Annotated in this window: 44 protein-coding genes (2 of these 44 cut by a window edge); 30 read left to right on the forward strand and 14 right to left on the reverse strand. The window is 70.9% G+C overall.

The features are described 5' to 3' along the window. The 15 genes from AC1P0E_RS30865 to AC1P0E_RS30935 form a co-directional block, all read left to right on the forward strand. On the forward strand, positions 1 to 2,154 hold the 3' portion of the coding sequence (locus tag AC1P0E_RS30865) for a glycoside hydrolase family 84 protein (protein ID WP_482745966.1). It extends 498 nt beyond the left edge of the window; 2,154 of the gene's 2,652 nt are visible here — the last part of the coding sequence; the start codon falls outside the window, past its left edge; the stop codon is at positions 2,152 to 2,154. Between the two features lie 250 nt (positions 2,155 to 2,404). Continuing rightward, complete coding sequence (locus AC1P0E_RS30870; protein ID WP_482745382.1) at positions 2,405 to 3,793, forward strand: hemolysin family protein; 1,389 nt, start codon at positions 2,405 to 2,407, stop codon at positions 3,791 to 3,793. Continuing rightward, positions 3,790 to 4,824 carry a hemolysin family protein gene (locus tag AC1P0E_RS30875; RefSeq protein WP_482745383.1) on the forward strand — a complete coding sequence of 345 codons (1,035 nt, stop codon included), beginning with the start codon at positions 3,790 to 3,792 and terminating at the stop codon, positions 4,822 to 4,824. Before AC1P0E_RS30870 ends, AC1P0E_RS30875 begins: the two co-directional genes overlap by 4 nt. Before the next feature lie 48 nt (positions 4,825 to 4,872). Continuing rightward, positions 4,873 to 5,460 (forward strand): helix-turn-helix domain-containing protein, encoded by a 588-nt coding sequence (locus AC1P0E_RS30880; RefSeq protein ID WP_482745384.1) that lies wholly within the window; start codon positions 4,873 to 4,875, stop codon positions 5,458 to 5,460. Between the two features lie 97 nt (positions 5,461 to 5,557). Beyond that, complete coding sequence (locus tag AC1P0E_RS30885; protein ID WP_482745385.1) at positions 5,558 to 6,526, forward strand: NADPH:quinone oxidoreductase family protein; 969 nt, start codon at positions 5,558 to 5,560, stop codon at positions 6,524 to 6,526. After that, complete coding sequence (locus AC1P0E_RS30890; protein WP_482745386.1) at positions 6,523 to 7,704, forward strand: acyl-CoA dehydrogenase family protein; 1,182 nt, start codon at positions 6,523 to 6,525, stop codon at positions 7,702 to 7,704. Before AC1P0E_RS30885 ends, AC1P0E_RS30890 begins: the two co-directional genes overlap by 4 nt. Further along, positions 7,701 to 8,858: an acyl-CoA dehydrogenase family protein gene (locus tag AC1P0E_RS30895; RefSeq protein ID WP_482745387.1), complete on the forward strand. Its 1,158-nt coding sequence runs from the start codon at positions 7,701 to 7,703 to the stop codon at positions 8,856 to 8,858. Before AC1P0E_RS30890 ends, AC1P0E_RS30895 begins: the two co-directional genes overlap by 4 nt. A 111-nt stretch (positions 8,859 to 8,969) precedes the next feature. Continuing rightward, positions 8,970 to 10,568, forward strand: a complete 1,599-nt coding sequence (locus AC1P0E_RS30900) for an ABC transporter substrate-binding protein (protein ID WP_482745388.1) — start codon at positions 8,970 to 8,972, stop codon at positions 10,566 to 10,568. 38 nt (positions 10,569 to 10,606) lie between these two features. After that, the gene (locus AC1P0E_RS30905) at positions 10,607 to 11,572 is read left to right on the forward strand and encodes an ABC transporter permease (protein WP_482745389.1); all 966 of its coding nucleotides are present in this window, start codon (positions 10,607 to 10,609) and stop codon (positions 11,570 to 11,572) included. Then, positions 11,565 to 12,458, forward strand: a complete 894-nt coding sequence (locus AC1P0E_RS30910; RefSeq protein WP_482745390.1) for an ABC transporter permease — start codon at positions 11,565 to 11,567, stop codon at positions 12,456 to 12,458. Before AC1P0E_RS30905 ends, AC1P0E_RS30910 begins: the two co-directional genes overlap by 8 nt. 338 nt (positions 12,459 to 12,796) lie before the next feature. Then, on the forward strand, positions 12,797 to 13,702 hold the full coding sequence (locus tag AC1P0E_RS30915; protein ID WP_482745967.1) for an ABC transporter ATP-binding protein: 906 nt from the start codon (positions 12,797 to 12,799) through the stop codon (positions 13,700 to 13,702). After that, on the forward strand, positions 13,695 to 14,354 hold the full coding sequence (locus AC1P0E_RS30920; protein WP_482745391.1) for an ABC transporter ATP-binding protein: 660 nt from the start codon (positions 13,695 to 13,697) through the stop codon (positions 14,352 to 14,354). The genes AC1P0E_RS30915 and AC1P0E_RS30920 overlap by 8 nt, the downstream gene beginning before the upstream one ends. A gap of 201 nt (positions 14,355 to 14,555) precedes the next feature. Further along, positions 14,556 to 15,437: a phosphatidylinositol-specific phospholipase C/glycerophosphodiester phosphodiesterase family protein gene (locus AC1P0E_RS30925; protein WP_482745392.1), complete on the forward strand. Its 882-nt coding sequence runs from the start codon at positions 14,556 to 14,558 to the stop codon at positions 15,435 to 15,437. A 120-nt stretch (positions 15,438 to 15,557) separates the two neighbouring features. Beyond that, entirely contained in the window at positions 15,558 to 15,752 is a 195-nt protein-coding gene (locus AC1P0E_RS30930; protein ID WP_355252712.1) for a hypothetical protein, read from the forward strand. Between the two features lie 130 nt (positions 15,753 to 15,882). After that, the gene (locus AC1P0E_RS30935; RefSeq protein ID WP_482745393.1) at positions 15,883 to 17,460 is read left to right on the forward strand and encodes a hypothetical protein; all 1,578 of its coding nucleotides are present in this window, start codon (positions 15,883 to 15,885) and stop codon (positions 17,458 to 17,460) included. 43 nt (positions 17,461 to 17,503) lie between these two features. Here the strand turns inward: AC1P0E_RS30935 and AC1P0E_RS30940 are convergent, their stop codons facing one another. Beyond that, a complete protein-coding gene (locus AC1P0E_RS30940; protein ID WP_482745394.1) occupies positions 17,504 to 20,212 on the reverse strand; it encodes a SpoIIE family protein phosphatase in 2,709 nt (902 codons plus the stop codon). Between the two features lie 234 nt (positions 20,213 to 20,446). Between AC1P0E_RS30940 and AC1P0E_RS30945 the strand changes: the two genes are divergently transcribed. The 6 genes from AC1P0E_RS30945 (at position 20,447) to AC1P0E_RS30970 (ending at position 29,224) form a co-directional block, all read left to right on the forward strand. Next, on the forward strand, positions 20,447 to 21,961 hold the full coding sequence (locus AC1P0E_RS30945; RefSeq protein WP_482745395.1) for an ABC transporter substrate-binding protein: 1,515 nt from the start codon (positions 20,447 to 20,449) through the stop codon (positions 21,959 to 21,961). Then, on the forward strand, positions 21,958 to 23,907 hold the full coding sequence (locus tag AC1P0E_RS30950; RefSeq protein ID WP_482745396.1) for an ABC transporter permease subunit: 1,950 nt from the start codon (positions 21,958 to 21,960) through the stop codon (positions 23,905 to 23,907). The genes AC1P0E_RS30945 and AC1P0E_RS30950 overlap by 4 nt, the downstream gene beginning before the upstream one ends. Continuing rightward, positions 23,904 to 24,944, forward strand: a complete 1,041-nt coding sequence (locus AC1P0E_RS30955; RefSeq protein WP_482745397.1) for an ABC transporter ATP-binding protein — start codon at positions 23,904 to 23,906, stop codon at positions 24,942 to 24,944. Before AC1P0E_RS30950 ends, AC1P0E_RS30955 begins: the two co-directional genes overlap by 4 nt. Next, entirely contained in the window at positions 24,941 to 25,726 is a 786-nt protein-coding gene (locus AC1P0E_RS30960; RefSeq protein WP_482745398.1) for an ATP-binding cassette domain-containing protein, read from the forward strand. Before AC1P0E_RS30955 ends, AC1P0E_RS30960 begins: the two co-directional genes overlap by 4 nt. Beyond that, a complete protein-coding gene (locus tag AC1P0E_RS30965; protein WP_482745399.1) occupies positions 25,723 to 27,009 on the forward strand; it encodes an MDR family MFS transporter in 1,287 nt (428 codons plus the stop codon). Before AC1P0E_RS30960 ends, AC1P0E_RS30965 begins: the two co-directional genes overlap by 4 nt. Positions 27,010 to 27,244: 235 nt before the next feature. Then, on the forward strand, positions 27,245 to 29,224 hold the full coding sequence (locus AC1P0E_RS30970) for an RICIN domain-containing protein (protein ID WP_482745400.1): 1,980 nt from the start codon (positions 27,245 to 27,247) through the stop codon (positions 29,222 to 29,224). Here AC1P0E_RS30970 and AC1P0E_RS30975 read toward each other — a convergent pair. Together AC1P0E_RS30975 and AC1P0E_RS30980 are read right to left on the reverse strand one after the other, a co-directional pair. Beyond that, entirely contained in the window at positions 29,124 to 29,465 is a 342-nt protein-coding gene (locus AC1P0E_RS30975) for a response regulator transcription factor (RefSeq protein ID WP_482745401.1), read from the reverse strand. The two genes, AC1P0E_RS30970 and AC1P0E_RS30975, sit on opposite strands and share 101 nt — an antisense overlap. Continuing rightward, positions 29,447 to 29,620: a hypothetical protein gene (locus tag AC1P0E_RS30980; protein WP_482745402.1), complete on the reverse strand. Its 174-nt coding sequence runs from the start codon at positions 29,618 to 29,620 to the stop codon at positions 29,447 to 29,449. Before AC1P0E_RS30980 ends, AC1P0E_RS30975 begins: the two co-directional genes overlap by 19 nt. A gap of 249 nt (positions 29,621 to 29,869) precedes the next feature. On the opposite strand from AC1P0E_RS30980, the gene AC1P0E_RS30985 reads away from it, so the two are divergent. Further along, a complete protein-coding gene (locus tag AC1P0E_RS30985; protein WP_482745968.1) occupies positions 29,870 to 30,904 on the forward strand; it encodes a glycoside hydrolase family 43 protein in 1,035 nt (344 codons plus the stop codon). Positions 30,905 to 31,046: 142 nt separating this feature from the next. Then, on the forward strand, positions 31,047 to 33,788 hold the full coding sequence (locus AC1P0E_RS30990; protein ID WP_482745403.1) for an exo-rhamnogalacturonan lyase family protein: 2,742 nt from the start codon (positions 31,047 to 31,049) through the stop codon (positions 33,786 to 33,788). A 64-nt stretch (positions 33,789 to 33,852) separates the two neighbouring features. On the opposite strand, the gene AC1P0E_RS30995 is transcribed toward AC1P0E_RS30990, so the two are convergent. The 5 genes from AC1P0E_RS30995 to rhaI form a co-directional block, all read right to left on the reverse strand. Continuing rightward, positions 33,853 to 34,659 (reverse strand): pectate lyase, encoded by an 807-nt coding sequence (locus AC1P0E_RS30995; protein ID WP_482745404.1) that lies wholly within the window; start codon positions 34,657 to 34,659, stop codon positions 33,853 to 33,855. 39 nt (positions 34,660 to 34,698) lie between these two features. Continuing rightward, positions 34,699 to 36,585 carry a rhamnogalacturonan lyase gene (locus AC1P0E_RS31000; RefSeq protein ID WP_482745405.1) on the reverse strand — a complete coding sequence of 629 codons (1,887 nt, stop codon included), beginning with the start codon at positions 36,583 to 36,585 and terminating at the stop codon, positions 34,699 to 34,701. A gap of 110 nt (positions 36,586 to 36,695) precedes the next feature. After that, positions 36,696 to 38,312 (reverse strand): rhamnulokinase, encoded by a 1,617-nt coding sequence (locus tag AC1P0E_RS31005; RefSeq protein WP_482745406.1) that lies wholly within the window; start codon positions 38,310 to 38,312, stop codon positions 36,696 to 36,698. Further along, positions 38,269 to 40,305, reverse strand: coding sequence for a bifunctional aldolase/short-chain dehydrogenase (locus tag AC1P0E_RS31010; protein ID WP_482745407.1), 2,037 nt, complete (start codon positions 40,303 to 40,305; stop codon positions 38,269 to 38,271). The genes AC1P0E_RS31005 and AC1P0E_RS31010 overlap by 44 nt, the downstream gene beginning before the upstream one ends. Before the next feature lie 5 nt (positions 40,306 to 40,310). Then, positions 40,311 to 41,462, reverse strand: coding sequence for an L-rhamnose isomerase (gene rhaI, locus AC1P0E_RS31015; protein ID WP_482745408.1), 1,152 nt, complete (start codon positions 41,460 to 41,462; stop codon positions 40,311 to 40,313). A gap of 260 nt (positions 41,463 to 41,722) precedes the next feature. Between rhaI and AC1P0E_RS31020 the strand changes: the two genes are divergently transcribed. From AC1P0E_RS31020 to AC1P0E_RS31035, 4 genes are read left to right on the forward strand one after another with little or no spacing between them, the layout of a single operon-like run. Further along, positions 41,723 to 42,043: an L-rhamnose mutarotase gene (locus AC1P0E_RS31020; RefSeq protein WP_482745409.1), complete on the forward strand. Its 321-nt coding sequence runs from the start codon at positions 41,723 to 41,725 to the stop codon at positions 42,041 to 42,043. Between the two features lie 13 nt (positions 42,044 to 42,056). Next, the gene (locus AC1P0E_RS31025; protein WP_482745410.1) at positions 42,057 to 43,088 is read left to right on the forward strand and encodes a LacI family DNA-binding transcriptional regulator; all 1,032 of its coding nucleotides are present in this window, start codon (positions 42,057 to 42,059) and stop codon (positions 43,086 to 43,088) included. 35 nt (positions 43,089 to 43,123) lie between these two features. After that, positions 43,124 to 43,654, forward strand: a complete 531-nt coding sequence (locus AC1P0E_RS31030; protein ID WP_482745411.1) for a SigE family RNA polymerase sigma factor — start codon at positions 43,124 to 43,126, stop codon at positions 43,652 to 43,654. Further along, positions 43,654 to 44,493, forward strand: coding sequence for a hypothetical protein (locus tag AC1P0E_RS31035; protein WP_482745412.1), 840 nt, complete (start codon positions 43,654 to 43,656; stop codon positions 44,491 to 44,493). The genes AC1P0E_RS31030 and AC1P0E_RS31035 overlap by 1 nt, the downstream gene beginning before the upstream one ends. Positions 44,494 to 44,553: 60 nt before the next feature. Here AC1P0E_RS31035 and AC1P0E_RS31040 read toward each other — a convergent pair whose 3' ends face one another. The 5 genes from AC1P0E_RS31040 to AC1P0E_RS31060 all read right to left on the reverse strand — a co-directional run bounded on the left by AC1P0E_RS31040 (position 44,554) and on the right by AC1P0E_RS31060 (position 54,172). Next, positions 44,554 to 46,197 (reverse strand): GMC family oxidoreductase, encoded by a 1,644-nt coding sequence (locus tag AC1P0E_RS31040; RefSeq protein ID WP_482745413.1) that lies wholly within the window; start codon positions 46,195 to 46,197, stop codon positions 44,554 to 44,556. Between the two features lie 28 nt (positions 46,198 to 46,225). Next, complete coding sequence (locus AC1P0E_RS31045) at positions 46,226 to 47,821, reverse strand: APC family permease (protein ID WP_482745414.1); 1,596 nt, start codon at positions 47,819 to 47,821, stop codon at positions 46,226 to 46,228. Next, the gene (locus AC1P0E_RS31050; RefSeq protein WP_482745415.1) at positions 47,818 to 49,287 is read right to left on the reverse strand and encodes an aldehyde dehydrogenase family protein; all 1,470 of its coding nucleotides are present in this window, start codon (positions 49,285 to 49,287) and stop codon (positions 47,818 to 47,820) included. Before AC1P0E_RS31050 ends, AC1P0E_RS31045 begins: the two co-directional genes overlap by 4 nt. 683 nt (positions 49,288 to 49,970) lie before the next feature. Continuing rightward, positions 49,971 to 51,260: an SWIM zinc finger family protein gene (locus AC1P0E_RS31055; protein ID WP_482745416.1), complete on the reverse strand. Its 1,290-nt coding sequence runs from the start codon at positions 51,258 to 51,260 to the stop codon at positions 49,971 to 49,973. Then, positions 51,257 to 54,172, reverse strand: a complete 2,916-nt coding sequence (locus AC1P0E_RS31060; protein ID WP_482745417.1) for a DEAD/DEAH box helicase — start codon at positions 54,170 to 54,172, stop codon at positions 51,257 to 51,259. Before AC1P0E_RS31060 ends, AC1P0E_RS31055 begins: the two co-directional genes overlap by 4 nt. Before the next feature lie 203 nt (positions 54,173 to 54,375). Here AC1P0E_RS31060 and AC1P0E_RS31065 point away from each other — a divergent pair, with 203 nt between their 5' ends. The 3 genes from AC1P0E_RS31065 (at position 54,376) to AC1P0E_RS31075 (ending at position 56,345) form a co-directional block, all read left to right on the forward strand. Then, the gene (locus AC1P0E_RS31065; RefSeq protein WP_482745418.1) at positions 54,376 to 55,455 is read left to right on the forward strand and encodes a fatty acid desaturase family protein; all 1,080 of its coding nucleotides are present in this window, start codon (positions 54,376 to 54,378) and stop codon (positions 55,453 to 55,455) included. Positions 55,456 to 55,541: 86 nt separating this feature from the next. Further along, positions 55,542 to 55,724: a hypothetical protein gene (locus AC1P0E_RS31070; RefSeq protein WP_482745419.1), complete on the forward strand. Its 183-nt coding sequence runs from the start codon at positions 55,542 to 55,544 to the stop codon at positions 55,722 to 55,724. Between the two features lie 78 nt (positions 55,725 to 55,802). Next, positions 55,803 to 56,345 carry an MOSC domain-containing protein gene (locus tag AC1P0E_RS31075; protein ID WP_482745420.1) on the forward strand — a complete coding sequence of 181 codons (543 nt, stop codon included), beginning with the start codon at positions 55,803 to 55,805 and terminating at the stop codon, positions 56,343 to 56,345. 8 nt (positions 56,346 to 56,353) lie between these two features. Here AC1P0E_RS31075 and AC1P0E_RS31080 read toward each other — a convergent pair whose 3' ends face one another. Further along, positions 56,354 to 57,671 carry the 3' portion of a tannase/feruloyl esterase family alpha/beta hydrolase gene (locus AC1P0E_RS31080; protein ID WP_482745421.1) on the reverse strand. It continues 53 nt past the right edge of the window, so the window shows 1,318 of its 1,371 coding nt (coding positions 54–1,371); its start codon lies beyond the right edge, outside the window — the gene reads right to left on this strand; its stop codon occupies positions 56,354 to 56,356.

Genomic DNA, 57,671 nt, shown 5'->3' on the forward strand with positions numbered 1-57,671 from the left:
AAGGTCGAGGGAGCCGAGATCCGGGACTGGCCCACCACCACGATCCGTGGCGTCATCGAGGGCTTCTACGGCATCCCGTGGACCCATGCGGCCCGCCTCGACCAGCTGGACTTCTACGGCGAGCACAAGATGAACATCTACGTCTACTCGCCCAAGGACGATCCCTACCTGCGGGAGAGGTGGCGGGAGCCGTACCCCGCCGCCCAGCTCGCGAAGATGAAGGAGCTCGTCGACCGGGCCCGCGCCCGGCACGTGGAGTTCACGTACGCGCTGTCGCCGGGACTGAGCGTCTGCTACAGCTCCGAGGCCGACATCAAGGCACTGACCGACAAGTTCAAGACGGTCTGGGAGCTCGGCATCCGCACGTACGCCGTACCGCTCGACGACATCAGTTACACCAAGTGGAACTGCCAGGCCGACCAGGACAAGTGGGGGACGGGGGCAGCCGCCGCCGGCGCCGCCCAGGCGTACCTCCTCAACCGGGTCAACCGGGACTTCATCGCCACCCACCCGGGCGCCGCGCCGCTCCAGATGGTGCCGACGGAGTACTACAACGTCACCCCCTCCCCGTACAAGAAGGCGCTCGCCGAGCAGCTCGACGAGGACGTGGTGGTCGAGTGGACCGGTGTCGGCGTGATCGCGCCGGTGATAACGGTCGCGCAGGCGAAGGCCGCGCGTGAGGTCTTCGCGCACCCGATCCTGCTCTGGGACAACTATCCGGTGAACGACTACGTCACCAACCGGTTGCTGCTCGGTCCGTACAACGGCCGGCAGAAGGGGATGCCGGCCGAGCTCGGCTCCGGCATCACCGCCAACCCGATGAACCAGGCGTACGCCTCGAAGATCCCCCTGATGACGGTCGCCGACTACATGTGGAACGACGGGGCCTACGATCCGGTCAGGTCGTGGCGGACGGCGATCTCCGAGTACGCGGGCGGCGACGCGAAGACCGAGAAGGCGCTGCGGATCTTCTCCGACGTCAACTACAGCTCCCGCATCAACGCCCAGCAGGCACCCGCCCTCGCCGCCGACATCGCGCGGTTCTGGGACTCCGGGAACGTGACCGCGCTGGACAGCGCGCTGGGCGGCCTGCAGAAGTCACCGGACGTACTGCGCGAGCGTCTCGCCGAGCAGGAGTTCATCGAGGACAGCGAGCCGTGGCTCGACTCCGCCGAGGCGTGGGGCGTCGCGACGCGCGCGGCCCTGCGGCTGGTCGACCTGGCGCGCGACGGGGACGGCGCCGAGGCCTGGGAGCAGCGGCAGCGGCTGCCCGGGCTTGTCGCCGCGGCGAAGTCCTTCACGTACACGGACCTCGACGGGCGCAAGATCCCGGTCGTCGTGGGGGACGGTGTGCTCGACAAATTCACCGAGGACGCGGCCGCCGAGCACGACCGGCTGCTCGGTGTCTCCGGCGCCGTCAAGGGCCTCACCAATCTGCCCACGTACCAGGGCAACGCGATCGCGCGGATGCTCGACGGTGACGACAGCACGTTCTTCTGGAGCAGCCGTGCCACCGCCGCCGGAGACCATGTGACGGTCGACCTGCGCAAGGAACGCGAGATCGGCCGCATCTCGCTCGCCATGGGCAAGCCGGGCAGCGTGAACGACTACATGCGTGAGGGAGTACTGGAGTACTCGTCGGACGGCTCTTCCTGGGAACAGCTCGCGACGTTCTCCGGAAAGGCGGTTGTGACGGCGACTGCCCCGGCGGGAACGGAGGCCCGGTACGTGCGGGCCCGGGCCACCGCACGGCAGACGAACTGGCTCGTCGTGAGGGAGTTCTCTGTCGAGACCAAGGACGCGTCGGTGACCGGCGGACCGCCGGCGGCGGCGGGCAGCAGCCTGCGGGCGGCGGCCGACGGGGACGTGACGAGCGTCTACCGCGCGGCACGCGCACCCGAGCCGGGCGAGGCGCTCCAGGTCGACCTCGGCGGCGAGCGCGACGTGCCGTCCGTGACCGTTCTCCAGCCGAAGGGCAGCTCCGCACAGGCCGCCGTGCAGGTACGCACGGCGGACGGCGAGTGGAGCACGGTCGGCGGGCTCGAGGGCGGCTACGGGGAGTTCACGGTGGGTGGTGAACCGGTCTCGGCCGTACGGCTGCTCTGGAGCGAGGGCGGGAGTACGCCGCAGATCGCGGAGGTGGTCGTGCGGTAGCGGGTGCGGACACGACGCGTGCGCGGCCCCCGGGCGATCGGTCCGGGGGCCGCGCCGTGTCCTGCCCCGCCGGCTGTGACCGCCGCCACCTGACATCGCTTTTGCGCCCCCTTTACTATTGGGGGACGGGGCGTCCGCCCCGCCCGGTCCACATTGATCCAAGAAGGAGCTGCAGTCCCGCAATGGGTGAGCCTCCCAGTACGAGCCGTGCCATTCCCGTCCCGTCGAACCGTGGGGCGGAGGTGGCACGGTGACCGAAGTTCTCCTTCTGCTCCTCGCTCTCGCACTCACTCTCGCGTGCGCGTTGTTCGTCGCGGCCGAGTTCTCGCTGACCACGATCGAGCGCGGCGAGCTCGAGCGGGCCGCGCAGGCCGGTGAACGGGGCGCCGCCGGCGCCCTGAAGGCCGCCAAGCGCCTTACCTTCCAGCTCTCGGGCGCCCAGCTGGGCATCACCGTGACCTCACTGGTCATCGGCATGCTCGCCGAGCCGTCCCTGGCCGTGCTGCTGCGCGGCCCTCTGGAAGCCGCCGGGCTGCCGGCGGGGGCGGTGTCCACCGTCGCGACGTTCCTCGGAGTCGCCGTGTCGACCGTCGTGCTGATGGTGGTCGGCGAGCTCGTCCCCAAGAACTGGGCGATCTCCAGCCCGCTGGCCGTCGCCAAGGTCGTGGCCGGACCGCAGCGCGCGTTCACCGCCGCCTTCGGACCACTGATCCGCCACCTCAACAGCATGGCGAACCGCACGGTGCGCCGTTTCGGCCTGGAACCGGCCGAGGAACTGGCGTCCGCCCGTACGCCGCAGGAGCTGGTCGCGCTGGCGCAGCACTCCGCGCGCGAGGGCGCGATCGAGCAGGACTCCGCCGAACTGTTCGTCCGTACGCTGCACCTGGGCGAGCTGACCGCCGAGAACGTCATGACGCCGCGCGTGGACGTCCAGGCACTGGAGGCCCGGGCCACCGCCGCCGACGCCGCGAACCTCACGCTGGCCACGGGCCTGTCCCGGTTCCCCGTCTACCGCGACACCCTGGACGAGGTGATCGGCACCGTCCACATCCGCGACGTACTCGCGCTCGACGAGTCGAAGCGGAACCGGACGGCGATCACCGAGCTGGCCACCGAGCCTCTGCTCGTACCCACTTCCCTCCCTGTCGACCGGATGCTTCAGCAGCTGCGCCGCACCCGCACCATGGCTGTGGTGATCGACGAATACGGCGGCACGGCGGGAGTGGCCACGGTCGAGGACGTCGTGGAAGAAGTCGTCGGTGAGGTACGCGACGAGCACGATCCGCACGAGCGCCCCGGCCTCGCTGCCGGCGCCCCCTCGGCGGACGGCTCCGCGGTGTGGGAAGCGGACGGCAGCGTCCGTCTGGACCAGCTCCAGGAGATCGGTTTCAGCGCCCCCGAGGGCCCGTACGAGACACTCGCCGGGCTCATCGCGACGCGCCTGGAGCGCATCCCGGCGCCGGCCGACCGGCTCGACGTCGACGACTGGAAGATCGCTGTCCTGGATGTGGAACACCACCGGGCGGACCGGGTACTGATCACGGCACCCGCGCGGGCGTCTGTGCCTGCGTCCGGGTCCGCGTCTGAGCCTGTGTCCGCGCCCGTTTCCGCAGCGAAGATCACGGAGGAAGTCCGATGACCGCCCTCCAGCTCGCCATCGGCGCGCTCACCCTCCTCACCAACGCGTTCTTCGTCGGCGCCGAGTTCGCTCTCATCTCCGTACGGCGCAGTCAGATCGAACCGCAGGCCATCAAGGGCAGCCGCCGCGCCAAGAGCACCCTCTGGGGCCTGGAGCACCTGTCCGCGGTGATGGCGACCGCCCAGCTCGGCATCACCATCTCCTCGCTCGTCCTGGGTGCCGTCGCCGAACCGGCCATCGCCCACCTGCTGGAACCCCCGTTCCAGGCCATCGGCGTACCGGAAGGGCTGATCCACCCGATCGCGTTCGTGATCGCACTGACGCTGGCGACGTACCTGCACATGCTCATCGGCGAGATGATTCCGAAGAACGTCGCACTCGCCGCTCCCGCGCCGACCGCGCTGGCGCTGGCCCCGGCGCTGGTGGCCCTGACCCGCGCGCTGCGGCCGGTCATTTTCGGCATCAACGCGTTCGCCAACGTGCTGCTGCGGCTGCTCGGGGTCGAGCCGAAGAACGAGGTGACGTCCGTCTTCACCGACGACGAGCTCGTCCGCCTCGTCAAGGACTCCAGCGAGGCCGGCCTGCTGGCGCCGGCCGACGGCGAGCGCTTGCGTGACGCCCTGGAGCTGGGCCGCCGGCCGGTGGGTGAGGTGATGGTGCCGCTCAGCAGGATCGTCACCGTCGATCACACCACGACCCCGCAGCAGCTGGAGCGGGCGGCGGCGACGTGGGGATTCTCCCGGCTGCCGGTCACCGGTCCGGGCGACGAGGTGCTGGGCTACCTGCACATCAAGGACGCTCTCGGTGTCGTCGAGCGAACCCGTCCGTTCCCGCGTGCCGCGCTGCACCCGGTGATCCGGGTCGAGATCGACACGCCGCTCGACGACACGATGACCGCCATGCGCGCGGCGGGCACGCACCTGGCCGCTGTCACCGGCGACAAGGGCACTGTCATCGGCTTCGTCACCATGGAGGACGTACTGGAAGAGCTCGTCGGTCCGGCGGCGGCGGGCGGGTCGGTCCCGGTCTGAGTCGTCCGCAGGTTTGACAAGCGGCCTTGCTGATCCTGCAATGTCCTCATGGATGAAGAGCAGGATTTCGACGGAGTGCTGAACGGCGTGGGCCCGCGCCTGCGCAAAGTGCGCAAGGAGCGCGGAGCCACGCTCGCCGCCCTCTCGGAAGCGACCGGGATCTCGGTGAGCACCTTGTCGCGGCTGGAGTCCGGCGGCCGCAAGCCGAGCCTGGAGCTGCTGCTGCCCATCGCCCGCGCCCACCAGGTGCCGCTCGACGAACTGGTGGGCGCGCCCCCGGTCGACGACCCGCGGGTGCGGACGAAGTCGATCGAACGGGGCGGGCACACCTATCTCCCGCTGACTCGTCAGCCCGGCGGCCTCCAGGCCTTCAAAGTGATCTACCGGCGGACGGGCGAGGAACCCGAGCCACGCACGCACGAGGGCTATGAGTGGCTGTACGTCCTGTCGGGCAGGCTGCGGGTGATGCTCGGCCCGCACGATCTTGAGGTCGGGCCCGGTGAGGCGGTGGAGTTCGACACGCGCGTGCCGCACTGGTTCGGCCCGGCTGGGGACGGACCCGTGGAGATCCTCAGCCTCTTCGGGCCGCAGGGGGAGCGGATGCACGTACGGGCCAGGCCGAAGTCCGGCCGATGAGGCCGAGACTGTGAGGCCGAGACTGTTCCCATCAGGGCAAGCGACCGCTTAGTATGCGCGGGCGTGGTACTGCCTACGGTGTTGTGGAGGATCTCGGATGCAGGCATGGCGAGTGCACGAGAACGGCGAGCCCGGCGAGGTGATGCGGCTCGACGACGTCGAGAAGCCCACGCCGGGAGAAGGGCAGCTTCTGCTGAAGGTGCGCGCCGCGAACATCAACTTCCCCGACGCCCTGCTCTGCCGCGGCCAGTACCAGGTGCGGCCGCCCCTGCCCTTCACCCCGGGTGTCGAGGTCTGCGGCGAGACCGAGGACGGCCGCCGCGTGATCGCCAACCCGGCGCTGCCGCACGGCGGTTTCGCCCAGTACGTCGTCGTGGACGCGGCCACGGTGCTGCCCGCACCCGACTCGCTGGACGACGCCGAGGCGGCCGCCCTGCACATCGGTTACCAGACCGGCTGGTTCGGCCTCCACCGCCGGGCGCGCATCCAGGCGGGGGAGACCTTGCTGGTGCACGCGGCGGCGGGCGGCGTCGGCAGCGCCGCCGTACAGCTCGGCAAGGCGGCGGGCGCCACCGTCATCGGCGTCGTCGGCGGTCCGGAGAAGGCGCGTATCGCCCGGGAACTCGGCTGCGACCTGGTCATCGACCGGCGCACCGAGGACATCGTCGCCAAGGTAAAGGAAGCCACCGGCGGACGGGGCGCGGACGTCGTGTACGACCCGGTGGGCGGTGACGCGTACGCCAAGTCGGTCAAGTGCGTCGCCTTCGAGGGGCGCATCGTCGTCGTCGGCTTCGCCAGCGGCACGATCCCCTCGCCGGGACTCAACCACGCCCTGGTGAAGAACTACTCGATCGTCGGCCTGCACTGGGGCCTCTACAACACCATGGACCCGGCCGCGATCCTCGCCTGCCACGAGGAGCTGACCCGGCTGGCCGCCGAGGGCGCCATCAAGCCCCTGGTCAGCGAGCGCGTATCCATGAAGGACGCGGCGGACGCCGTCCAGCGCGTCGCCGACGGCACGACCACCGGACGCGTGGTCGTCGTACCGGAGGGGATGGCCCGATGACGGACGCCGCGGAAGTACGAAACCTCACCCTGGAGTTGCTCGCCGCTCATCCGCCGGCCACCACGGACCGTACGGACTTCCTCAAGGCACGCTTCGACGCCGGACTCGCCTGGGTGCACTACCCGGTGGGTCTCGGCGGCCTCGGTCTCTCCCGCTCGCTGCAGCGGCTCGTCGACGCGGAGCTGGAGGCGGCAGGCGCGCCCGACAACGACCCGCGGCGCATCGGAATCGGCCTCGGCATGGCCGCGCCGACCATCCTGCGGTTCGGTACGGACGAGCAGAAGCAGAGCCTGCTGCGGCCCCTGTGGGTCGGCGAGGAGGTGTGGTGCCAGCTGTTCAGCGAGCCGGGCGCGGGCTCGGACCTCGCGGCGCTCGGCACGCGCGCGGTGCGCGACGGTGACGAGTGGGTCGTCGACGGGCAGAAGGTGTGGACCTCCAGCGCCCATGTGGCGCGCTGGGCGATCCTCATCGCCCGTACGGACCCGGACCTGCCCAAGCACCAGGGCATCACGTACTTCGTGTGCGACATGACCGACCCCGGGGTCGAGGTCAGGCCGCTGCGCCAGATCACCGGCGAGGCGGAGTTCAACGAGGTCTTCCTCACCGGCGTACGCATCCCCGACAGCCGGCGCCTCGGCGCCGTCGGTGAGGGCTGGAAGGTCGCGCAGACCACGCTCATGAACGAGCGCGTCTCGATCGGCGGCTCCCGCATCCCGCGCGAGGGCGGCATGATCGGCCCGGTCGCCAAGACCTGGCGGGAACGCCCCGAACTGCGCACCCACGACCTGCACCAGCGCCTGCTCGGCCTCTGGGTCGAGGCCGAGGTCGCCCGCCTCGCCGGTGAGCGGCTGCGCCAGCAGCTCGTGGCGGGCCAGCCGGGCCCCGAGGGCTCGGGCATGAAGCTGGCCTTCGCGCGCCTCAATCAGGAGATCAGCGGCCTGGAGGTGGAACTGCGCGGCGAGGAAGGGCTGTTGTACGACGACTGGACCATGCGCCGTCCCGAGCTGGTCGATTTCACCGGACGCGACGCCGGCTACCGCTATCTGCGCTCCAAGGGCAACAGCATCGAGGGCGGTACGAGCGAGGTGCTGCTCAACATCGTCGCGGAACGCGTTCTCGGACTGCCGTCCGAGCCGCGCAGCGACAAGGACATCGCCTGGAAGGACCTCTCCCGATGACAGCACAGACTGCTCAGCCTGATCTGCTGTACTCCGAGGCCGAGGACGACCTCCGCGCGGCCGTACGCTCCCTCCTCGCCGACCGCTGCGACGCCGCGGCCGTCCTCACCCGCGCGGAGTCGGACACCCCGTACGACCCGCGCCTGTGGGCCTCGCTGGCCACCGACATGGGCCTCGCGGGGCTCCTCGTGCCCGAGAAGCTCGGAGGCCAGGGCGCCACGCACCGCGAGGCCGCGGTGGTACTGGAGGAGCTGGGACGCAGCGTCGCCCCGGCCCCGTACCTCACCGGAGCGGTCGTCGCAGCCGAGACGCTGCTGGCGTGCGACATCGAAAACGCCGAAAACGCCGAAAACGCCGAGAACGACGAGAACGCAGCGGTCGCGGAACTCCTCGGCGCGCTCGCTGGCGGCCGTACGGTCGTGGTGCTCGCCGTTCCGTTTTCCGCCGCTCCCTCGGCCGAACTGGCCGGCGCGGTACGGGCGTACGGCGGCTCTCTGGGCGGACGTATCACAGGGGTCGCGGACGCGGCCGCCGCCAAGGTCCTGCTCGTACCGGCCGATGACGGTCTGTACGCCGTCGAGACGGGGGCGCCCGGCGTCACCGTCGAGTCGCTGACGCCGCTCGACCTGACCCGGCCGCTCGCCACGGTCACCCTCGACGGCGCCCGCGGCCGCAGGCTCGCCGGGTCGGCTGCCGCTCCCGTACGGCGCGGGCTGCTCGCCGGGGCCGGGCTGCTCGCCTCCGAGCAGCTGGGGCTCGCCGAGTGGTGTCTGGAGGAGGTCGTCCGCTACACGCGCGACCGCAAGCAGTTCAACCGCCCGGTCGGTTCCTTCCAGGCGCTCAAGCACCGTATGGCGCAGCTGTGGCTGGAGGTCGTCTCGGCGCGGGCCGTCGCCCGTAACGCAGCGGACGCCCTGGCCACCGGCAGCCCGGACGCGCCCCTCGCGGTGGCGGTGGCGCAGGCGTACTGCTCGCGGGTCGCGGTGCACGCGGCCGAGGAGTGCGTGCAGCTGCACGGCGGCATCGGGATGACCTGGGAGCACCCGGCGCATCTGTACCTCAAGCGTGCCAAGGCCGACTCGATCGCACTCGGCGCACCCGGCAGGCACACGGAGGCGGTGGCCGAGCTTGTCGGCCTGCCCGCGCCCGAGTAGCGCGGGGGACCGGGCCCGGTAAGGGTCAGTGGATCACGCACCCCTTTACATGCGGTTTAATTGCGACCAGTTCGCAATAACTGTTGATCTTGTTTAGGGGTGTGGAGAGCCATGCTGTCCCGATCGATACGTGGGGCGGCCGCCGCGATGCTGGCCGGAACACTGGCCATCACAGCGGCGGCCTGCTCGAAGCCGGGCGAGAGCGGCGCCGCCGGAAGCGGGTCCGGAGATTCCGCGGTCGTCGGTATCGCGTACGAGCCCGAGACGCTCAGCCCGCTCCTGGGCTACGGCAAGGACGGCAACTCCAAGATCTTCGACGGGCTGCTCACCTTCGACGACGAGATGAAGCTCCGGCCCGCGCTCGCCGCCGAACTGCCCGAAGTCGCGGACGACGGCAAGACGTACACGTACACCCTTCGTGACGGCGTGAAGTTCAGCGACGGCAAGCCCTTCACGTCCAAGGACGTGGTCTTCACCTACAAGACCATCCTCGACAAGAAGACCAACAACGCCTCCAAGACGGAGCTCGACGCGGTCAAGGACGTCAGGGCCGAGGGAGACCACAAGGTCGTCTTCACGCTCAAGTACCCGTACGCGCCCTTCGCCGAGCGCACCGTGCTTCCGATCGCTCCCGAGCACGTCGCGGGCAAGCAGGACGTCAACAGCGGCTCCTTCACGACGAAGCCGGTCGGCACCGGACCGTACATCCTCACCGGCTGGTCCAAGGGAGAGAAGCTCAGCTTCAAGGCGAACCCCGGTTACTGGGGCGGCGAGCCGAAGGTGAAGAAGTTCACCATGGCGATCATCAAGGACGACGACGTGCGCGCCACGCGACTGCGCACCGGTGACCTCGACGGCGCCATCCTGCCGCCCAACCTCGCCAAGACCTTCAAGGACGACAGCGGTCGTACCACGCATGCCGCCAGGTCCTTCGACTACCGCACCGTGACCCTGCCGACGCACAACAAGGTCGCTGGCGACACGGACGTGCGGCGGGCCCTCGACATCGCCGTCGACCGCGAAGCCATGGTCGACAAGATCCTCGAAGGCGCCGGCAAGCCGGCCTACGGGCCCGTCCCGACGGACAGCCCCTGGTTCGCCAAGGGCACCGAGCGCACACATGATCCGGCCAAGGCGAAGAAGATCCTCGACGAGGCGGGCTGGAAGCCAGGCGCCGACGGCATCCGCGTCAAGGACGGCGTACGCGCCCAGTTCCCGCTCTGGTACCTGTCCGGAGACAAGCTCCGCCAGGACCACGCCCTCGCCTACGCGTCCGACGCGAAGAAGGCCGGCATCGACATCAAGACCCAGGCCGGCACCTGGGAGGTCATCATGCCGCGCATGAAGCACGACGCCGTGCTCGCTGGCGGCGGCTCGCCCGGCGACCCCGACTTCGACCAGTACACGCTGCTCCAGTCGTCCCTCGCGGGTGACGCCTTCAACAACATGGCCTGGTACGACAACCCGGCCGTCGACAAGGCGCTCAGGGAAGGCCGCGAGAGCGGCGAGACGGCCGACCGCAGGGCCGCGTACGACACCGTCCAGCGCGAGCTCGCGAAGAACCCCGGCTACACCTTCCTCACCCACATCGACCACCTGTACGTCGTCGACGACAAGTGGTCCGGGCTGACGACGCAGACCGAGCCGCACGACCACGGCCTGGCCTCCGGACCGTGGTGGAACGTCGAGGACTGGACGCCGAAGAAGTGACACACCCCCACCCGAGCCGGAGGCTTCCCTGGGGGCCGATGGCGAGGATGGCGGGGCGGCGGACCCTGTTCGCCGTCCCCGTCCTGCTGGTGGTGACCTTCGGCGTGTTCGCCGTCGCCGCCGCCTCGCCCTTCGACCCCGTCAAGGCCTACGCGGGCACCGCGGGCCTCACCGCCTCGCAGGAGGACCTGGACCAGCTGCGGGCCAACCTCGGCGTCGACCAGCCGCTCGTCGAGCGCTGGTGGCACTGGCTGACCTCGGCCGCCACCGGTAACCTCGGCGACTCCAGCGTGATGCGCCAGCCCGTCACCGACGTCATCACCGAACGCCTCGGCTGGTCCGTGCTGCTCGCCGTCACCGCGTTCCTCGTCGCGATCCTGCTCGGTACGTCGCTGGGCGTACTGGCCGCGCGCAGGCAGGGCGGCTGGCTGGACCGCGCGGTCAGCTCGGCGGCGTACACCCTGGAAGCGGCGCCCGCCTTCTGGCTCGGCCTGCTCGCCATGTGGTTGTTCGCGCTCGAGCTGGGCGTGCTGCCGGCGGGCGGTCTGACCGACACCGACAGCGATGTGGTGACGTTCGGGCAGGTCGCCACGCACCTGGTGCTGCCGGCGGCCGTTCTCGGTGTTTCGCAGCTTCCCTGGTTCTTCCTCTACGTGCGCCAGGGTGTCGCCGACGCGCTGGAGGAGGACCCGGTACGCGGCGCACGCGCGCGTGGGCTGAACGAACGCACCGTACTGCTCGGACACGCGCTGCGCTCAGGGATGCTGCCGACGCTCACGCTCGTCGGCTCGCGCGTGCCCGAACTCATCACCGGCGCGCTGCTCGTCGAGACGGTCTTCAGCTGGCCGGGCATCGCGGCGGCGACGGTACAGGCGGCGACATCGGTGGACTTCCCGCTGCTGGCGGCGCTGACGGTGCTCGCCACGGCGGCGGTCCTTGCCGGGAACCTCCTCTCCGACCTGCTGTACGGACTCGCGGACCCGAGGGTGGGCTTCGATGGCTGAACTCGCATCTGAACGCGCTACCGCGCCCCTCGTGTGGCGCTCGCACGGGCGTACCCGCCGCTCGACGCGCACGGTCCGCGTCCGCACCTCGGCGGTGATCGTGGTGGCGGTAGTGCTCGCGGTACTCGTCGTACCGCCGCTCGCCAACCTCGACCAGCAGGCCATCGATTTGTCGATGAAGCTTCAGCCGCCCTCCCTGGCCCACCCCTTCGGGACGGACGACGTCGGCCGCGACCTGCTGCTGCGCTGCGTGTACGGACTGCGCGTCTCCCTCCTGGTCGGGCTGGTCGCCGCGCTCGTCGCGACGTTCATCGGTACGGCGGTGGGGGCGGCGGCAGCGGCGTTCGGCGGCTGGACGGACCGCGTGGTGATGCGGCTCGTGGACACCTTCTCGTCCGTCCCGCACCTTCTGCTCGGCATCTTCATCGTCGCGATGTTCCGGCCGGGAGTGTGGCCGGTGATCGTGTCGGTGGCGCTGACGCACTGGCTGTCCACGGCCCGTATCGTCCGTTCCGAGGTGCTGTCTCTGCGTTCGCGCCCGTACATCGACGCGGCGGTCTCGGGCGGGGCGTCGCGGTGGCGGGTCGCCGTACGGCACCTGCTTCCGGGGGTGCTCCCGCAGGCGGGGCTCGCGGCCGTACTGATGGTCCCGCACGCGATGTGGCACGAGTCGGCGCTCTCCTTCCTGGGCCTCGGCCTGCCGACACACCAGGCGAGCCTGGGCAACCTGGTCCAGTCGGCGCGCAGTTCCCTGCTGGCCGGTGACTGGTGGCCGACGCTCTTCCCCGGCCTCCTCCTGATCATCCCGACCCTCGCCATCGCGGGCCTGGCCGGCTCCTGGCGGGAGCGGATCAACCCCCGCCGCCGATCGGAGCTGATGCTGTGACGACGCACCAGAACGCCAACCGTGCGCGAACGGCTGCGGCAGCCTCGTCGGCACCGCACGCGAACGCCTCGCCCACTGACCGCACACCGGAACGCGCCGCCGACCGGCACGTCGCAGGAACGGCTTCGAAGCGTTCCCGTGAAGCGCCTGGAGCTGTTCCTGGGAACGTTCATTACGCGGCCGGTCCCGTAGCGGACACCCACACGACGAGCGATACCGTCGCGGGCCGTACGTCGGAGCCGTCCGCCGGCCCGCGCGGTGCCACGGCCACGGGCCTTCCCGCGTCGTGGAACAGGACGCCCCTGTTGTCCGTGCGGGGGCTCTCTGTGCGGTTCCGGATGCGCGGGGGGCAGCACATCGCCGCCGTTGCCGACGCCGGTTTCGACCTGGCGCGGGGGGAGTGCCTCGCACTCGTCGGCGAGAGCGGGTGCGGCAAGTCCGTGCTCGCTTCCGCGTTGCTCGGGCTGCTGCCCGGCAACGCCCAGACCGCGGGTTACGCGCGCCTTGGAGACGTCGACCTGCTCACCGCCGACGAACGCACCCTGGCGCGCACGGTACGGGGCCGTCGTATCGGACTCGTACCGCAGAGTCCCGCCGCGCACCTCACGCCCGTACGGACCGTCGGAGCGCAACTCGAAGAGACGCTGCGCGAGCTGACCGGTACACGAAAGCGCGAGATGCGCGAAGCGGCCCGCGCGGCGGCCGAGCGGGCCGCGTTCCCCGTCGACCATCTCGACCGCTACCCGCACGAGCTGTCCGGCGGACTCGCCCAGCGCGCCGCGACCGCGCTGGCCCTCGTCGGCGACGCGCCCCTGCTGCTCGCGGACGAGCCGACCACCGGCCTCGACCGCGACCTCGTCGACCGCACCGTGGACGAGCTGCGCCAGCACGTCGACGAGGGTCACGCCTTGCTGATGATCACCCACGACCTCGCGGCCGCCCAGCGCATCGCCGACCGCGTGGCGGTCATGTACGCCGGACGGATCGTCGAACTCGCCGATGCGCCGGCCTTCTTCGGAACGCCCGGGCCCCGGCACCCGTACGCAAGAGGCTTGCTGGACGCCCTTCCCGAGCGCGCTTTCACGCCCATCCCCGGCATGCCGCCCGAGCTCGGGGACCTGCCCCCGGGGTGCGCCTTCGCCGCCCGCTGTACGTACGCCACCGACGCGTGCGCCGTACAGCCGGACTTCGCGGACGGCGTCGCCTGCCACCACCCGCCCGCCGAGGAGCGTGCCCGTGCTTGAACTCGACGCGATCACCGCTGGTTACGAGCGCGGTAAGCCGGTCGTACGGGACGCACACCTCACCGTCGCACCCGGCGAAGCGGTCGGCCTGCTCGGGCCGAGCGGCTGCGGCAAGTCGACGCTGGCCAGGGTCGCCGCCCTGCTGCACCGCCCCGACGCCGGCACCGTCACCCTCGACGGCAGCCCCGTCACCGGCTGGCGCCACCGCGCCCCGCGCGAACAGCGCACAGCCATCGGCGTGGTCTTCCAGCAGCCCCGGCTGTCCGCCGACCCCCGCCTGCGCCTGCGCGACCTGATCGCCGAACCGCTGCGCGCCACCGGCCGGCGCAACGAAGTGGCCGCCACCGTGAGCGAGCTGTCCCGGACCGTGGGACTCGGCGACGATCTCCTCGGCCGACGCCCGCACGAGGTGAGCGACGGTCAGCTGCAACGTGCCTGCCTGGCCCGCGCCCTGGTGCTGCGGCCGCGCTGGCTTGTGTGCGACGAGATGACCGCGATGCTGGACGCGTCGACGACCGCGGCTCTGGTCGCGGTGGTCGAGGAGTACCGGCGCGAACGCGGTGCGGGCCTGCTGGCCGTCGGCCACGACCGCGTCCTCCTGGAGCGCTGGTGCGACCGTACGGTCCGCTGGGAGGACGTCGCCGCGGCCTGAGACGCCGGGGCGGACAGGGGTGCCTTTCAGCCGCGCGCGACGAATCTGTGTCCCCGGTATGTGCGTGCACTGACGGGCTGTCGGCGCGCCTGAACCGCTGGCGACGGATGGCCGAACTCTTGTCGGGGCCCTGCCCATTGACGCGGTAAGGAGCGGATACTCGCCGGAGTCCCGAACGCCCCGTACACCCCCGGAGGCACCATGGCCGTCGCCGCGCCCACCCGCCGCAGAGTCGTCACCACCTTCGCCGCCGCCCTCGCGGGAGCCGTGGCCGTTCCCGCGTACGCACAGGCCGCCGAGAGGAAGCCCGGCCGGCACCCCGGCCCCGGGCCGCTGCGCCGCGCCCACGCGCACAACGACTACGAGCACGAGCGCCCCCTCCTCGACGCGCTCTCGCACGGCTTCACGAGCGTCGAGGCGGACATCTTCCTCGTCGACGGCCGGCTCCTCGTCGCCCACGACCCGGGCGGCCTGGACCCCTCCCGTACCCTCGAATCGCTCTACCTGGGCCCGCTCGCGGCCAGAGTCAGGGCCAACCACGGCTGCGTGTACCGCGGATACCGCCGCCCCGTGCAGCTGCTCATCGACATCAAGAACGACGGCGCCGCCGCCTACCTCGAACTGCACCGCCAACTGCGCCGCCACCGCCGGATGCTGAGTACGTACGCCCACGGCCACGTCCGCCCCGGCGCGGTGACGCCCGTCATCTCCGGCGACCGCGCGGCGCGCGTCCCCATGGAGGCACAGCAGGTGCGCCACGCCTTCTACGACGGGCGGCTCGACGACCTCGGCGCCGCGGACCCGGCGCCCGCCTCCTTCATCCCGCTGATCAGCAGCAACTGGACGCACAGTTTCACCTGGCAGGGCGTCGGCCCGTTCCCCGCCGCCGAGCGGGCCAAGCTGCACGCCGTCGTCTCCGCCGCTCACCAGCGCGGGCAGCGCGTCCGCTTCTGGGCCACACCCGACCTGCCGGGACCGGCGCGCGACGCCCTGTGGACCGAGCTGCTCGCCGCGGACGTGGACCACATCAACACCGACGACCTCGCCGGCCTGGAGCGTTTTCTCCGTACCCACGGCGCGTAGTCGGTCATCACAACCAGTCAACACCCGTACGGCGGACGTGTCTTCCGCCCGAATGGGCCCTCCGCTACGCCAGACTGACGGCCGAATGCCGCAATTCAGGCGCGGCGGAGGAGGTTGACCATGGCCATTTCGATCTCGTTGGTGCTGCTCCTGCTGATTCTCGCGGTGATCTTCCTGCGCAACGGAGGACTGAAGGTCTCGCACGCACTGGTCTGCGCCCTGCTCGGCTTCTTCCTGGCCGGTACGAGCATGGGGCCGACCATCCAGAACGGGATCGCCGCCACCGCCGACGTCGTCGGCGACCTCAGGCCCTGACGACCGCGTCCGCGCGCCGCGACATTGCGCGCGGATGTCAGGGCCATGAAAACCGTGCGGGTTTCCATGGACACTTCAAGAGGTCGGCTCTAGCGTCGGGCGGCGGCGCGACCCCCACCCAAGGAGCCCGATGTCCCGGTCCTGGAAAGCGCACGCCCGCGCACTGGCCCTCGCCCTCGCTCTCGTTGTCCCGGCGGTCCTGCCGCCGGACGCCGCCCGCGCCGATGAGATACCCAAGGCGCCCGGCCACCGGCTCGTCAGCTCGTACGAGGGCGAGCCGGCCGTCGCGCAGCCGGTCCCCGGCGACGCACCCCCTCAGCACCCCTTCCTCGCCCCGAACGGAGACAGCGGTATGCACGCGGACGCCGCGGGCAGCGGCACCCATCCGTACTCCGGTCCGCTGGGACGCCACCCGCAGGTCACCAGCGAGAGGATCGCGGCGCTGGGCGGCGAGTGCGCCACCGCGACCTTCGACGCCGCGGGCCGGCTGATCACCGTCTGCGGCACCTTCCAGGGCTTCCGGCTCAAACTGCTGCACCCGCGAACGCTCGCCACCCTCGCCGAGTACAAGCTGCCGCAGCGTTCCTCGACCGTGGAGGCCATCACCCGGCTCGACTTCGAGAAGATCTTCAAAGACACGTCCGGCGGCGCGTACTTCTACCTCGACGACCAGGACCGGGTGGTACTGGCCGACTCTCGTCAGCACATTCTGCGGATCGCGCACGAGCGGACATCGGACGGCGGTTGGCGCTTCGTCGTCGAGGACGACTGGGACCTCACCGGGCACGTCCCGCACGACTGCGTGACATGGACGAACCTCCGCCCCAGCGGCACGTGCGATCCCGTGACCTCCGTGATGCCCGACTGGCAGGGGCGCATCTGGTGGGTGACCCGGCTCGGCCGCGTCGGCACGGTCGACCCCCGGACGTCCCGGATCCGTGCCGTCCGGCTCGAAGGGGAGGAGATTCAGAACTCCTTCTCGGTTGCCGAGGACGGCGTCTCCATCGTCTCCGACCATGCCCTCTACAGCTTCCGCGCCGACTCCGACGGCACACCCCGGGTGCAGTGGCGCCAGACGTACGACCGGGGAACGGGCACCAAGCCCGGCTCGGTCAACCAGGGATCGGGCACCACCCCCGACCTGTTCGGCGACGGCTACGTCGCGATCACGGACAACGCGGACGACCGCATGAACGTGCTCGTCTACCGGCGCGAAACGAACGTTCCCGGGAACGATCGACTGGTCTGCAAGGTACCGGTCTTCGCCACCGGAAAGTCCACCACGGACAACTCCCTCGTCAGTTGGGGCAACAGCCTCGTCGTAGAGAACAACTACGGCTACGAGAACCCGTCGTCGCTGCTCCTGGGACGCAGCGTCACGGGCGGCGCCACCCGCATCGACGTACGCGAGAACGGCAGCGGCTGTGACACCGTCTGGGAGAGCGGCGTACGGTCGCCGTCCACCGTTCCCAAGCTCTCCACCGCCAATGGACTGCTCTACTTCTACGCGAAGGAACCGAACCGGCTCGGCATCGACGCCTGGTACCTGACAGCCGTCGACTTCCGTACGGGAAAGATCCGCTGGCGGCAGCTCACCGGCACAGGCCCGGCGTACGACAACAACTGGGCGCCGGTCACCATCGGACCGGACGGCACCGCCTACGTCGGTGTCTTCAACGGCATCGTGGCGGTGCGCGACCGGGATTGACCGGGATTGATCGAGACCGACCGGGCGGGCCGTACCCCCGGCCTCAAGGGAAGTCCGGCGACGGCCGGCCGCCGCCCGGCAGCGGCTGCTCGGTCCAGATGACCTTGCCGTCCCCGGTGTACCGGGTCCCCCAGCGGTCGGCGAACTGCGCGACGAGGAACAGCCCGCGTCCTCCCTCGTCCGTGTTCGCCGCCTGCCGCAGGTGCGGAGAGGTGCTGCTGCGGTCCGAGACCTCGCAGATGAGGCTGCGATCACGGATCAGCCGTACCCGGATCGGACCCGCCGCGTAGCGAATGGCGTTGGTGACCAGCTCGCTGAGAATCAGCTCGGTGGTGAACGCCTCCTCCGCCAGACCCCACTCGGCCAGCTTGGCGGTCACAGCCGCCCGTACCTCGGCCACGGCCGACGGATCGGGCGGCACGTCCCAGTCGGCCACCCGGCCGGCGTCCAGCACCCGCGTACGGCTGACCAGCAGCGCGATGTCGTCGCGCTGACGCACGGGCAGCAGCGCGCCGAGCACTTCCTCGCAGGTCTCCTCCGGGGTCCCGTCGGCGTGGGCGTCGAGCGTACGGCGCAGGAGCGCCAGCCCCTCGTCGATGTCCCGGTCCCGGTCCTCGACGAGCCCGTCCGTGTACAGGACCAGCCGGCTGTTCTCCGGCAGCTGCACCTCCAGCGTCTCGAAGGGCAGCCCGCCGAGTCCGAGGGGAGGGCCGCCGGGCACCTCGGCGAAGACCGTCGTGCCGTCCGGGTGGACGATCGCCGGCTGGAGGTGGCCGGCCCGCGCCATGGTGCAGCACCCGGTCACCGGGTCGTAGATCGCGTACAGACAGGTGGCCCCGGTGACGCCCGCGTCCACGTCGTCGCCGATCTCGTCCTGGTCGATGCGGGCGACCAGTTCGTCGAGGTGCCACAGGAGCTCGTCGGGCGGCAGGTCGAGCGTCGAGAAGTTGTGGACGGCGGTGCGCAGCCGCCCCATGGTGGCGGCGGCATGGAGCCCGTGACCCACGACGTCGCCCACGACGAGCGCCACGCGGGCGCCGGGCAGCGGGATGATGTCGAACCAGTCCCCGCCGACGCCGCCGAGACCGCCGAGCCCGGCCTGCGCGGGCAGATACCGGTAGGCGACGTCGACGGCGTTCTGTTCCGGCAGACCACGGGGCAGCAGGCTGCGCTGCAGCGTCACCGCCATGGTGTGCTCACGTGTGTAACGCCGGGCGTTGTCGACGCTCACCGCGGCGCGGGCGACCAGCTCCTCGGCGACGGAGAGGTCCTCCTCCTCGAAGGGCTCCGGCTTCTGTGAGCGCCAGAAGATCGCCAGGCCCAGGATGACGCCGCGGGCGCGCAGCGGAACCGCGATCATCGAGTGGATGCCGTGCTCCACGAGCTGCCGGGCCCGCTCCGGATCCTGCTCCTGCCAGCCGGAGAAGCCGGCCAGGTGGGCCTGGAGGACCGCCTCGCCCTTACCGAGGCTGAACCCGACCGGCGTGTTCGGCACAAACCGGATCGTCTTGCCGAGAGGGTAGAGCGACGTGTCCTCGCTGACGCCGCTGAACGCGACGCGGCGCAGATCCACGCCCGGGCCCGTGCCCGTGGCGGTCGGCTCCTCGCTGCGCAGCACGGCCTCCACCAGGTCGACCGTGGCGTAGTCGGCGAAGCGGGCCAGGGCGAACTCCGTCAGCTCCTCGCACGTGCGCACCACGTCGAGGGTGGTGCCGATCTCCGTACCGGCGTCGTACAGCAGCTTCAGGCGGCCCCGCGCCACATCGGCCCTGCCGGTGAGGTCCTGGAGCTCGGTGGTGTCCCGCAGCGTCGTGACGCTGCCGGGCGGGCCGCCGTGCTGGTCCGTGGTTCGCTGATTGACGGCGAGCAGGCGGTCTCCGACCGGATGGACCTCATCAGTGACGATGCGGCCCGAGGCCAGCAGCGCGGCGGTCTGCGGATCGAGCCCCAGGTCCTCGACATGGAGCCCCTCCACCTCGTTCGGCAGGTCCAGGAGCCGGCGCGCCTCGTCGTTGGCGAGCAGCAGCCGTCCGTCGCCTCCGACGATGAGGACGCCCTCCCGTACGGCGTGCAGAACCGCGTCGTGATGTTCGTACATCCGGGTCATCTCGGCGGGTCCGAGGCCGCGCGTCTGGCGGCGCAGCCGTCGGCTCACCAGTGCCGTCCCGCCGGTGGCGAGGAGCAGCACCGCAGCCGCGGCCCCGAAGAGCAGGGGGATCTGCTCTTCGACGACGCCGCTGACCTTCTCGATGGTGATCCCGGCGGAGACCACACCGATGACCTTGCCGTCCCGGTCGGTCACGGGCACCTGGGCCTGCACGAGAGGACCGATCGTCCCGACGATCTTCTCGGTGACGACGCGGCCGGCCAGCGCGGGCTCCAGATCGCCGACGAACTTCTTTCCGATCCGGTCGGGCAGCGGGTGGGTGTAACGGATCCCGTCCCGGTTCAGTACGACGATGAAGTCGACGCCGGAGCGCTTACGGGCCTCCTCGGCCGGCGGTTGCAGGGCCGCGGTCGGATCGGGGCTCTTCAGGGCCTCCTCGATACCGGGTGAATTGGCGAAGGTCTCGGCCACGGCGACCGATCGGTTGCGAGCCTCTCGTTCGCTGTCGCTCCGGGACTGCAGCACGAGCACCGCCATGGCGCTGGCGACGAGCAGGACCACGATCGCCACCTGCAGGAGGAAGACCTGACCAGCGACAGTTCGCATTCGCAAAACCGACCGCGGGCGGCCGTTGCGTCCGGCCATGACCTCTTTCTACACCTCCCGTATATGCCGGGCGAGCCGCACGCCGTGAGGCAGTGGCTGCTGGGCGAGCCCTTCAGGCGTCACATTTAAGCCCGCCAGGGCGTGCGGGGACAGATGCTCGCGCAACCCGGCGCTCGGGCGCGGGCCGCAAGCACCGGCTTATTGACAACGAATGTCATGTGCTAGTTTCACATTCACCTACCCGCGATCACCCGCACCGCTCCCGGAGTACCCGTGCATCTGCGCATACCCCTGCCCGCCACCGGCCTGGCAGCGGCCTCAGCCCTGCTCCTGACCGGCTGTTTCGCCCCGGCGGGAGAGAGCGCCGCCGACTCCGGCTCCAGCCACGGCGGCCGGATCAAGCTCGCGATGCTCCAGCCGCCGCGCTCCGCTCTGTCCCCCCTGAGCGACGACGCCTTCAAGCTCTCACGCTGGTCCACGGCCGAGACGCTGATCAACCTCGACGAGGAGGGCGACGCCCGGCCCGGTCTGGCCACCGACTGGGAGCGGACGTCAGAGACGGCGTGGGAATTCACCGTCCGCGACGGCGTGAGGTTCCACGACGGCAGCGCACTCACCGCCGAAGCCGCCGCCAACGCCCTTACCCGCGCCGCCATGGCATCACCCAAGCCGCGCATCCTCGACGGCGTGGAACTAACGGTGAAGGCCGACGGCGACAAGCTCGTCGTCACCACCGGGGCCCCCGACCCGCTCGTGCCCCAGCGGCTCTCCTCGCCGCAGCTGTCCGTCCTCGCCGAGCGCGCGTACGCCAGGCGCGGCAAGGTGGACCCGGTCGGCGCCGGCAGCGGCCCGTACGAGCTGGTGAAGGTCAACGGCACCACCACCGCCACCCTCGACCGCTACGACGGATATTGGGGCAAGAAGGCGAAGGCCGCCGGGATCGACGTTTCCTTCGTCCCGGACGGCGCCGCCCGCGCCGCCGCCATCCGCAGCGGCGAGGCGCACATCGCCGAAGCCGTGCCGGTCTCCCAGGCCTCGCTCCTCGATGAGAAGACGATCACCGAGGTGCCGATGCCGCGCACCAACACCCTGTACCTGAACACCGGGGCGGGACCGTTCAAGGACGCAGGCCTGCGGGCCGCCGCGCGCGAGGCGATCGACGCCGGGGAACTCGTCAAGGGCGTGTACGAGAACCGGGCCGACCTCGCCGAGGGGCTGCTCGGGCCCGCGCTGCCCTGGGCCGCCGAAGGGCGCGCCGCACTGAAGAACCGCACGAAGGGCGCCGACCCCGACGACCCGGCAGGCACCACGATCACGCTCGCGACCTTCTCCGACCGTGCCGAGCTGCCGGAGGTCGCCTCCGCCCTGCAGCAGCAGCTCGAAGACGCCGGGTTCAAGGTGAAGCAGGTCGTGCGGGAGTACGCGCACATCGAGGAGGACGCGCTCGCCGGGAAGTTCGACGCGTTCATCCTGTCGCGGGCGACCGTGCTCGACTCCGGTGACCCCGCGGCGTACATGCAGTCCGACTTCACTTGCGAGGGCTCCTTCAACCTCGCCCAGCTGTGCGACAAGAACGTCGACAAGGCCGTGAAGAAGGCCGCGGCCACGGCCGCCGGCGACGCCCGCCGCCGCGCGATCCTGGAGGCGGAGGCGGCGGTGCTGAGAACCGACGCCGCCATCCCGATGCTGCACGAGCGCGTCATCCAGGGCGACGCCCCGTCAGTCACCGGCTCGGCGAAGGACCCGCGCGAGCGGATCCTCATCACCGCCGACACCCGTCTGCAGTGACGGCCCTCCCGCTGCGGGAACGCGCCGGTGTGCTCGTGTCGCGCGCAGGCGCCCTCGCCCTGATCATCGCCGTGGTCGGACTGCTGCCGTGGCTGTCCGGACGCGACCCGGCCCTGTCCGTGCTCCGTGCCCGCTCCGCCGAACAGGAGCCGACGAAGGAGGCGCTGGACGCCGTACGCCGTGAACTCGGCCTGGACGCCGGGCCACTGTCCCTTCTGGGCGACTGGTTCGGCGGCGTGCTGCGCGGCGACTTCGGCCGCTCGTGGGCGAACGGCGCCGAGGTGCTGCCGTCCGTGCTGTCAGGCCTCGGGGTCTCTGTGACGCTGATGGGCGCCGCGCTCGCCGTCGCACTGCTGCTCGCCTGCGCGCTGTGCGCCCCGACGGTGGTACGCGGGGCGCGCGGTGCTTCGCGCGGCGGCTCCGGTACGGGCGCCCCGGCCGCGGTGCTCGCCGCGCTGCCCGAGTTCCTGCTCGCCACGCTGCTGCTGGTGGCGCTGTCGGTGTGGCTGGGCTGGTTCCCACCGTACGGGTGGCAGGGGCCGCAGCATCTCGTGCTGCCCGCGCTGGCGCTGGGCGTTCCGGCGGGCGGGATCGTGGGGCGGTTGGTCGACGACGCGATGCCCGCGGTGTTCGAGGAGCGGTGGGTCGCGCTGTGGCGGTCCTCGGGCTGTACGCCGTCCGCCGTCGGCCGGGCGGCGCTGCGCCGGGCCATACCCGCCGTGCTGCCCCAGCTCGGCCTGGTGGCCGTCGGGCTGACGGGTGGCGCGGTCGCGGTGGAGACGGTGTTCGCGGTGCCCGGCATCGGGCGTACCGCGCTCGGCGCGGCCCAGTCGCAGGATCTGCCGCTGCTCCAAGGCTCGGTGATCGCGCTGGTGCTGCTGGGTCTGGTCGCCGGAGTGGTGGCGCAGGCCGTACGGCACCGGATGCTCGGTCCCGGGCTGCGCGACGCCGCGCTGTCACCGGCCGCTCCCAGAGCGGCGCAGGCGGGCCGGCTGCACCGCGCGGTGCCGGTTGTCTGCGCGGTGTCGCTGGTGGTCGTGATCGGCTGGGGTCTGCTGCTCGACCCGCTGCTCGTCGACACGGTGGCCAGGCTCGCCGCTCCGGGCTGGGAGCATCCGCTCGGCACAGACTCGCTCGGTCGTGACGTCCTTGCCCGGGTGGGGCACGGGGCGGCGGCCACGGTGGGGGTTGCCGCGCTGGTCTGCGCCGGCTCGTACGTCGTCGCCGTGGCCGCCGGATTTCTGCCGGGCCTCGCGTCGGGCGCGGCGGAGTCCGCCAACGCGGTGCCGCCGGTGATCGCCGGCATCCTCGTCGCGGCGGTCCTGGGCGCAGGCACCCTGGGCGCCTCACTCGCGGTAGCTCTCGTCTCCTGGCCACCGCTCGCCGCACACGCGGCCGCGCTGGTCCAGGAGACCCGGGCCGCCGCCCATCTCATGGCGCAACGTGCCATCGGCTCGCCGCCGTGGTGGATTCTGACCCGCCACGTCCTCCCGGCGGTCGCGGCTCCGGTCGCCCGCCACGCCGTCCTGCGCCTCCCCGGCATCGCCCTGGCCCTGGCCTCGCTGGGCTTCCTGGGTCTGGGCGCCCAGCCTCCGGCGCCGGAATGGGGGCTGACGCTGGCCGAGTCCCTGCCGTATGTGGAGCGCGCGCCCTGGTCCGTGATGGCGCCGGCGGCGATGCTCCTGCTGCTGGCGGCGCTGGCGGTGTCCTTGTCGACGCTGCCCGCACCGAGGGCGGGGAGCGGGCGCTTCGCGGGCGTGCGGCGTCGGCTGCCGGTCGGCGGCACGTGGGACGAGGAGGACGCTGCCCGCTCCCATGACGCCGGGGGAGCGGCGGCTCCCGCGACCGCCGGTCAGCCGCTCGTCGACCACACGGCCGACCGGCCGTCGGCGGCCACGGAACCGTTCGGCAACCGCTTTGCCCCGGAAGGAAGTTCCGCAGGATGAGCAGGACCACAGTGAGGTCTCCCCTCGCCCCGGAAGAACCCCTCCTCGACGTACAGAACCTCCACATCACCGTGCGCGGCCTGCACGTCGTGCGCGGAGTGTCCTTCACGGTGCGGGCGGGGGAAGCGCTCGCCGTCGTGGGGGAGTCGGGGGCCGGGAAGTCGATGACCGCGCGGGCCGTCCTGGGGCTGCTGCCGGCCGGGACGGAGGTGCGGGGGAGTGCGCGGTTCGGCGGCCGGGAGTGGGTGGGGGCGCCTCAGTCGGCGTACCGGGAACTGCGGGGGCGGCGGACGGCCTTCGTACCGCAGGACGCGCTGTCCGTGCTCAGTCCCGTGCACCCCGTAGGCGAGCAACTCGCTCTCGCCGTACGGTCAGTGCGTCGCGGCGTCGGACGGAAGGCCGCCACCGCGGCCGCGGTCGCCGCGCTCGAACGGGTCGGGATCGCGGACGCGGGGCGGCGCGCCCGGGCGTATCCGCACGAGTTCTCCGGCGGCATGCGCCAGCGTGCCGTCATCGCGATGGCCATGATCAACGAGCCGGAGCTGCTCTTCGCCGACGAGCCGACCACCTCCCTCGACCCCACCGTGCAGGCTCAGATCCTCCAGCTGCTCGCCGACATCAGGAAGGACACCGGCACGGCACTCGTCCTGGTCACCCACGACCTCGGGATCGTCGCCGGGCACGCCGACCGGGTGCTGGTGATGTACGCGGGGCGGTGTGTGGAGTCGGGACCGGTCGCGGAGGTCTTGGCGGCGCCCCGCGCTCCGTACACCGCCGGGCTGATCGCCTCCCTGCCGCCCGCGCGCGCCACACGCTCCACCGGCAGAAGGCTGCCGTCGATCGCCGGCGCTCCGCCCTCCCCGTCGGCGCTGCCGCCGGGCTGCGCCTTCGCTCCCCGCTGCCCGGCCGCCGACGAGTCCTGCCACCGGACGCCGCCCGAGCCGGTCGGCGCTACCACCGGACGGACAGTGGCGTGCCACCGCCGGGACGAGCTGCCCGTGCCCCTCGTCCGTCTCTTCGAGGAGAGCGCCGCATGATTCCCCTTCTGGAGGTGGAGGAGCTGACGGTGCGCTATCCGGGGCGCGGACGGCGGGGCGAGCCCGTCCTGGCCGTCGACCGGGTCTCCTTCGAGATCGGGGCCGGACAGACCCTGGCCCTGGTCGGGGAGTCCGGCTGCGGAAAGTCCAGCACCGCGACGGCCGTACTGATGCTGCGTCGCCCCGAGTCGGGCTCGGTCCGCCTGGAGGGGAGGGAGCTGACGACGCTGGACGAACCGGAACTGCGGGCGCTGCGGCCCGCGTTGCAGCCGGTTTTCCAGGACCCGTACGGATCACTCAGCCCCAGGCTGCGCGTCCGGGACGCCGTCGCGGAACCCCTGCGCGTGCAGGGCCGCTGGGACCCGGCGACCGGCCGGGCGCGGGTCGCGGAGCTGCTGCAACTCGTAGGCCTCGACGCCTCCCTGGGCGCGCGCCTGCCGCAGGAGCTGTCCGGCGGCCAGTGCCAGCGCGTCGGCATCGCCCGCGCCCTGGCCAGTGACCCGAAGGTACTCGTGCTGGACGAACCGGTCTCCGCGCTCGACCCGTCCGTCCGGGCCGGGGTGATGAATCTGCTGACCGGCCTTCAGGATGAGCTGGCGCTCGGCTGTCTCCTCATCTGCCACGACCTCGCTCTCGTACGGCATGTGGCACATCGGGTCGCGGTGATGCACCGGGGCACGATCGTGGAGCAGGGCACGGCCGAGGAGGTGTGCGAGACCCCCTCGCACCCGTACACGCGTGAGCTGCTGTCAGCCGCGCCCGTCCCCTCCGCCGCCCCATGAGCGGTACGAAGGCCGCCGCCCCGGCGTCGGACGCAGGTCTGGTGCGCGGGCTGCCGCCGCTGCCCCGGCTGCTGATCGGCACGCAGTTCGCATTCAACATCGGCTTCTTCGCCGTACTTCCGTTCCTCACCGCGCACTTGAGCGGCACGCTGGCTCTGGCGGGCTGGCTGGTCGGGCTGGTCCTCGGCCTGCGCACCTTCAGCCAGCAGGGCCTCTTCGTGGTCGGCGGGGCCCTCACCGATCGCTTCGGGCCCCGGCCGGTCGTCCTCGCGGGGTGCGCCCTGCGGGTGGCGGGCTTCGCCTGGCTGGGCTTCGCGCGGGACACCTGGGCAGTCATCGGCTCGGTGCTGCTGGTGGGCTTCGCGGCGGCGCTGTTCTCGCCCGCCGTGGAGACGGAGACGGTGCGGCAGGCCGTACTGCACGAGGCGGCGACCGGCGTCGCGCGCACCCGCGTCCTGGCCCTTTTCAACGCGGCCGGACAGGCGGGCGCGCTGCTCGGTCCGCCGCTGGGGGCAGCCCTGTTGTACGCCGGCTTCCGAGCCGCCTGCCTCGCCGGGGCGGGCATCTTCACCGTCGTACTGCTGGGACACCTGTGGCTGATGCCGCGTCAGCCTCCGAAGACAGCGGACGACAAGCCCGCTTCCGCCATGGGCGGCGCACGGGAACTGCTGCGCAACCGCCGCTTCCTGGCGCTGTGCATCGCGTACGGCGGCTATCTGCTCGTCTACAACCAGCTGTACCTGGCCCTCCCGCAAGAGGTTGAGCGGGCCACCGGCGGGCAGAGCGCGCTCGGCTGGCTGTTCACGCTCTCCTCGGTGCTGGTGATCGCCGGTCAGCTCCCCCTCTCGCGCTGGGCCGCGCGACGGCTCTCGCTGCGTACGGCGATGCTGCTCGGGTTGTTGCTGATGGCGGCCGGCTCGGCGGCCGCGGCGGCGCTGCTGCCGGTTCGCGCGCTGGGCGGGCTCGGCCCCTCGTTGGCCTTCGTCGTACTGCTGTCCGTCGGTCAGATGCTGGTGGCTCCGGCCGCCAGGGCCTGGGTGCCCGACCTGACGGACAACCGGCACCTCGGGCTGTTCATGGGCGCGTTGTCGTCCCTCGCGGGCTCGTTGGTACTGCTGGGCAGTGCTCCGCTCGGTGCCCTCTTCGACCGTGGCGGCGCCCTGCCCTGGCTGGCCCTCGCGGCGGTCCCGGCGGCGACGGCGCTGTGTCTGCCCGGCCGAAACGGGCCACGCCGCGCGGGAGTTTCGAAAGTGGGTGCGAGTACCGCGGGTAACGCGCGCTGACGCCTTTCTTGGGTGAATGGAGATCACTCAAGCTCCTTGTTTCCCGTGAGTCACTTGTGCAAGGGTGAACTCCCTCAACGGAGGCATTGGTCCAAGCCATTCCCGCTTCATCCGACGCTTCGCACTGGCTGACCCCATAAAGCACCTCTCTGACGATTTCCGTACGGGGCTGCCTTTTTGATGGGCAGAAATCTGTGTTCCGTCCATCTGGCGCGCTTTGGAAGGAATCGGTTCCGTGTACTCCCCCCACCCCCCTCGGCCGTCTTACCCCCCGCGCCCCGGCGCGGCTCCCCGGGAATCCGACGAGAGTCTCGTCGCCCAACTGGGCGGCAGGCCGGACGGCGAGGCTGCCCGCCCCCTCGCGCTGCTCCTGGCGCGGCACTGGCAGCCGACGTACGACTACTCGGTCATCTGCCTCGGCTCCTCGGCGCATGTCGCGTCGATGGCAGCCGCTGCGGCCTTCCGTCAGGTGCTCGAAAGTCTCCGGCGCCGGCCCTCGGCCGAGGCGCTGCGCCCCCGACTTCTGGCGGCCGTACGGGACACCGTCAAGGCATGGTCCGCCGACGACGGCATATCCGGTGTTCTGCCGGAACTGAGAAAAACGGCCGGCGGTCGCGGTATGCGGGCCGCGAAATCCAAGACGCCCGGAAATCGTGAGCTCGCCGAGCGGTCTTTCCGGACCCTCCCCGGACCCGCTCAGTGCCTGCTGTGGCACACCGACGTCGAGGCCGAGCCCATATCCGTACCGGCCGGTCTGCTGGCCATGGACACCGGCGCCGCCGAGGCCGCACTCGAGCACGCGCGTGAGCAATTCCGGGTGGGCTGTGTACGGGCCCACAGAGACCTCGCACCGGCCACGGAATGCCGGTTCTACAACCGCCTGCTGGACATTCCGATTCGCCGCGGCGGCGCCTTGCTGCCCGACGTCCGAAAGCATCTGCTGGAGTGCCGCTACTGCCGGGACGCCGCCGGACAACTCAGCCTCTGCAGGGGCAGCCTGGGCGTGCTGCTCAGCGAGGCGGTGCTGGGCTGGGGCGCCCGGCGCTATCTGGAGTCGCGGCCGGGGCGCGGTGCGCAAGGACTGCGTCCGGGAGAGTCCGTCCGCTGGGGCGGCCGGCGCCCGGAGGGAGGGCGCCACCGGCTGCTGCCCCGAACGGCCTCGCCGGGGCTGCGCCTCACGCCGTATCGGAGCCCTTCGAAATCCGTGCTGACGGGGCTCGGTCTCCTCTCGGCCGCCGTTCTGTCGACGGTTCTCGTCACCAGTCTCTCGTCGGACGACGGTGGTGGTTCCGGGCCCGGGGCCTCCATGGGGGCGACCGGCCGCCACGTGGAACCCCCGGTCCCGAGTCCTCTGGTTCCGTCCGTGGCGCCGCCCGCCAACTCGGCCGGATTCCCCGGAGTCTTCGGTCATGCCAGGCTGCGCAATGCCGGGACGGACCTGTGCCTGGACATCCGCGGAGGCGAGGCGAAGCCCGGTGCCGGGACGCGGATGACCGACTGCTCGTCCGGAAAGAACCAGCAGTGGTCGTACGGAACCGACGGCTTTCTGCGCAGCTTCGCGCAGCCGGAACTCTGCCTCGACTCGACTGCGGACGACGGCGCGACAGCCCTCACCGCATGCGTGGCCCCCACAGCGGCGAACAGTGACGACCTGCGCTACGACCTGACCGTCCAGGGCCAACTGCTGCCTCGGTGGCACGAAGGGCTCGCGGTCGTACCCACGTCTGCGGAGAAGGGCGCGGACGTGGTGGTCAAGATCCGCGACGGCTCCGTCGAGCAGAAGTGGGTGCTCGACTCCACGACGGCCGAGCCCCGGTCCCGGCCGAACGCCGAAGCGGGTACGGCCTCCGCGAAGACCGCACCCGATACCCCTCCACCCGCCAACAGGGGCTGCGGGGCGCCGACTTGCGCACCTTCCGCACCGGGCGGGAAGAAGCACGAGGCGGTGCCGGAACGCAGAAGCGAAAAGCCGACGCCGGAGCAGCGGAAAGAGCGAGTCGACGAAGTGGAGGTCAGGACTCCCCGCCGGGCCGCCGAGCCGAAGCCGGACTCCGGTGGTGTACGACCTGAACGGCGTGACGCGCAACGCGCCGGCGCGGTGCGTGGCAAGTGCTCTACGCCGCCGCGTGGAACAGCGCCGCAGCCTCGCCCCGCGACCCGACCCCCAGCTTGGTCAGGATCTTCGCGACATGGAACTTCACCGTCGACTCACTGATGTGGAGTTCCTGCGCGATCGCCCGGTTGCGATGGCCGAGCGCGAGCCGCGTCAGCACCTCGAGTTCACGGGCCCCCAGCGAACTCAGCGGATCGGTGGAAGCAGGGGTCTCGGGCGTCGTCAGGGGGATGACCGCGCTGACCGTCGTACCCCAGCCCGGCACCGCGTCCATGTCCAGCCGTCCCCCCAGGACGTCGAGGCGGTCGGCGATCCGTGCGGGACTCAGCTTGCACAGGGACACAGCGCGCCGGGCCCGTCGTCCCGTACGGTCGCGCGCAATTCCTGCTCGGTGACCTGCCAGCCCACATGAACCCGGGTCACCGCCTCCTGCTCCAGCACGGTCAGCAGTACGGCGCGGACGATCGCTCGCGCCGCGTGTGCCACGTCGGCGGCCACCCTGCGGACCGAGTCGGGAGGGCCCAGCTCGAGCCGGACGGGGGCTGTGGCGCAGGAGCAGCCGCAGCATGTCCGCGAGCCGGGCAGTCGAGGTTTGTGGTCTCGAAGGGATGTAGTCCAGGGGCTGGCGTGCGAGCCAGGGCGCCGTTACCGTCTCCGCTGCACAGAGTCTCGTACGACGTTCGAAATATCGAACCAACGCATGAGGAGACCATGGTGAGCCACAGTCAGTCACCCACCCGCAGGACAATGCTCAGAGGCGCCCTCGCCCTGGGCGCGGTCGCCACCGCCACCGCCGCCCCCGCCCACGCCGCCGGGACCGCCGCTCCCACCAACCCGCTCGTCCGCCAACGCGCAGACCCCCACATCCACCGCCACACCGACAGGCGTTACTACTTCACCGCCACAGCTCCCGAGTACGACCGGATCATCCTGCGCCGCTCCGCCACGCTCGCCGGCCTCGCGACAGCCGAAGAGGCCGTCATCTGGCGCCGCCACACCACCGGAGACATGGCCGCGCACATCTGGGCGCCGGAGATCCACCACATCGACGGCGCCTGGTACATCTACTTCGCCGCCGCTCCCGCCGACGACGTGTGGAAAATCCGCATGTGGGTTCTGGAGAACAAGAACCCCGACCCCTTCCGCGGCACCTGGACCGAGAAGGGCCGGCTCACCACTGCCTGGGACACCTTCTCCCTCGACGCCACGACCTTCACCCACAACGGCGACCGCTATCTCGCCTGGGCGCAGCACGAACCCGGAATGGACAACAACACCGGCGTCTTCCTGTCCCGGATGGCGAACCCATGGACCGTCACCGGCCCCCAAGTCCGCCTCACCACACCGGAGTACGACTGGGAGCGCATCGGATTCAAGGTCAACGAGGGGCCTTCGGCGATCCGGCGCAACGGCCGCCTCTTCATGACGTACTCCGCGAGCGCGACCGACGCGAACTACTGCCTCGGCCTGCTCACCGCCGACGAGAACGCCGACCTCCTCGCGCCCGGCACCTGGAAGAAGTCCCCGCAGCCGGTCTTCACCAGCAATGACACGACGCGGCAGTACGGCCCGGGCCACAACTCCTTCACCGTGGCCGAGGACGGGCGCACCGACGTCATCGTCTACCACGCCCGCCAGTACAAGGAGATCACCGGCGACCCGCTGCACGACCCCAACCGCCACACCCGCATCCAGCGCCTGCGCTGGAAGGCCGACGGCACACCCGACTTCGGCGTGCCCGTCGCCGACGGCCCGGTCCGGATCCGAGGCGGGAGGCGTTGATGCGCCCTGCCTCTCGGAGGAGAGGACGGCCTTGACCGCGAACGCCTGATGGGACCGCCAGTGCCGCACACCGGACACGCCCCGCCCGCGGCCCGAGCTCGGCCCCCTTCTCACCCACCTCACGCAACCGAAGGGCACAACGATGTCCCCGATCCCCCGCAGGTCCCTGCTCAAGGCGGCAGCGGTGGCCGGCGCCGCCGCCCAGTTCAGCTGGGCGCTCGGCGCCACGGACGCCGCGGCGGCACCGAGAGCCGACACCGCTGACGCGGACCCGGTGACCCTGAAGTGGCTGGAGGAGGACGCGGGTCTCGGAGCCGCGCCCGGCTCCACCGTCGGCGTGCCCTGGCCGCAGGGCGCATACGACAAGGACCAGCCGTTTGCTCTGACCACCACCGACGGCAGGGCCATACCCGTCCAGTCGTGGCCCCTCGCCCACTGGCCCGACGGCTCGCTGAAGTGGACCGCGCACGCCATCGGCCCGGAGACGACCGCCGCCGCGTTCACGCTCAGCGCCGGAGCCCCGGCCGCGCCCGCCCGTAAAGTCACCGTCGCCGGCAGAGGCGGCACCATCGACGTCTCGACCGGTGTCATCACCGCGAAGCTCGGCAAGTCCGGCTCCACGCTCGTCAAGTCCGTCACCCGGGGCGCGACCGAGATCGCCAAGGACGGCCGGCTCGTCCTCCTGCGCCAGGGCGAGATCGAGGACGGCGACCAGGGCAACGAGAAGTACGAACGCTTCGAGAGCGCCATCTCCAAGACCGAGGTGGAACAGGACGGACCCGTCCGCGCCGTCGTCCGCATCGACGGCAAGCACCGCCACGGAAACCGCAGCTGGCTCCCCTTCTCCGTCCGGCTCTACTTCTACGCGGGCGCGGAGTCGTTCCGCATGGTGCACACCATCACGTACGACGGCACCCAGGAGCCCGGCAAGGCGAGCGGCGACTTCATCCGCGGCCTGGGCGTCCGCTTCACGGTGCCGATGCGCGACGCGGCGTACGACAGGCACATCAGGATCGGTGGCGACGGCACGGGCCTGCTGCGCGAAGCCGTCAAGGGAATCACGGGCCTGCGCCGCGACCCGGGAGCCGCCGTCCAGGCCGCCCAGTTCGAGGGCAGGAAGCTGCCCGACCCGGCCACCTGGGACCAGCGCGTCACCAGCCGCCTCCACCTCGTCCCCACCTGGGGCGACTACACTCTCAGCCAGCTCTCCGCCGACGGCTTCACCCTGCGCAAGCGCACCAAGAAGGGCCACGGCTGGATCCCGGCCGGCGGCGGACGTCGGGCTTCCGGTTTCGGTTACGTCGGCGGGGCGAGCGGCGGACTCTCCTTCGGGCTGCGCGACTTCTGGGAGAAGCACCCCGCCGGGCTCGACATCCGGTCCGCACACACCGACGAGGCCGAGGTCACGCTCTGGCTCTGGTCGCCCGAGGCCCCGCCCATGGACCTGCGCTTCTACCACGACGGCCTGGGCCAGGACACGTACGCCGAGCAGCTCGAAGGCCTCAACATCACCTACGAGGACTACGAACCCGGCTTCGGCACCCCGTACGGAATCGCCCGTACCAGCGAACTCCTCTTCTGGGCCCACGAGTCCACCCCGGACGCCGAAACTCTCGCCAAGGAGGTGACGGCGGTCCGCACCCCGCCCCAGCTCGCCGCCCCGCCCAAGCAGCTGATCAAGGCCAAGGTCTTCGGCGGTCTCTTCTCCGAGCCCGACCGGTCCGTACCCGCGAAAGCGAAGATCGAGGATCACCTGGACTTCCTCTTCACCTACTACAAGGACCAGGTGGAGATGCGGCGCTGGTACGGCTTCTGGGACTACGGCGATGTCATGCACAGTTACGACCCGGCCCGCCACCAGTGGCGCTACGACGTCGGCGGCTACGCCTGGGACAACTCCGAGCTCTCGCCCGACCTCTGGCTCTGGTACGCGTACCTGCGCTCCGGCCGCGCCGACATCTTCCGCTTCGCCGAGGCCATGACCCGGCACACCGGCGAGGTCGACGTCTACCACCTCGGTACGTGGGCGGGCCTCGGCACCCGGCACGGCATCCAGCACTACGCCGACAGCGCCAAGCAGCAACGTATCGCCAACACCACCTACCGGCGCTTCTACTACTTCCTCACCGCCGACGAACGCACCGGCGACCTCATGCACGCCAACGTCGACTCCGACGAGACCTTCCTCGCCCTCGACCCCATCCGCAAGATCCGCACCGAGCCGTACACCCCCGACCGGCACGCCCTGTCCGTCGGCTTCGGCACCGACTGGAGCGGGCTGGTCTCCGCCTGGCTCACCGAGTGGGAGCGCGGCGGCCCGAAGGCGGCGAAGGCCAAGGCGCGGGTGCTGTCCACCATGGAGACCATCGCCGCACAACCCAACGGCTTCGTACAGGGCAGCGGTCTGTACGACCTCGACACGGGCCGGTTCGCCGTGGAGAAGGAGGCCAAGGTCGGCGTATCGCATCTGTCGGCGGTCTTCGGGCTGAACGAGCTGTGCGCCGAGCTGATCCACCTGATCGACATGCCGGAGTTCAAGGCGGCGTACCTCGACTACTGCCGCTACTTCAACGCCACCAAGGCCGAACAGGCCGCCCGTTACGGCAAGAACTTCGGCTCGCTGATCCTCTTCCAGGGCCACTCGCGCCTCGACGCGTACGCCGCGGCCCAGACCGGCGACGAGAAGCTCGCCGAGCGGGCGTGGGAGAAGTTCTACAACAGCGACGGCTACAAGGAATCGTCGCCGTGGAGGACGGAGAAGGTCGGCGGGCCGGTCACGCTCGTGCCGGGCAGCGAGGCGAACTGGGTCTACACCAACGACACCGCCCTGTACGGCCTCGCCGCGATCGAGAACCTGGCGCTGGTGGGGGACCGGATGCCGTAACGGTGTGCGGGCGGGGGCGGAATCGGCTGCCGGCCGATTCCGCCCCCGCCTCAGTCGGTGTGGGTCACTTGTAGAGGATGTCCGAGGACGCGTAGTCGCAGTGGGTGCCGTCCGGACCCGATCCGTTCGTCTTCGGCTCGGCGCCCGTGTTGTTCCCGATGTACTTCTGGCACGGCACGATCTTCCTGCCGCTGTCGCCGACGATCGTGATGTTGCGCAGTGCGGCGGTGTCACCGTAGTTGGTGTTGATACCGACGAGCCGCGAGCCCGGGTAGGTCACCTCGACGGTGTTGAAGATCGAGGTGCGCTTGTACTGGGTCGAGCAGTTGCCGCAGGAGCGGTAGAGCGTCTTGAAGTCCTGGACGGCGAACTTCGAGACGACCAGCTTGCCACCGCCGTTGTGCTGGAAGACCTTGTCCGCTGCCTTCTTCGCACCGCCGCCGTACACCGTGTAGACGGCGGAGTTCCCGCCCTTGAAGGTGGCGGCGTCCTCGCCGACGTCCTCCCACCAGACGTTCTGCAGCGTGCAGCTGCCCTTGCAGTGGATGCCGTCCGCACCGGGCGCGCCGATGATGACGTTCTTCAGGGTGGCGCCGTCTGCGAGCTCGAAGATGGGGTCCTGTCCCTCGTCCTGGCCGTCCCCGGCCAGCTCGCCCGAGCCGTAGTACTTCTTGTAGCCCCCGTCCACGGTGCCGGAGACCGGGATGGTCCTGGGCACCGGCTGGCTGCCGTTCGGTGTCGGCCAGGTCGCGGCGGAGGCGGTGGGGGTCAGGGAGCCGAAGCCCAGGAGGCCCGCTGTCAGCGCGAAAGCGGACGCGCCTCCTATGAGTGTGCGCTTGCGCGCCTTCTTGTTCTTGTGCTGGTGAGCCATGAACCGTGGTTCCTCTCGATGGGGGCAGGAGGGAGGTGGTCAGGGGGTGTAGACGGACGGCCGCGGGGCGGTGGGCATGCCGGCGCCGATGAAGAAGCTGGTGTGCGGGGGATGGTTGTAGGCCGTGTTCTGCCAGGCCAGGCCGGTGCGGTACATCGGGTCGTGGAGCAGCGTCGTGATCCGCGTGCCGGTCTGGTGCGCGGTGGAGTAGATCCGCAGCGCGGTGTTGTCCGACGTACGCCACACCACCTCCTCGCGCCAGTCACCGAGGATGTCGCCGGACAGGGCGGGGGTCGCCTTCGTGCCGTTGTTGGAGGAGACGGAGGCGCCGGTCAGCAGCCTGCTGTCGGCGCCGGTGCCGTACGCGTCGATGTGCGTACCGTCCAGCAGTTCGCGCACCGGGTCGCCGTCCCACCAGCTCACGAAGTTCGCGGAGGACGGCTCACGGCCCTTGGGCGCGCCGGCCTCGTCCCGTACGGAAGTGTCCGACGCGGACCACATCTCCGGGCCGTCGTTGCCCGCCCAGATGTCGGCGGCGACGCCGCGGCCGTTGTCGCAGCACGCGTCGAGCCGCCACCGTACGGACCCGTTCGACGGGTTGATGTAGAGCTCGGCGGGCTGACCGGCCGACTCCGACACCTTGAAGTACTCCAGCCCCGGGGTACGGGAGTCGAGGTCGCCGAGGTGCTGGGCGTCGCCGGTGCCGGTCCGTGTCGTCCAGAGGCCGTGTCCGTTGTCGTCCACGGCCATCGAGCCGTACACGATCTCGTCCTTCCCGTCCGCGTCGACGTCGCCGACCGACAGGCTGTGGGAGCCCTGGCCGTCGTAACCCTTGCCGGAGTTGGTGGAGGAGTTCGTGTCGAAGGTCCAGCGGCGGGTGAAGGTGCCACCCCGCCAGTCCCAGGCCGCGATGACGCTGCGTGAGTAGACGCCGCGCGCCATGATCAGCGACGGACGGGAGCCGTCCAGGTACGCCGTCCCCGCGAGGAAACGGTCCACCCGGTTTCCGTAGGCGTCGCCCCAGGAGGCGACCGTCCCGCGTGCCGGGACGTAGTCGACCGTGCCCATGGCGGCGCCGGTCCGGCCGTCGAACATGGTCAGGTACTCGGGCCCGGAGAGGACGTAGCCGCCGCTGTTGCGGTGGTCCGCGCCCGCCGTGCCGATCGCCGTGCCGCGCCCGTCGACCGTACCGTCGGCGGTCTTCATCGCCACTTCGGCCCGGCCGTCGCCGTCGTAGTCGTACACCTGGAACTGTGTGTAGTGCGCGCCCGAGCGGATGTTGCGGCCGAGGTCGATCCGCCACAGCCGGGTGCCGTCCAGCTTGATGCCGTCGACGATCGTGTTGCCGGTGTATCCGGAGTGGGCGTTGTCCTTGGCGTTGGTCGGCTGCCATTTCAGTACGAAATCGAGTGAGCCGTCGCCGTCGAGGTCGCCGACGCTCGCGTCATTGGCCTCGTAGGTGTACGCCACCCCGTCCGGGGTCCGGCCTCCGGGCGGCACGGAGAGCGGCACATCCTTGTAGCCGGCGCGGAACTGCACCGCGTGCACCGAGTCGCCCTGCTCCACGCCGTTCACGACGGCGCGCACGGTGTAGTCGGCGGAGCTCGGGGCTCCGGAGTGGAAGTAGTTCGTCGAGCCGGTGACCGGCGCGGAGTTGACCTTCGTACCGGCGCGGTAGACGTTGAAGGAGACGCTGTCCGGATCGGTGCCCAGCCAGCGCCAGCCGACCAGGTTGCCGCTGCCGTTGTGGACGCTGACCACTCCCCGGTCCAGTGCCTCGACCTGGCGCGCGGTGGGGACGGCGCCGGCCGTCGGGGAGAGTACGGCCAGGCCGGTCGCCGCGAGCGCTCCGGCCATGAGCGCGCTGATGGAAAGGTGGAGGGTGCGGGGGACGAGTCTGCGCCGGTGTCCTGCTGGTGGTGGCATGGACTGCTCCTGCGGGGTGGGGGGAAACGCCACACTCCAGTTGCCGCAGGGTTACGGGAAGGTTGCCGTCCAGCCGCAGCTTTTCTCAGGTGCCGCAGGACACGCCGAACTCACCCCCGGCCTTGTCCCGGCCGCCTCGCGGCCTCGTCCCATGCCTTGCCGCTGCCGGCGTTCGGAAGGTAGTGGCGCAGCGGCTGGGTGGAGGCGACCAGGCGGCGCATTGCCGCCAGGTCTCCCACCAGGCCGGCTGCCCTCGCCTGGACGAGGACATTGCCGAGCGCCGTGGCCTCGGCGGGGCCCGCGGTCACGGGCAGGCCGGTCGCGTCGGCGGTGAACCGGCACAGCAGTTCGTTGCGCGAACCGCCGCCGACGAGGTGCACGCGGGTGATGTCCCGGCCGGTCAGTTCGGCTGCCCGGCGCAGGGTGCGCCGGTGGGCCAGGGCCAGGCTCTCCAGGACGCAACGGACGTACGCGCCCTGGCTTTCGGGCGCCGGCTGGCCGGTCCGTACGCAGAAGTCACGTATCCGGGCCGGCATGTTTCCGGGGGCCAGGAAGCGCGGTGCGTCCGGATCGACGAGGGAGAGGAACGGGGTGGCCCGGTCCGCGCCGGCGAGGAGGCCGGGGAGGTCGGTGGGCAGCCCCTCCGCGTCCCAGGTGCGTCGGCACTCCTCCAGCAGCCACATGCCCATGATGTTGCGCAAGTAGCGGATGGTGCCGTCGATGCCGCGCTCGTTGGTGAAGTTGGCCGTTCGTGACGCCTCGGTGAGGACGGGGGCGTCGAGCTCCAGCCCGGCCAGGGACCAGGTGCCGCACGAGATGTACGCGAAGCCCGGCCCGGTGGCGGGCACGGCGGCGACCGCCGAGGCGGTGTCGTGCGAGGCAACGGTGATCACCGGCGTGGTGGCGGGCAGACCGGTGCGGGCGGCGACATGGGGCAGGAGGGTCCCGGCCGGGGAGCCGGGACGGCGCAGCGGCGGCAGCAGCGAGGCGTCGAGTCCGAGGCGGTCGAGCACGTTCTGCGACCAGGCGCCGCTGTGGGCGTCGAACAGTCCTGTGGTGGAGGCGTTGGTCTCCTCGGCGCCGATCGCGCCGGTCAGCCGGTGCACGACGAGGTCCGGCATGAGCAGGAGCGTACGGGCGGAGGTCAGTTGACCGCTCTTCGCGGCGGCGGCGAGCTGGAAGACGGTGTTGAAGGGAAGGTGCTGAAGGCCGGTGGCCCGGTACAGGGCGGCCGGCCCGCCGGCCTTGGACCACACCTGTTCCGGTATGCCGTCGGTGCGGTCGTCCCGGTAGTGGTACGGGGCGCCGAGGAGGGCGCCGTCGGAGTCGAGCAGGCCGTAGTCGACGGCCCAGGTGTCGACACCGACGGAGGCGACCGGGCCGGTGCCGGCGGCTTTCCGCAGTCCGTCCAGTACGCCGTCGAGGAGGGAGCGTACGTCCCAGTGCAGGCCGGTGGGCAGCCGCAGTGGGGTGTTGGCGAAGCGGTGCACTTCGGTGAGGCGCAGCTGGTCCGGAGCGCCGGCCCGGCCGAGGACGACCCGGCCGGTGGTGGCGCCGAGGTCGACGGCGGCGAAGGGTGCGCTGGGGTTCAAGGTGAGTACCTCGATGGGGGAGGGAGCCGGGCCCGCCCAGGGCCCTGGGCTTGCCCCAGTGGCGGGAACGGGCGGGGTCGGTAAAGGCCAATCAGCGCAAGAACGCCGCCGCCACCCCCGCGTCCACCGGTACATGCAGCCCCGTCGTGTGCGACAGGTCCCCGCCCGTCAGCGCGAACACCGCGTTCGCCACATGCTCCGGCAGCACCTCCCGCTTCAGCAGCGTCCGCTGGGCGTAGAACTCCCCGAGCCGCTCCTCCGCCACCCCGTACACCGCCGCCCGCCGCGCCCCCCAGCCCCCGGCGAAAATTCCGGAGCCCCGGACCACACCGTCCGGGTTGACGCCGTTCACGCGAATGCCGTACTCACCCAACTCAGCTGCCAGCAGCCGTACTTGGTGCGCCTGGTCGGCCTTCGTCGCGGAGTACGCGATGTTGTTCGGACCGGCGAAAACGGCGTTCTTGGACGTGATGTACACGATGTCGCCACCCAGCCCCTGCTCCCGCATCACCCGCGCCGCCTCGCGCGAGACAAGGAACGACCCGCGCGCCATGATGTCGTGCTGCAGGTCCCAGTCCTCCGCCGTGGTTTCCAGGAGCGGCTTGGAGATGGAGATGCCGGCGTTGTTGACCACCAGGTCGACGCCGCCGAAGGCGAGCACCGCGGCGTCGAAGCAGGCGGCGATCTGCTCCTCCGACGTGACGTCGACCGTGACGGCGACCGCTTTGTCGGGGCCGCCCAGCTCCTGGGCCACCCCCGCCGCGCTGTCCCCGTTCAGGTCCGCCACGACCACGCACGCGCCCTCGGCGACAAGCCGGTGCGCGATCGCCCGGCCGATGCCGGACCCCGCGCCCGTCACCAGCGCCACCCGCGCGGCGAGGGCCTTCGGCTTCGGCATCCGCCGGAGCTTGGCCTCCTCGAGAGACCAGTACTCGATGGAGAACTTCTCCGCTTCCTCGATCGGCGCGTACGTCGACACCGCCTCGGCGCCGTGCATCACATGGAGTGCGTTGACGTAGAACTCGCCAGCCACCCGCGCCGTCTGCTTGTCCCTGCCGTACGAGAACATCCCGACTCCCGGGGCGAGGACGATCGCCGGGTCGGCCCCGCGCATCGCCGGCGAGTCGTCCGCCGCGTGCCGCGCGTAATAGGCGGCGTACTCCGCGCGGTACTCCGCATGCAGCTCCTTGAGCCGCGCGACGGCTTCGGACAGGGGCACGGACGGCGGCAGGTCCAGGACCAGCGGCCTGACCTTCGTACGCAGGAAGTGGTCGGGGCAGGAAGTGCCGAGCGCCGCCAGACGCGGGGATTCGGTACGGGCAAGGAAGTCCAGGACGATTCCCGGGTCGGCGAAGTGCCCGGCCTGCGGACGGTCCTGCGAGGCGAGCCCCCTGATCACCGGCGCCAGTTCGGCAGCCCGCGCGTGTCGCTCGGCCTCCGGCAGCCGCTCGTACCCCTCCCGTACGGCGCCGAAAGGCGCGGCCCTGCCGTGCTCGGCCAGAAAAGCCTCGGCGGTACGGATGATGTGCAGCGAGTTCGCCTCGCATTCCTCGCTGCTGTCACCCCAGGCCGTGATGCCGTGCCCGCCGAGGATGCAGCCGATCGCCGCCGGGTTGGCCTCCTTGACCGCCGCGATGTCCAGTCCGAGCTGGAAGCCCGGGCGGCGCCACGGCACCCATACCACCGTGTCGCCGAAGCACCGGGCCGTCAGCTTCTCGCCGTCCGCCGCGCAGGCGAGCGCGATACCCGAGTCGGGGTGAAGATGGTCCACGTGGGCCGCGCCGACCAGGCCGTGCATCGCCGTGTCGATGGAAGGCGCCGCGCCGCCTGCGCCGTGCAGGCAGTAGTCGAAGGCGGCGACCATCTCGTCCTCGCGCCCCGCCCCCGGATACGTCCCGGCCAGCGCGCGGAGCCGGTCCAGGCGCAGCACCGCCAGGCCGTCCTCGGTGAGCGTGCCCAGGTCGCCGCCCGAACCCTTCACCCACATCAGCTCGGTGGCGGAGCCGGTGACGGGGTCGATGGCGGCGCCCTTCGCGGACGTGTTGCCGCCCGCGAAGTTGGTGTTGCGTGGATCGGAGCCCAGGCGGTTCGACCGCGCTATGAGCTCCCGCTGCGGTTGGGTGGTCATACCGTTCACGCCCCCCAGCCGGCCTGTTCGCCACCGACCCGCTCGTCGGCGATCCGCCGGGCCCAGCCCGAGCGGCCGTACGCGGCCATCGGGTCGGGATCGATGCCCATCTCCTCGCGCACTTCGGCGAGCAGCGGGCGTACATCGGTGTTGTACGCGTCCATCAGCACGGCGTTCGCGCCGAGGACGTCCCCGGACCGCTGGGCCGCCGAAAGCGCGTGGCGGTCGACCAGGAGGGCTTTCGCGGTGGCCTCCTGGACATTGAGCAGCGAGCGGATGACCGCCGGGATCTTCGGCTCGATGTTGTGGCACTGGTCGAGCATGAAGGCCACGCCGGGGCCGAGGCCGTCGCCGCGCACCACCTCGTACATGATCCGGAAGAGCTGGAACGGGTCTGCGGCTCCCGCCATCAGGTCGTCGTCCGCGTAGAAGCGCGAATTGAAGTCGAAGCCGCCGAGCTTTCCTTCCCGCAGCAGGAAGGCGACGATGAACTCGATGTTGGTTCCGGGTGCGTGGTGCCCGGTGTCCACGACGACCTGCGCCTTCGGACCGAGCCGCAGGCAGTGCGCGTACGCCGTGCCCCAGTCCGGCACGTCGGTCGCGTAGAAGGCGGGCTCGAAGAGCTTGTACTCAAGCAGCAGCCGCTGGTCGTCGCCCAGCCGCTCGTACACCGCTGTCAGTGCCTCGGTGAGCCGGTCCTGACGAGCGCGGATGTCGTCCTGGCCGGGGTAGTTGGTGCCGTCGGAGAACCACAGCTTCAGGTCGCGCGACCCGATGGCGTCCATGATGGCGACGCACTCCAGGAGATGATCCAGGGCTTTGCGGCGGACCTTCTCGTCGGGGTGGCAGACGCTGCCGAGCTTGTAGTCGTCGTCCTGGAAGACGTTGGCATTGACGGTTCCGAGCCGCAGGCCGCGCTCCTGGGCGTACGCGGCGAGAGCGGCGTAGTCGTCGACGCGGTCCCAGGGGATGTGGAGGGCAAGGGCGGGCGCAATGCCCGTGTGCGCGTGGACGCGGGCGGCGTCGTCCAGCTTCTCGTACGGAGTACGGGGGACGCCGGGCTGTGCGAAGACCTTGAAGCGGGTGCCGGAGTTGCCGTACGCCCACGAAGGGGTCTCGAGGGACTGGGCTTTCAGGGCTTCTTTCGGACTCGTCATGATCGGCACCCCTGGCGCTCCTGTGGCGGACGCTGTCGTCGCGAAAATCGTGTGAATCGATTCATTGGCGGTGAAGCTATGAGCGGCACGCCCGCCCGTCAAGAGGTGGTGCGGCTCAACCCGGACCTGGTCACGGCAACTTGCGCACGGACCCTTGACGTGTTCGGTCCGCGTGCCTACTCTCCCGGAGACTCCGATGAAACCATTCAGGCAATTCAGGCAACCATTCCAGGCACTACTGCGGCGAGGGGCGTGCGTCGATGGAGCGTGTGTGCTTCGTGCTGCGAGTACGCCGGGAACGGCTGGCGGAGTACCGCGAGCGGCACGCGGCCGTATGGCCCGAAATGCTTTCGGCGCTTTCCGGGGCGGGCTGGCGCAACTACTCGCTGTTCCTCCGCGAGGACGGGCTGCTCGTCGGCTACCTGGAGACGGACGACTTCGCGGCCGCGCAGGCGGGCATGGCCGACGCCGAGGTCAACGCCCGCTGGCAGGAGGAGATGGCAGGATACTTCGAGTCCCTCGACGGTGCCCGCCCGGACGAGGCGATGTGGCCGCTGACCGAAGTGTTCCATCTTGCCTAGGAGTTCAGCCTTCATGGCCCAGCCGGTAGGTATCAAGGACGTGGCCCGCGCCGCCGGGGTCTCGGTCGGAACGGTGTCGAACGTCATCAACCGCCCCGGATCCGTCTCCGGGCCCACCCGCGTCCGGGTGCAGTCCGCCATCGACCGGCTGGGCTATGTGCGCAGTGAGTCCGCGCGTCAGCTGCGCGCCGGCCGCAGCCGCATGATCGCCCTCCTCGTACTCGACATGGGCAACCCCTTCTTCGTGGAGGTCGCCCGCGGCGCCGAGCGCGCCGCGCGTGACGCCGGGCTCGGTGTCATGCTCTGCAACAGCGCGCAGAGCCCGGCCGAAGAGGCCGACTACCTGGGCCTCTTCGCCGAGCAGCGGGTACGCGGCCTGCTGCTCACGCCCGCCGACGCCACCGGCCGCAACATCCAGGAATTCCGCCGCCACGGCATCCCCTTCGTCCTCGTCGACCGGGTCGCCGAAGGGGAGGGCGAGTGCTCCGTCTCCGTCGACGACGTAGCAGGCGGGACACTCGCCGTACGTCACCTCATCGACGCCGGACACCGCGACATCGCGTTCGTCGGCGGCCCCCTCCGCCTCCAGCAGGTCGCGGACCGCCGCGCCGGCGCGCGTGCGGCACTCGCCGAGGCCGGCCTGGATCCCGAGGCCCTCCGGGAGATCCCCACCGACCGCCTCGACGTGGCGGCGGGCCGCGACGCGGGAGCCAGGCTGCTGGGACTTCCCGAAGGCCGCCGCCCCACCGCCGTGTTCTGCGCCAACGACCTGCTGGCCCTGGGCGTGCTCCAGGCCATGTACACGGCGGGAGTCGCGGTGCCCGACCGGCTGGCCATCGTCGGCTACGACGACATCGAGTTCGCCGCCGCCGCCGCCGTGCCGTTGACCTCGGTGCGCCAGCCGGCCCGCGTCATGGGCGCCATGGCCGCCGAGCTGCTCCTGGAGGAGACCGAGGCGGATCCGGACGGTCACGACCACCGGAGCGTGGTGCTCCGTCCCGAGCTGGTGGTACGCCGCTCCAGCCTCCCGCCGCGCACCGGCTGAACCGTACGCAGGGCGAGCGGGAGAGGACAGCACCCGTGGACACAGGCGCGCCGGATCCCGCCGCGGAGTTCCATGACTTCTTCGAGCGCCACCACGCCGGACTCGCCCGCCTCGCCCACCTCCTGACGGGGGACGCGGACGCCGCCGACGACCTGGCGGCCGACGCGCTGGTCGCGCTCTGGCACCGATGGGACCGGGTGCGTGCCGCCGATCACCCCGCGGCGTACGCACGCGGGGTGATCGCCAATCTGGTGCGCAGCCGGATCCGCGGCGCCGTACGGGAACGCCGCCGGGTCGCGCTCTTCTGGCCGCATCGCGCCGAGCACTGGGACGGACCGGACGTGCCGGCGGTCGTCGACGTACAGCAGGCACTGCGCACACTGCCTTTCCGTAAACGCGCCTGCGTGGTACTGCGCCACGCCTTCGACCTCTCGGAGCGGGACACGGCACTGGCTCTCGGAATCTCGGTCGGTACGGTGAAGAGCCAGACGTCGAAGGGCGTGGCGCAGCTGGAGAAGCTGCTGGGCAGCGACACCACCGCGGAACTCGTGGGAGAGAGGCGCTGATGGAGGAGCTGCGCAGGCAGCTGCGCGAAGCGGCCGACGCGCACCGGCCCGACCGCGCGCGGATGCTGACCCGGGTGGAACGCGCCATGACGCCGCCACAGCCCGAGCCTTCGTGCCACCACGCCGGGTCCCGCTCCTCCTGGCTGCGCATCACAGGCGCGACGGCCGCTGTGGCCGGGGTGCTCGTGGCCGGCGGCTGCGCGGTGGCCGCCGCTACCCGGGACGCGGAACTCGCGCACTCGATCGCGACGCCGCCGCCGACGACCGGTACGGACCGTACCGAGGGCACGTACCTGCAGGCCGAGGGCCTGGTGGACCCGCACAGCAATCGCTACTGGGCTCAGAGCAACGTAAGGCTGAAGACGCGTGAGCCGCTCACCGCGCTGAGAGTCGAACTACGCGTCACCCAGACGGGCGGCGTCACGGACACCGGCAGCTGGCGCTCTCTCCCGGCCGACGACTTCACCCTCTCCGTACGCGAGGAACCCGGCGCCCTCGTCTTCCGCTGGACGCTGAGGGCGAGTCGTACGGTCCCTGCCGGACAGCACGTCTTCGCCGGCCAGTACAACCATGCGCAGGGCGCTCGGGATGCGGGAGACGATACGTACACCGCATCTGCGACAGCGAAAACGAACGACGGGAAGACGACGCTCCGGGGCGATTTCGCACCGCCCGCGCGCGGGACCCCGAGTGGCACCCCCAGCGCCGGCTCAAGGGAAGTCAGTGCGGGCTCGGTTCCTCTCGCGCACGGGCGCGTTCCGATTCGGCGGTTCGCCGTTCCGGGGGCGATGAACAGGATGGCTGGGAGCGCCGGCATCAGGAGACCCAACAACACCTGAACGGCGAGTGCTCGCCCCTGCCGGCGGTACGAAGGCGAGGCCTTGGCGGCGCCGGACGGTTCAGTTCGCGGTCACGGTCGCGGTCGCGGTCGCGGTCGCCTTGAGCATGTCGGCGCACTTCTCGCCGATCATCATCGTGGTGATGCACGGGTTGACCGCCGGCAGGAACGGCATCACGGACGCGTCGGCCACCCGCAGCCCCGTGACGCCCTTGACCCGCAGCTGCGGGTCGAGCGGCGACTCGGCGTCGTCCGTCGCGCCCATCCGCACGGTGCCCGCCGGGTGGTAGACGGTGTTGTGGGTCTCGCGGATGTACGCGAACAGCTCCTCGTCGGTGGTGGCGTCCGGACCGGGCGCGAGCTCGGCGCCGGCCCAGTCGGCCATGGGAGCCTGGGCGGCGATCTCGCGGGCGAGCCGCAGCCCGTACGTCATCACGCGGATGTCGTGCTCGTGAGTGAAGTAGCGGGGGTCGACCTTCGGCTTGTCCCGGTAGTCGCGGGTGCGCAGCCGGACCGTTCCCATCGAGCGTGCCCGCGTGACGTTCGGTGTCAGGCAGAAGGCGTTGTCCGTCGTCGGATAGCCGCGCCGGTACGTGTTCAGGTCGAACGGCACCGAGCCGTAATGGAACATCAGGTCCGGCCGGTCAAGACCCGCTTCGGTGTCCGCGAAGATGCCGATCTCCCACCACTGGGTGGAAGAGGTGACCATGGGCTGCTTCGCCTCCCACATGATCACGCCCTCGGGGTGGTCCTGGAGATGGGAGCCGACGCCGGGGGAGTCCACCCGTACCTCCACGCCCCGGTCCCGCAGATGGCCGGCGGGCCCGATGCCGGACAGCATCAGCAGCTTCGGCGAGTCGATGGCGCCGCAGGCCACGATCACCTCGCGCCGCGCCGTGACCGCCCCGGTGTGAATGGTGTCGGGCAGCAGGTACTCGACGCCCGTACAGCGCCGGCCGGTGTGTCCGTCGCGGTCGCGGCCGCCGATGCCGGCGCTGCTTTCGTCCGCGTCGTCGAACAGGAGCCGCCTGGCCTGCAGTCCGGTACGTACCTCGAGGTTCGGCCGCTTGCCGAGGACCGGGTGGAGGTACGAGACGGACGCGGAGGAGCGCGTTCCGTCCGGCCGGGAGTTGATCTGGAACCAGTGGGCGCCGCGCACGACCGTCGTACCGGTGTTGAAGGGCGTGGTGGGGATACCGGCGGCCGCACACGCTTCCAGCAGGGCCGTGCCGCACGGGTCCTTGGGCGGGACGGTACGGATCGTCACCGGGCCCGAGCGGCCGTGGTGGTCCCCGGGCGCGTCGTTCGTCTCCAGCCGCTGGTAGAGGGGGAAACAGTCCGCGGCGCTCCAGCCCGTACAGCCCAGCGCGCCCCACTCGTCGAGGTCCTCGGCCGGTGCCCAGAAGGCGATGCAGGAGTTGTGCGAGGAACAGCCGCCGAGCACCTTGGCGCGGGCGTGCCGCATGAAGCTGTTGCCGTTCTCCTGGGGCTCCACCGGGTAGTCCCAGTCGTAACCGGACTCCAGCAGGGCCATCCACCGGTCGAGCCGCAGGATGTTGTCGTCACCGACGTCCGAAGGCCCGGCCTCCACGACGCACACGGTGACGTCCGGGTCCTCGGTCAGCCGTGCGGCGACGACGGCGCCGGCCGTACCGCCGCCGACCACGACGTAGTCGTACTCGGGCAGGGGGCTTGCTGAGGGCATTGCGTCTCCAGGGTCGGCTGATCGGTGATCAGGGGGCGGCCGACGGCGGTGCGGGAGTGCCTGCGGCTTCGAAACGGTGCTCGTCCAGTACGCCGGTCTTGTGCCGCTGCACGAACCAGTAGTAGGCGAAGCCGCCGAGCGCGACGATGCCGATGAAGAGGAACGCGCCCCACCGCAGATACCAGTGCTGCGGTCCCGTGGCGTTGTACACCTCCGCGCGCGGCCACGCGAGGTTGACCGACATGGCGGTGCCCCACAGCACGGCGACGACGTTGACCGGCAGACCGAACCTGCCGAGCGAGAAGTTGCCTTCCGCGGGCTGCCACTTGCCCCGCAACCGCTGGAGCAACATGGGTGCGGTGACCATGAGGTAGGCCACGTAGATCATGATGATCGCGATGCTCGTGATCACCGAGAAGATCTGCGGCTGGTTGATGTTGACGACGAGGATGACGACTGCCACCACGCCGATCAGTACGGCCGGTACCACGGGCGTCTGGAACCGGGGGCTCACCCGGGCGAGCCGCGAGCCCGCCGGCAGGTTGTTGTCCCGGGCCATGGCGAACATCAGCCGGATACCGGCGGCGTGCACGGCCAGTACGCACACCGTGATCGCGACGACCACGGTCCACAGGAAGATCTCGCCGACGGTCGAGCCGAGGGTTTCCAGTACGACGTACTGCAGACCGCCCGTGGACAGCTCCTCGGCCGCCAGGTCGGGTACGGCCATCAGGGCGAAGAGCAGGATGAACCCGCCGATGAGGAAGGACGCGACGAGCGCCCGCAGGATGGCACGGGGCGCGTTCTGACCCGGGTTGTGCGACTCCTCGCCGAGTGACGACGCGGTGTCGAAGCCGTACATGACGTACGCGGAAGCCAGCGAGGCGGTCAGGAAGACGCCCAGATAACCGAGGTTCTGGCCGCTGCCGAGGCCGTACGTCTCCGTCAGGACGCTGCTCGGGCCGCGGGTGATGTGCGCCGCGAGGAAGATGATCAGGGCGACCGCGGCGATCAGCTCGATGAACACACCGGCCGAGTTGATCCGTGCCATGAGCTTGACGCCGAAGGCGTTGACGAGGGTGGAGAAGAGGACGAGCACCGAGCCGAGGAGCACGGCGTTGGCGGCCGCGTCGGTCTTGCCGGTGCCGTCGCCGACGAACTGGAACCAGTCGTCGATCTGCGGCAGCGTGATCTGGTACGCGAGCGCCACGGCGGCCAGCGTCACCATGGTGGCCGTCATCATCATCCAGCCGCCGAGCCAGCCGATGTGCGGGCCGCCCATGGTCTTTGCCCAGTTGTAGACCGAGCCGGCGACCGGATAGCGGGCGGCCAGCTCGCAGAAGCACAGGGCCACCATCAGCTGGCCGGCGAAGACCATCGGCCAGGACCACCAGTAGGCGGGGCCGCCGAAGGTCACGCCGAAGTAGAAGAGCTGGAACGTGCCGGTGAGGATGGAGATGTAACTGACCCCGGCGGCGAAGGTGTGAAAGTTGCCGAGGGTGCGCTTGAGCTCCGGGCGGTAGCCGAAATCGCCCAGCGCGTCGTCGTCCTGCTGACCCTGGGTCCGGGTCGGCGGCTCGGGTTCCGGATCTTGCGGTCCCGTGCCGGCAGTGTCCGTACTCATTCGAACCACCTCAGCGGATTCGGCGCGAGATTGCGCCAGATGTGCTTGGCCTCCTGGTACTCGGCCAGGCCGGCGGGGCCGAGTTCGCGGCCGAAGCCGGACTGCTTCATGCCGCCCCACTCCGCCTGGGGCACGTACGGATGGAAGTCGTTGATCCATACGGTCCCGGCCCGGACCCGTGACGCCACCCGCTGGCCGCGGGCCACGTCCTCGGTCCAGACCGCGCCGGTCAGCCCGTAGACGGTGTCGTTCGCGAGGGCGACGGCCTCCGCCTCGTCGCGGAACTGCTCGACGGTGAGCACCGGGCCGAACGACTCGTCGCGTACCACCGACATGCCCGGGGTGCAGTCGTCCAGCACGGTCGGCAGGTAGTAGAAGCCGTCCTGAAGGGCGGGGTCGTCGGGCCGGGCGCCGCCGCAGCGCAGCACCGCGCCCTCTGCCAGCCCGGCCGCGACGTACGCCTCGACCTTGTCGCGGTGCGCGGCCGAGATCAGGGGCCCGGTACGGGCGTTCTCGTCGAAGGGGCCACCGAGGGGGATCGCCCGTGTTCGCTTCACCAGTTCGTCGACGAACGCGTCGTGCAGTTCGTCCTGGACGAGCAGCCGCGCTCCGGCCGAACAGACCTGGCCGGAGTGCAGGAAGATGGCCATCATGGCGTAGTCGACGGCGGCCTCGAAGTCGGCGTCGGCGAAGACGATGTTGGGGTTCTTGCCGCCCAGCTCCAGGGCGACCTTCTTCACCGTCGGGGCTGCGGCCGTCATGATGCGGCGGCCCGTGACGAGCCCGCCGGTGAACGACACCATGTCGACGCGCGGGTCCTCGCTCAGGGGCGCGCCCGCGGTCGGCCCCGCGCCCAGGACGAGGTTGGCGACTCCGTCCGGCAGTCCCGCCTCGGCCAGCAGCTTCATCAGCATGATGGCGGTGTGCGGGGTCAGCTCGCTGGGCTTGAGCACGAAGGTGTTGCCCGCCCCGACCGCCGGAGCGACCTTCCAGGCGGTCTGCAGCAGCGGATAGTTCCACGGGGTGATGAGCGCGCAGACACCGACCGGCTCGTGCACCACTCTGCTGTCCACGTCCGTGTTGCCCGTGTCGACGATCCGGTCCGAGCCGGCGGCGGCCGTCAGGTTGCCGAAGTAGCGGAAGCAGTGGGCGATGTCGTCCATGTCGTACTCGCTCTCGACGAGCCGTTTCCCGGTGTCCAGGGATTCGGCGCGCGCGAACGCGTCCTTGTCGCGTTCCAGCATCCCGGCGACGCGCAGCAGCAGCTGCCCGCGCTCGTCTGCGGGGGCCGTCGGCCAGGGGCCGCGGTCGAACGCGTCGCGGGCCGCGGCGATCGCCGCCGAGACGTCCTTCGGGCCTGCTTCGTCGACGGTCGCCACCAGGGTGCCGTCGGCGGGGCAGCGGATCTCGCGAACCTGCCCGTCGACGGCGGCGGTCCACTTGCCACCGATGAACAGCTCCGGCATGGGGGCTCCTCCGGGTTCGAACGGTCGGGCACCCGAGTGGCGCCCCGTCGGTCACGCCTAGCGGTGCTTCACCGGCAGACAGCGCTCCACGAACGACACTAAGGAGGCGAGGCCGTGTTCGCAGTGCGAGAGCGGTCATCCGGCGGAACGGGCGCGCCCAGGGGTGCGGCAGGCCGGCGGCCGCCCCGGCGCAAGTGCTGGAGAAGGCCCCGATGCTGTTCGCCTGCCGGCAGCCACTGCATGCGCATCTTCGCCACACAGGTGCAGTTCACCGCCCTGGCTGACGAGCTGGTAGGCGTCCAGCTCGGACAGTCTGTAGTCGCGTGCGAACCACTGCACCAGGCTTCCGGGCCACCGTGTCACGACTCCCTTCGGTCTTCACCGCGCACACACCGCGACTCCGCGGCTCTCACGCTCCCCCTGGCACGCGTGACCCGAGCGACGGGCGCGGCGCCACCGAAGGTCCGGGCCCGGGCCCCTCTCGCGTCCGGCGTCGCGTACGTTGCGGCGTTGACCGGCAGTGCGTGCCCGCGGAACGGTTGAGCGCTGCGAGGCCTCACGTTACGGGGCACGGCGCGAGTGATGGAAGAGGCCGGTGCCACTCCCGCACGTGGTCGCGACACAACACGTTCCGGTCGGCTCCGGACAACACGACCGACGGCCGGCGCCCGACAGCCTTTCCGTCATTCCAGTGCGGTGGCGAGCGCCGCCGCCGGATCCTGATCCGGGGGACCGGCAGGCGTCCACCGCCCGCGGTCCTTGCGGTACGGCCACCAGCGCCCGTCACGACCGCACCGCAGCTGAGCGTCCGCACCGACGACCGTCCACCGGTTGAACCGGTCGCGCAACTGCGGACGCTCGCCCTCGTCCCACGCCTCCGTCAGCCGCGTACGGGCGCGCGCGAGTGCCTCCGGCTCCGGCGTCCACTCCTCCTCCAGTACGGCGAGTGCGGCACGTCCCCCGTACTGCCAGGCCAGTACCGCCAGGGCGAGGCCGGCCCGCTCCCGTCCGGAATCCGACGCGAGCCGTGCGGCGATCCGCGGTCCGGGCCCGCCGGCTGCCAGCCGCACCGCGTCCTGTTCCGCCGCCAGTTCCTCTTCCACCGGCTGCTGTTCGTGCCCGGGCGCCAGCGCCTCGGCCAGGAGGCGATGCGCGCGGCCGGCCGCGTCCAGCGCCAGGAACTCCAGCGCTGCGACGTCGATCTCGGGCGCGGGCGCTGTCTCCGTGTCCAGAGTCGGCGGCTGCCCCGGCTCTCCCGGCAGCGGCGGAGGAGCGGGCAGGGGCGGCAGCATGTCCCGCTCCGCGAACGCCTCGTCGGCCGGCACACCCTCCGGCGCCCGCTCACCGCCGTGCCCTCGCGGTGTCTCCTGCGGCGCGGCCAGAGCCGCGCTGCGTACCTGGAGCTCGTCGAGCAGCTCCCGCTCGCCGCGTCCCCGCATGAGGAGCAGTACGAAGGGGTCCTGGTCCAGCAGACGCGCCACCTGGTAGCAGAGCGCCGCGGTGTGCGGACAGTGGTCCCACGCGTCGCACGAGCACTGCGGCTCCAGGTCGCCGATGCCCGGCAGGAGCTCGACTCCGGCGGCCGCCGCGTCCTCCACCAGATGGGGCGGCATCTCCCGGTCCAGGAGCGCCGCGATGTGCCCGGCGCGTTCGACCGCCATGCCGAGGAAACGGTCCCACTCCTCACCGCTCAACCGCTGCAACAGCACATCACCGCGATACGCCGAACCGTCCTTCTCCCGTACGACCGCCGTGACCCGCCCCGGTCGTACCGACACGGCGCCGACCGCTCCTTCACGCGCGTACCGGCGGCCCTTTCTGAGCTGTTCACCGTCCAGCGCGGTGTCCTCCAGCGCCTTCATCCATGCCCGGCCCCACCAGGTCTGCGCGAAACCGCGCCCCCGCGCGGGAGGCATCGCGTCGAAGGTCCGCTCCGGTTCGCGCTGCTCACCTGTCCCGTACCAGTCGCTCATCGTGTGCCCCCTCGCAGCTCCACCAGGTCCGCCAGCTCGGCGTCGGTCAGTTCCGTCAGGGCGGATTCGCCGTTCCCGAGAACGGCGTCCGCGAGCTCCTTCTTGCGCGCGAGCATTCCCGCGATCCGGTCCTCGATGGTTCCCTCGGCGATCAGCCGGTGCACCTGCACCGGCTGGGTCTGCCCGATGCGGTACGCGCGGTCCGTGGCCTGCGCCTCGACCGCCGGGTTCCACCAGCGGTCGTAGTGCACGACATGGGCGGCCCTGGTGAGGTTGAGCCCGGTCCCCGCCGCCTTCAACGACAGCAGGAATACCGGAACCTCACCGTCCTGGAACCGCCGCACCATTGCCTCTCGTTCCGGCACGGGCGTTCCGCCGTGCAGGAACAGCGTCCCTGTGCCGCGCGCCGCGAGATGCTTCTCCAGCAGCCGCGCCATCTGCACGTACTGCGTGAACACCAGCACGCTCGCGTCCTTGGCCAGGATGGTGTCCAGCAGTTCGTCCAGCAGTTCCAGCTTCCCGGACCGGCCCGCGATGGTGGGCCGCTGCTCCTTCATGTACTGCGCCGGGTGATTGCAGATCTGCTTCAGCGCGGTGAGCAGCTTCACCACGAGCCCCCGCCGGGCGAACCCTTCGGCCGCCGAGATCTCGGCGAGCGTCTCGCGGACCACCGCCTCGTACAAGCCGGTCTGTTCCACCGTGAGCGACACGGCGTGGTCGGTCTCCGTCTTCGGCGGCAGCTCCGGAGCGATCCCGGGATCGGACTTGCGGCGCCGCAGAAGGAACGGACGTACCAGCCTGGAGAGACGCTCGGCGGCGGCGGGGTCGTTGCCGCCCTCGACCGACTGCGCGTATTGCCTGCGGAACGTTCCGAGCCGGCCGAGCAGTCCGGGAGTCGTCCAGTCGAGGATGGCCCACAGCTCGGAGAGGTTGTTCTCCACCGGGGTGCCGGTGAGCGCCACGCGCGCGTGGGCGTCGATGGTGCGCAACTGCCTGGCGGTTGCCGAGTACGGGTTCTTGACGTGCTGCGCCTCGTCGACGACGACCATGCCCCATGGTTTCGGTCCGGCCAGCCGTGCGGCGTCGAGCCGCATCGTGCCGTACGTCGTGAGAACGAACTCCCCGTCGGCGAGGGCGTCCAGGCTGCGCGAAGCGCCGTGGAACCGGCGTACCGGGGTTCCCGGAGCGAACTTCTCGATCTCGCGCTGCCAGTTGCCCATCAGGGACGTGGGGCAGACGACCAGGGTGGGGCCGGCGGCACGCTCGTCCGTCTGCCGGTGCAGATGCAGGGCGATGAGGGTGATGGTCTTGCCGAGCCCCATGTCGTCGGCGAGACAGCCGCCGAGCCCCAGGGACGTCATGTGGTGCAGCCAGTTCAGTCCGCGCAGCTGGTAGTCGCGCAAGGTCGCCGCGAGCGCGGCCGGCTGCGGAACCGCCCCGTGCCCGGCGCCCTCCGGATCGGCGATCCGCTCCCGCAACTGCGCCAGCCACCCCGTTGCCTGTACGTCGACCTGCCTGCCGTCCACCTCCGAGCGGCCTGTCAGCGCGGCACTGAGCGCTTCGACGGGGGTGACCTTGCGGTCCTGGCTCTCTCGCGCGCGGCGGGCCTCGTCGGGGTCGACGAGCACCCACCGGTCGCGCAGACGCACGACCGGCCTGCCGGCCTCCGCGAGCCGGTCGAGCTCCTCGCGCGAGAGCTGCTGACCGCCCAGCGCGAACCGCCAGTTGAAGGCCAGCAGCGCGTCGGGCGACAGGAATGACGGCACGTCGGACTGCGTCGTCTCCTGATTCCCCACACTGCCCTTGTCGTCATCGGGCGGGCCCACTACGGCGCGTGCCGTCAGTCCGCGGGCCAGCGCCTTCGGCCAGTGCACCTGGACTCCGGTGGCTGCCAGCGCCCGTGCGGCCTCACCGAGCAGTTCGGTGACCTCCTCGTCGGCCGGCTCGATGGCGTCCGGTACGGCGGCCGACAGCAGCGGGGCCAGCGGCGGCCACACATGGGCGGCGCGGCGCAGGGCCGGCAACGCGTCCATACGGGCGCGCGGCCCGAACGCCGTCCCGGCGTGTCCTGTGCCGGCCCACACCTCGGAGGCGTCGGCGACCAGCGAAGGGTCTCTGACACTGTGCATCTGCAGAACGACGCGGAAGGCAGGCCCCGCTCCCTCGTCGATACCGTTCGTCCGGCCGTTCTCGGGTTCCTCGTCCGCGCGAGCCGTCGCGAGTCCGGACAGCTCGACCCTCAGGGAGATCCGTACGCCCGCGTCGTGCCCGGCGGCGACGTCCGCGGCCCAGGCGCGCTGCTCGGGCAGCCGCTGCGGCTCGGCGCCGGCGTACGCGGGACCGGCGGCCGCCGAAGCCGCGGCGGGCGTACGCGGCAGCCCGTCCGCGACCGCGTCGAGGAACGAGCGCACGAGCCGCTCGGGAGCGGGCAGCCGCAGCGGCCGTTCCCCGGCACCGAGCGGTACGGCGTGCGCGCCGGGCGGCATCGCGGCTGCCAGCTCGCGCACCCGTTCCTGGTCCTCGGCGGTGAGCGGTCCGGCCCGCCAGGCGTCGTGATCGGTGGCGCTCAGTCCCGGCAGGAGAAGCCCGCGAGCGGCGAGCTGCAGCGCGACGAGTGCGGCCGCACCCCAGAAGGCTGCGGCAGGGTCGGCGTGTGCGGACGCGCGGGCCCTCGTCAGGACCGGCAGAGCGTCCCGCACCGGCAGCGCGAGGGCGCGCACGGTGCGCACCGTGACGCGGTCCATGACGACAGTCAGCTCTTCGACCGTGCCGGGGCCGGAGGGCGGCGCGCTTCCGTCGGCGCGCCAGAAAGCCACCGTGCCGGTGCGTGCCGGATCCGCGGGCAGGAAGGCCACGGAGCATCGGGTGAGTTCGGAGATCTCGGAGAGCGTTGCCGCAGGAGGCCGGTGCACAGCGATGCCGAATTCCTCAAATTTGACTAGCCGATTTCGAGTCGCCGAGAGTACAGCATCCGGCAGGCGAAGGTGTACCCATCCCCACTGCGCCGAGCGGGGGCAGGCACCAACGAAACCCGGGGGTTGACGCCATGGTCATCAAGGGGCCCGGTGCGTAGTTTCATGACGTCAGAGCTAGGTCCTACAGACCGGAGACCCTTATGCCCCAGGCCGCCACTGTCGCGGAACCCACGACAGGCACCTCGGGGAGCGATTTCGCCCCGCTCCTGCGAAGCGCCAGGGAGCAGGGACTCCTGGAGCGGCGCACCGGCTGGTATGCGGTGGGCATCGCGGCCAATCTGCTCGCCATGGCCGCTGTCGTCGCAGGCATGGTGCTCATCGGTGACTCCTGGTGGACGCTTCCGCTGGCCCTGCCCCTGACCGTGCTGTGGGCCCGTACCGCCTTCTTCGGCCACGACGCCGGACACGCCCAGATAACCGGCAACCGCCGGGTGAGCCTGGTGATCAGCCTCGTCCACAGCAATCTGCTGCTCGGCATGAACCAGGCGTGGTGGAACGACAAGCACGTACGCCACCACGCGAACCCGAACCACATCGACAAAGACCCCGACGTCGGTGTGGGGGCACTGGTCTGGACGCAGAAACAGGCCGAACAGCGCGAAGGATTCGCCCGCTGGCTGACCCGCAACCAGGCGCGACTGTTCTTCCCGATGCTGCTGCTCGAAGGCATCGCCCTGAAGATCTACGGCTTCCAGTACCTGCGCCGCCAGCCGGTGCGCGAGCGCGTACTGGAAGGCTCGCTGCTCGTGGCCCATCTCGTCGGGTACTTCGCGTTGCTGCTCACCGTCATGTCGCCGGGCAAGGCCGCTGTGTTCGCGCTCCTTCATCACGCTCTGTTCGGCCTCCATCTGGGAATGGCGTTCGCACCCAACCACAAGGGGATGGAAATGCCCGGCACCGACGGTGAGCGCTGGGGTCACCTGCGCCGGCAGGTCGTCACTTCACGCAACGTGCGCGGCGGGATACTCACCGACTGGTTCCTCGGCGGCCTGAACTACCAGATAGAGCACCACCTCTTCCCGAGCATGGCGCGTCCGAACCTGCGGTTCGCCCAGCCGCTGGTGCGTGCGCACTGCGAGGCGCTGGGCGTGTCGTACGCGGAGACCGGACTGATCGACTCGTACCGGCAGGCGCTGACACACATGCACGGCGTCGGCGCACCGCTCAGGACCGACACGACCGACAGGACCGGCGCGGCCGAGCGGAACGCAGCCGTCTAGCGGGCGGCCCGCGCGGCGGAACTGTGGCGCGGGCGCGCACGTTACTGGAGCATGAAGCGGCAACAGCCGCGAAGGAGGCGTCGAAGATGTCGAAGAGCGCGAAGGTGGCCGCCGGTGGCGTGGTGGTGGGGATCGCCATGATCTGGCTGGTCGGGTTCTGGCCCGCCCTGCTGGTCATGATCGGTGTGCCCGTCGCGGCGTATCTGATGCTGGACAACTCGCAGCGCCGCAGGCTGCGCCGGGTCACACGCAAGGAGATCGGCCGCTGACCCCGCCCCCGGCCGTGCGGGGATAGGGTCGGGTTCTGGAAGGATCGAACACCGGCACGGTCGAGGGGGAGTCCGCACATGGGCGGCATGGTCACGGCGGTCAGCAGCAACGGCGAGTACTCGTTCACCAAGCCGAACCGCGACAGCATCACGCTGCTGGCCGGACTCGGCGTGGAAGGCGACGTACACGCGGGGACGACGGTCAAACACCGGTACCGGGTCGCTCAGGACCCCACCCAGCCGAATCTGCGCCAGGTGCACCTCATGCACGAGGAGCTGTTCGGCGAGCTGCTCCGCAGCGGCTTCACGGTCGAGCCGGGCCAGCTCGGCGAGAACATCACCACCAGCGGAATCGACTTGCTCGGCCTCCCGGAAGGCACCCTGCTGCACATCGGTGAGGAAGCGGTCGTCGAGGTCACCGGTCTGCGCAACCCGTGCCTGCAGATCGACGGTTTCCAGGACGGTCTCCTGAAGCAGGTGGTCGGCCGGGACGAGGCGGGCAACATCGTGCGCAAGACCGGGATCATGAGCGTGGTCAAGGTGGGTGGGGCGGTGCGGCCCGGCGACCGGATCAAGGCCGTCCTGCCGGCGGAGCCGCACCGGCCCCTGGAGCGCGTCTGAGCCCCGGCTCAGCTCAGCGCGCAGGAGTTCACCACATCACCGCCCGCGGGCCTGGCAATAGTCCGGTCCCCGGGCGGAACGCTGCCGTCCTCCACCCAGGCCACAAGCGCCGAAAACGCGGAGCGGTAACAGGGAAGGACCGGCCGCAGCCGGTCGGGATACGTGTCGTAGAGCGAGTCGACATGGGTGCCGCCCGCGACGGTGTAGTAGCGGTGCAACCGTGAGCGGCCCCGCTGCGTCACCATCCGCTCGTACACGTCGGAGTCGGTGGCGATCGGCAGCAGCGTGTCCAGGTCACCGTGCAGCGTGATCATCGGCTTGCCGATCCGCCCGGTCAGAGCGACCCGCCCGACCGCGCGGTGTACGGAGTCGGGTCGCGCGGCGTAGTCGTACTCCGCGTCCGACGCACAGGGCGCGAGGATCTCCGGCAGTGTGCCACCGGCGGATGATCCGGGGCAGGCCGGGTCGTACGACGGATCGAACTCCGCGCGATAGATCTTCTGCGTCAGACCCCAGTACGCCTTCTCGTGGTACGGCCACAGGAACTGCGAACCGGGCGCGAAACCGGCCTTCAGCAGATCCTCGTCCTTCGCCCGGCCCAGGCTCCGTGCCACCGCGACCGGCAGGGAGTCGAGCAGACCACCGCCGTCGGCCGTCCAGAGGGCGCCCTCCCAGTCCACCCCGCCGTCATAGAGCTCGGGATGGTTCTCCAACTGCCAGCGGGTCAGGTAGCCGCCGTTGGAGATGCCCGTCATGTATGTACGCCGGGGCGCGTGCCCGTACCACTTCGCGACGGTCCTGCGTGCCGCACGCGTCAGCTCCGTGGTACGCCGGTTCCACTCCGCCACGGCATCGCCGGGCCGCTTGCCGTCCTTGAAGAAGTCGGGGCCGCTGTTCCCCTTGTCGGTCGCCGCGTACGCGTAGCCCTGAGCGAGCACCTGGTCGGAGATGAGGGCGTCGGTCGCGTACTGCTTGCGGGTACCGGGCGCACCCGTGACGACGAGCCCGCCGTTCCAGCGATCGGGCAGCCGGATGACGAACTGGGCGTCGTGCTGCCATCCGTGGGTGGCGTTGAAGCGCGAATCGTCGGGGAAGTAGCCGTCGATCTGCGTGCCCGGCACACCGGAGGGGTTCTTCGTGCCCTTCGCGGACAGCCCCGCCTGGTCGGCAGTGTCGGTGTACGCCGTGCCGGCCAGCCCTGTGGTGGTCAAGTCGGGCAGGCAGGCCACTCGCTGATGTTCCGCCCCCGGCACGACCGGCCGGTCGTGCCGGGCGCAAGGACCGGCCTCAGGGGCAGGCGCCGCGGCGCCTGCGGAGCCGACGGTG

Source organism: Streptomyces sp. TRD_SC_5 (assembly GCF_056836825.1).

Coding starts and splice junctions, on each gene's coding strand:
- AC1P0E_RS30890 (WP_482745386.1), top strand. CDS start 6,523: ATGACGGACGCCGCGGAAGTACGAAACCTCACCCTGGAGTTGCTCGCC.
- AC1P0E_RS30985 (WP_482745968.1), top strand. CDS start 29,870: ATGCTCAGAGGCGCCCTCGCCCTGGGCGCGGTCGCCACCGCCACCGCC.
- AC1P0E_RS30905 (WP_482745389.1), top strand. CDS start 10,607: ATGGCGAGGATGGCGGGGCGGCGGACCCTGTTCGCCGTCCCCGTCCTG.
- AC1P0E_RS31050 (WP_482745415.1), bottom strand. CDS start 49,287: ATGCCGGAGCTGTTCATCGGTGGCAAGTGGACCGCCGCCGTCGACGGG.
- AC1P0E_RS30995 (WP_482745404.1), bottom strand. CDS start 34,659: ATGGCTCACCAGCACAAGAACAAGAAGGCGCGCAAGCGCACACTCATA.
- AC1P0E_RS30925 (WP_482745392.1), top strand. CDS start 14,556: ATGGCCGTCGCCGCGCCCACCCGCCGCAGAGTCGTCACCACCTTCGCC.
- AC1P0E_RS30955 (WP_482745397.1), top strand. CDS start 23,904: ATGAGCAGGACCACAGTGAGGTCTCCCCTCGCCCCGGAAGAACCCCTC.
- AC1P0E_RS31040 (WP_482745413.1), bottom strand. CDS start 46,197: ATGCCCTCAGCAAGCCCCCTGCCCGAGTACGACTACGTCGTGGTCGGC.
- AC1P0E_RS31055 (WP_482745416.1), bottom strand. CDS start 51,260: ATGAGCGACTGGTACGGGACAGGTGAGCAGCGCGAACCGGAGCGGACC.
- AC1P0E_RS30880 (WP_482745384.1), top strand. CDS start 4,873: ATGGATGAAGAGCAGGATTTCGACGGAGTGCTGAACGGCGTGGGCCCG.
- AC1P0E_RS30940 (WP_482745394.1), bottom strand. CDS start 20,212: ATGGCCGGACGCAACGGCCGCCCGCGGTCGGTTTTGCGAATGCGAACT.
- AC1P0E_RS30900 (WP_482745388.1), top strand. CDS start 8,970: ATGCTGTCCCGATCGATACGTGGGGCGGCCGCCGCGATGCTGGCCGGA.
- rhaI (WP_482745408.1), bottom strand. CDS start 41,462: ATGACGAGTCCGAAAGAAGCCCTGAAAGCCCAGTCCCTCGAGACCCCT.
- AC1P0E_RS31005 (WP_482745406.1), bottom strand. CDS start 38,312: ATGTACCGGTGGACGCGGGGGTGGCGGCGGCGTTCTTGCGCTGATTGG.
- AC1P0E_RS31070 (WP_482745419.1), top strand. CDS start 55,542: ATGTCGAAGAGCGCGAAGGTGGCCGCCGGTGGCGTGGTGGTGGGGATC.
- AC1P0E_RS30910 (WP_482745390.1), top strand. CDS start 11,565: ATGGCTGAACTCGCATCTGAACGCGCTACCGCGCCCCTCGTGTGGCGC.
- AC1P0E_RS31000 (WP_482745405.1), bottom strand. CDS start 36,585: ATGCCACCACCAGCAGGACACCGGCGCAGACTCGTCCCCCGCACCCTC.
- AC1P0E_RS30960 (WP_482745398.1), top strand. CDS start 24,941: ATGATTCCCCTTCTGGAGGTGGAGGAGCTGACGGTGCGCTATCCGGGG.
- AC1P0E_RS30930 (WP_355252712.1), top strand. CDS start 15,558: ATGGCCATTTCGATCTCGTTGGTGCTGCTCCTGCTGATTCTCGCGGTG.
- AC1P0E_RS30875 (WP_482745383.1), top strand. CDS start 3,790: ATGACCGCCCTCCAGCTCGCCATCGGCGCGCTCACCCTCCTCACCAAC.
- AC1P0E_RS30965 (WP_482745399.1), top strand. CDS start 25,723: ATGAGCGGTACGAAGGCCGCCGCCCCGGCGTCGGACGCAGGTCTGGTG.
- AC1P0E_RS31035 (WP_482745412.1), top strand. CDS start 43,654: ATGGAGGAGCTGCGCAGGCAGCTGCGCGAAGCGGCCGACGCGCACCGG.
- AC1P0E_RS30935 (WP_482745393.1), top strand. CDS start 15,883: ATGTCCCGGTCCTGGAAAGCGCACGCCCGCGCACTGGCCCTCGCCCTC.
- AC1P0E_RS30895 (WP_482745387.1), top strand. CDS start 7,701: ATGACAGCACAGACTGCTCAGCCTGATCTGCTGTACTCCGAGGCCGAG.
- AC1P0E_RS30885 (WP_482745385.1), top strand. CDS start 5,558: ATGCAGGCATGGCGAGTGCACGAGAACGGCGAGCCCGGCGAGGTGATG.
- AC1P0E_RS30915 (WP_482745967.1), top strand. CDS start 12,797: ATGCGCGGGGGGCAGCACATCGCCGCCGTTGCCGACGCCGGTTTCGAC.
- AC1P0E_RS31045 (WP_482745414.1), bottom strand. CDS start 47,821: ATGAGTACGGACACTGCCGGCACGGGACCGCAAGATCCGGAACCCGAG.
- AC1P0E_RS31075 (WP_482745420.1), top strand. CDS start 55,803: ATGGGCGGCATGGTCACGGCGGTCAGCAGCAACGGCGAGTACTCGTTC.
- AC1P0E_RS31025 (WP_482745410.1), top strand. CDS start 42,057: ATGGCCCAGCCGGTAGGTATCAAGGACGTGGCCCGCGCCGCCGGGGTC.
- AC1P0E_RS31010 (WP_482745407.1), bottom strand. CDS start 40,305: ATGACCACCCAACCGCAGCGGGAGCTCATAGCGCGGTCGAACCGCCTG.
- AC1P0E_RS30990 (WP_482745403.1), top strand. CDS start 31,047: ATGTCCCCGATCCCCCGCAGGTCCCTGCTCAAGGCGGCAGCGGTGGCC.
- AC1P0E_RS31065 (WP_482745418.1), top strand. CDS start 54,376: ATGCCCCAGGCCGCCACTGTCGCGGAACCCACGACAGGCACCTCGGGG.
- AC1P0E_RS31020 (WP_482745409.1), top strand. CDS start 41,723: ATGGAGCGTGTGTGCTTCGTGCTGCGAGTACGCCGGGAACGGCTGGCG.